This window comes from Amphritea sp. HPY, from assembly GCF_050870985.1.
Taxonomy (GTDB): Bacteria; Pseudomonadota; Gammaproteobacteria; order Pseudomonadales; family Balneatricaceae; genus Amphritea.
On sequence record NZ_CP194015.1, the window covers coordinates 4426203 to 4483873 of the forward strand.

Below are 57671 nucleotides of genomic sequence, written 5' to 3' on the forward strand. Positions count from 1 at the left end.
TTCGTAATGGCGAGCTGGATGCGATCATTGTCGCGCTGCCGTTTGATGAGCCGGATATCCTGACCCGGCCGCTCTATGATGAGCCTTTTATGATGCTGTTGCCGAAAGATCATCCATTGTCGGGTAAAGAACAGATTGATAGTCAGGCCTTGCACGAGCAGGACCTGTTGCTGCTCGGCGAGGGGCACTGCTTCCGGGACCAGGTACTGGAAGCGTGTCCAACTCTGAGCGGCGGGAAATCCGACCGGCACATGGTGACAGAGGGCAGCTCGCTGGAAACTATACGCATGATGGTTGCATCAGGTCTGGGGTCCAGCGTGATACCTAAATCAGCCACCGGTGGTCATTATCGCTCCGATATGGTGGTCACCCGCCCGTTTAAGAAGCCGCAACCAACCCGGACTGTCGGTATCGCCTGGCGGGCCAGTTTCCCCCGGCCGCAGGCGATCGATCTGCTGATCGAAGCGATCAACAGTTGTCCGGTATTTGGTGCCGATAACTGAGATGGATCTTAGCTCGCTTGCCAGTCAGCCGGTCACTGTCCTTAAAGGGGTAGGGGCGGCGCTGGCGCAGAAGTTACAAAAACTGGATATCCTGACGCTGCAGGATCTGCTGTTCCATCTGCCCTCCCGATACCAGGACCGAACCCGGATTATGCCGATCGGTTCATTGCGTCCCGGTGATGAAGGTGTGGTTGAAGGTGAGATCAAAGTCGCCGATATCGTCATGGGGCGTCGCCGCAGCCTGGTGTGCCGGCTGCAGGATGGCACCGGTACGGTAAGCTTGCGGTTTTTTCATTTCAGTGCGGCGCAAAAAAATAATCTAAAGCCCGGCACCCGCTTACGTTGTTTCGGGGAGATACGCACTGGTGCCAGTGGCCTGGAGATCTACCATCCGGAATACCGAAGAGTCGATGAGGATGTGGTTACACCGGTTGAAGAGTCGCTGACACCGATCTATCCCACCACCGAAGGGCTGAACCAGGGCCGGCTACGGGCATTGACCGATGGCGCACTGGAATATCTGAAATCCGGATCACTGACCGAACTGATTCCTGATCACCTGCGCCAGCAATGGCAGTTACCGCCTTTGAATGATGCGATCAGCTACCTGCACCGTCCGCCTGTGGATGCCGATCAGGAGCTACTGCTGGATGGTTATCATCCGGCGCAGCGCCGGTTGGCATTTGAAGAACTGCTGGCGCACCATCTGTCGTTACTCAAGTTACGTAACCGGACCCGGCAGCAGGGAGCGCCGTTATTGCAGGGCTCGGGCCGTTATACGCAGGGATTCCTGGAACAGTTGCCCTTTCCGCTCACCGGGGCGCAGCAGCGAGTCTCGGCTGAAATCGCGGCCGATCTGTCCCAGCCCTTTCCTATGCTGCGTCTGGTTCAGGGCGACGTCGGCTCAGGTAAGACGGTTGTTGCCGCCCTGGCGGCCCTGCAGGCAGTAGAAGGCGGCTTTCAGGCGGCGGTGATGGCGCCAACCGAAATTCTGGCCGAGCAGCACTTTATTAACTTTACCGCCTGGCTTGAGCCGCTGGGGCTTAAAGTTGCCTGGCTGGCCGGCAAGCTGAAAGGAAAAAAGCGTCAGCTACAACTCGATGCTATCGTCAGCGGTGAGGCGCAGGTTGTGGTCGGTACCCACGCCCTGTTCCAGGATGAGGTCAGTTTCGCCAACCTGGGTTTGGTGGTGGTTGATGAACAGCATCGGTTCGGGGTGCATCAGCGCTTAGCGCTAAGGGAGAAAGGCCGCACTGATTTGCGGGCGCCGCATCAGTTGATAATGACGGCAACGCCGATCCCGCGGACCCTGACGATGAGCGCCTACGCCGATCTGGACTGCTCGGTAATTGATGAACTCCCCCCCGGGAGAACGCCGGTAGTTACCGTGGTGATCTCTGATCAGCGTCGCGCCGACGTGGTACAACGGGTGCGGGACGCCTGTGTGCAGGGACGGCAAGTGTACTGGGTCTGTACTTTGATTGAAGAGTCGGAGGCATTGCAGTGTCAGGCTGCCGAAGTGACCGCCGAAGAGCTTAAAGAAGCCTTGTCTGAGCTGCGGGTCGGTCTGGTACATGGGCGTATGAAGCCGGCTGAGAAGGCGGCAATTATGGCCAGCTATAAGGCTGCCGAGATCGATCTGTTAGTGGCGACGACGGTAATTGAGGTGGGGGTCGATGTACCCAATGCCAGCGTCATGATTATTGAAAATCCTGAGCGGCTGGGCCTTGCCCAGTTGCACCAGCTCCGGGGCAGGGTAGGTCGGGGTTCGGTCGAGAGCTTCTGTCTGTTGATGTACCATGCGCCGCTTTCCCAGCAGGGGCGTGAGCGTCTTGGAGTGATGCGCGAAACCAGCGATGGCTTCCGTATCGCAGAGAAAGATCTTGAACTGCGTGGACCGGGCGAAGTGCTGGGAACCCGGCAGACCGGGATGATGGCCTTTCGGGTTGCTGACCTGCAGCGTGACAGTGATCTGCTGACCCGGGTAAAGCAGGTTGCCAGTCAGATCGCGGCGGATCCACAACTGACGGATGCCATTATTCAGCGCTGGCTGGGACGGGATGAACAATACGCGGTAGTCTAGCTGCCGCTTACTCTCCAGCTGCGGTACAATTGTTTTTTTGCTTATCGATCTGTTTACCGAGTGTCTGAATTATATGTCTGCACCTCCCTGCCGATTTTCTATCGTTGAAACCGATGCGCCAATTGAGCTGCTGCCACGGGATATTACTGCTTATCGCGCTGGTAATTGTGGTGTGGATTATGTGCATCGGATCGATTCGGGTGTTGAAGGCAGTGAATTAACCCTTGTTGCGCTGACCCATGGCAATGAGATTTGTGGTGCAAACGCTCTGCTTTATCTGTTGGAACATGATATAAGGCCGGTACAAGGAGCACTAACCCTGGTTTTTGCGAATCCGGCCGCCTATCAAAACTTTGATCCGCAACGGCCTTTTGCCAGCCGTTGTCTGGATGAGGATATGAACCGGAGCTGGCAGCAGGCCTGTCTGGACAATCCGCAAACCCGGGAGGCTCATCGTGCCCGTGAGCTACGGCCCTATATTGAGGCCGCAGACAGCGTACTGGATCTGCACTCTACCAGTCACGCGGTGGCGCCGATGCTGATCTATCCGGATAACCATAGGAACAGAGGTTTTGCTGATCGGCTCGATTATCCGTTTCCACACCTGCTATATGATCTTGATAGCTATCACACCGGGATGTTGATTTCTCACCATGAACGAACTGCTCCGGCAGGCGCCTCTATAGTTGCTGAATGCGGCCAGCATTTTTCCCATGCTGCGACAGAGCAGGCGATAGCGGTCACACTGCGATTTATTGCCGGGCATAATATGCTGGATTCCGCGCAGGTATTGCCCGAGTGGAGTCATGCACCGGATCACTCTGCGGGTCATTACCGTATCGACCGGGTGCTGGCCGCCGAAACAGAACAGTTTCGTTTTATTGAACCCTTTAAGGGGTTCGAGCGGTTTGCTAAAGGTGAACTGATCGCGGTCGATGATCAGCAGCTGGTCGCCGCTCCGTTTGATAATTGTGCCCTGATTATGCCGGCCCGGGTGCCGGTTGCAGGGGAAGAGGTGGTAACCCTCGCTGAATACCTGGACAGGAGCTGAAGGTGTCTTTAACCGAACAACAGTTAGTTATTATTGAACAGCAGCTGGGCCGCAAGCCCCGGGGGATTGTTGATATCGCCTGGCAGACCGATGCCGGAGTACCTGCGGTATTGCAGATGCGTTCATTGGTGGAAGACCAGCCATTTCCGACATTGTACTGGTTGTGTTCGAAAGACCTGTATCAGGCGATTGCTGAGATAGAAACTGCGGGCGAAGTAAAACTGATTGAGCAGCAGATTGAACAGGATGAAGAGCTCAGAGAAGCACATCTTGCGGATCAGCAGCGCTATGTGCAATTGCGCTGGGACAAAATGGCACAACAGGACCGTCTGCGAATCGACGAACTGGGCTTTACTGAGCTGTTCAACAGTTACGGTATCGGCGGTATTCGTCACTGGGATAAAGTACGCTGCCTGCACATGCAGTACGCTTACCATCTGGCGACGGGTGGCGCTGAGAAAGGAGGTGCTGAGAAGGGAGGACCAGAGACTGGAGGCACTGCAGTGGGGCGTTTACTGGATGACAAATTCGCTTTGAATGAGCTCTCTCTTACTATCTGACAGGCAATAAAAAAGCAGGCATATAGCCTGCTTTTTTTATGATCTATCGCTTACTGGCCAGTTAGTACCTTGTACTTTTCCATCAGCTGATCTTGGCTTTCTACATGATCCGGATCTTTTGGAATACAGTCTACCGGACATACTTCAACACACTGAGGGGTGTCGTAGTGGCCTACGCACTCAGTACATTTAGAAGGTTCGATCTCATAGATCTCGTCACCCGGAGTGATCGCCTCATTAGGGCATTCCGGCTCACATACGTCACAGTTAATGCATTCATCTGTGATTATTAATGCCATTGTGGCTACCTCACTAACTCGTAATTACTAAAATTTAGTGCCCGAACTGGTCCTTCAAAGCCTGATGGACTGCCGGGTGCACAAATTGTTCAACATCTCCGCCCAGGCTCGCAATCTCGCGAATCAGGGTGGATGAAATAAATGACAGATGCTCGGCCGGGGTGAGAAATATGCTCTCAGCTTCCGGTGCCAGCTTGCGATTCATGTTTGCCAGCTGAAATTCATATTCGAAATCAGATACTGCACGCAGACCCCGCAGGATGATATTGGCATCATGCTGCGCGACCAGATCAGCAAGCAGGCAGTCAAAGCCAATAACGATTACATTGTCCAGATGTGCGGTTACCGTTTCGACCAGTTCAACCCGCTGCTCCAGAGGCAACAGCGGCGCTTTTTTAGGGCTGGCTGCAATTGATACCACGACTTTGTCGAACAGTTTGGCTGCACGTTCTACAAGGTCTGAATGGCCATTAGTAATTGGGTCAAAAGTACCCGGGTATACTGCAATGTTCATCTTTAATTCACAGTTACTCTGCTTGAATGAATATTAGCAAATCCGCAAGTGCGCGATATTAGCTGAAATGTGAGTTATTCACAAATACAATAATGGAATGTGCTGTTGCAAAACAGTTATAAGAATTATTCTTTTAATTCCAAAATGCAATATTGGCTTTTGATAGCGAGATGGTGGTGATAGTGAAAAGTATCAACAGATACCCATTACGGATTCTTTCGTTGCTGTTTGTAACGCTGTTTCTCAGTGGTTGTCAGGCGTTACAGAGTATCGACAAAGGACTTTATAACGCCGCGGAATCGGTTTCAGAAACCGACCGGGTTACCGGGCAACGAACTTTGAGTATGGCTGACCGTAATGCTCAGATTAGTCAGGGCAATGCCGCGGTGGAGCAGATGCTGGTTAAGGAAAAGCAGCAAAAACGTAAAGTCGATGCTGAGCTGAGCCGAACCCAGTACCGCCGTTTGGTTACTATTTTTGACCGGATTCATGGAATCAGCCACCTGAGCCGGGAGCGTTGGCAGCCGGTGCTGATTGATCGGGATTCCTTTAATGCTTTTACCACCGGTGGCACCTATATCGTGGTTCATCTGGAGTTGATGAAGCAACTTAGTGATGATGAGGTTGCCGCGGTGATCGGTCATGAGATTGCCCATACGGTAGCCAACCATGTAGGTGAACGGCAGACTCATCAACAGCTGAGCATGCTGACCTCCTCAAGTTCGGTGAGACGGCAGGGCTATCAGGCTGCGTTTACCCACGAACGGGAGCGTGAAGCGGACAAGATAGGCGTTTTGTATAGCGCACTGGCGGGCTATGATCCTTATGCCTCCAGCCGGATCTGGTCCCGCCAGTATCAGCAACAGGGGAATGCCCGTAGTTTGTTTGCCCATGACCATCCGGTGAACGCCGAGCGGGCTGCAGAAACCCGTCAGCTGGCCGGTAAAGTTAAGCAATACTACATGCCCGGCAAGATTAACCCCCGGGCCAGTGAGTTGCTGGATAACAATAGCCTGTGGCAGAAGCGGCAGAATCAACATGCTGAGACTGCGGGCCAGGGTGGTGGCGTTGCCGCTATCCTGACCACGGCGATTGGCGCTTACGCTGAACACCAGCAGGCTAAGCAGGAGGAGTACCGGCAGGCATCACAGGCCCAGTTTGTTAAATCTGTTGAGCAGGCTATGCAGCTGGAGAAACAGACTAAGCTAACCAATAACAGCTGGCAGACGCGTTGGTACTATCGCGGTAATATACCTTTGAAAGGTGTAGTCATGGGGCTGCTGGCGCAGGACGCGAAAGGTAAAAACTACCGCTATATCGTACATCAGAAAGGCACAGTGAAGCCGGGTCAGCGGTTTGACCTGGTGTTTAAAATGAGTGACGGAAATACGTTGGATAAGCTGGAACAGATGAAAGCCCGGTATTATGTTGATGATGCTTTGCCTGCTAAATAAGGGCAGTAGCTAGAACGTCGCTGTGCGACTCGCTAGAACGGAAGGTAAACCTTCCTGCTAGTGGCTAGAAAAAGCCTTCTAAAAACAGGGGGCTGGTAAATCAGGTATCGCTACTTTGTAAGAGAATTTAGTAAGAAAAAACGCGCCATTGGCGCGTTTTTGATTTTACGTTCGGGTTACTTATTGCCGCGTTCGTACAGGCGATAGGTCACCTGGCCGGCTTTCTTTTCCCGGTACAGCGACCAGTTAGACGGGACATTCAGGCCGCTGAGCTCACTTTCCGTTTCCACATAGATCATGGCGTGTGCGGCCAGCAGGTTTTTTGCTTCCAGCAGTTCACAGCAAGGTTCTGTCATGCCTTTATGGAATGGTGGATCCAGGAAAACTACATCATAGCGGCCTTCAAGGTCGCTGCTACGGGTTTCCAGCCACTCCAGGGCGGAACCGCTGATAAGCTCAGCATTCTGGGTTTTCAGGGCCTGAATATTTTGCCGTAGCTGGTAAATAACTTCTGCTGAATTATCCATCATTGTGGCGTGAATTGCGCCCCGGGACAGCGCTTCAAAGCCTAATGCTCCGCTGCCGCTGAACAGATCCAGGCAGCGCCCGCCGGGTACGTAGGCCGCCAGCCAGTTGAACAGGGTTTCCCTGACCCGGTCAGGGGTTGGTCGCAGACCTTCTATCGCGGGAAAATTCAGTTTTCGGCCGCGCCATTCGCCACCGATAATCCGTAGCTGCTGTTTGCCTGCGCCTACCTTCTGGGTTGGCCGTTCAGGGCGTCTTCTTGCCATGTTAAAACCTTATTAAAAAGCAGGTAGATAGATAAAATGTAATCGCTCGGTGTCGAGATATTCGCCGAGCCTCTGGCGAATCGCCTGATTGTCGATCTGGCTCAGATTGTTCTGGAAGTTGGCCATATAGTCCAGCGGTAGTCGATAAAAAGCGATGCTGTTAAGCAGCGCCAGCTGGGCTTCCTGTTGTTCCATCTGCTGCTGAAAACGATCTTGCAGTGTGCTCCGGGTCTGATCAATCAGGTCATCGTCCAGCTGCAGCAGTAAGGGGGCCAGCTGTTGCTTCAGTTGTGCCGGATTTTGCGGTAGCCGTGGGCCGTGGAGCATCATAGCCAGATAGCCGCTGTTGTCCAGCGATTTCCATTGCAGGCGGTATTTCAGGTCTTGTTGATTGTCCAGCATAGTCTGCAAGGTGCGTACGGCCAGCAGCTCTTTTAAAAAACCGTCCTGCTGCCTGCCGGGTACCGCCATTCCGGCAAGGCTATAGGGTGTATTACCTGAAGCTGTCAGCCGTTCCTGAATCGGAGGTATAGCAACATTGGTAAGCGCAATATTACTTTGGTAATCCGGTAGTTGTTTGCCGATTGCCTGGGCAATCAGGCCGGCCTGGGGGCCGTGCAGCGCTACGGTTAACTGGGATATTTCAATCCGGGAGCGATAAAAGTCGGCAAAGCGTTGTAATGGATGGACGCCCGGGCCATGACTGATTAATTCCCCGAATACTGACAACAAGTGCTGCTCCGGGTCTTTTTGTTGCAGGTAACTCTCAGCTTCCAGGCGGTTCCAGCGTTGTTCCAGCGTGCCATTAAGGTTTATATCCCGCAGCTGCCGGATGAGTTGTTGGGGCAGTTCAGCGAGCCTTTGGTGATCATCCAGAAAGCCCGCCGGAATCGTTAGTTGCAGGGTAAGCCGGTCATCCTGCAGCTGAATGTTATTTCTGATCTGCATCGGCTGCATTAGCCGGGAAGCTTCTGCTGAATCGAGCTGTTGTTCAATTAATTGAAGTAACAGTTTATGCATCAGTTGCTGATCAGTGGAGATTGCTGCACCCAGCCGGAATATCAGCTGTAGCTGAAGGCTGGGGCTGTCATTCAGGGTGACAGAGTACACCGGGCGGGAATCCGCCTTCTGAATGCTGACGTAATCGTTATGGTCGTTGCCGCCGGCCGAAAGCAGGACGATCACAATAGCAACTATCCAAAACACGGCTTTCAGATAGGTTCGGTTAAACAGGGGGGCGTAGCTATCGGACATGGTATTTTCCTGCTGTTTTTTTGACCTTAAGACAAGCCTATTAACGCACTAGCTGTGATAAGATGTTGCGCTTTATTGAAACATACAGGACGGAAGTGGGATCGAACAAGGCAGAGCCTGTTTTTTTGCATTTCCGGACCTTACAGCAGACAGTAATAAGACATGTTTAAGAAGCTGAAATCTTTATTTAGTTCTGATCAAGAAAAGCAATCCGCACCAGAGACTGAAGCACAGCAGAATGAGAGCAGTCAGGTCCCTGCTGAAGAATCCTCTCCTGATGCATCGGAGCAGGAAAGCTCTTCGCTAACGCAGAGCCCGTCTGCGGAGTCTGAAACCAGTGCCGTTGAAGTTGAAGCAGAGCAAAAATTATCTGCGGATATTGTCGAGCCTTCCGCTGAAGTTGCTGAAGAGCCGTCTGAAGATGTTGAAGAAGAGCCTTCAGCGGATGTGGAGAAAGTGCCTTCAGCACAGGCTATTTCTGAGGCGGTAGCTGAAAAAGCTGAAGAGTCAGCGCCAGAAATAGCCGAGCAGCCGGTAGTCGAAGCACAAGCAGAGCCGGAGCCAGAACCCGAATCGGCGCCCGAACCTAAGCTACAACAGAAGCCCGCATCAGAGAAAAAAGGTTTCTTCGGTCGAATTAAGTCGGGTCTGAGTCGGACCAAGGCTAATCTGAGCGATGGCCTGGGTAATCTATTCCTGGGTAAGAAAGAGATTGACGACGACCTGTTGGAGGAGATTGAAACCCAGTTGCTGATGGCTGATGTCGGCGTTGAAGCGACCAGTGAAATCATCGGTCGTCTGACTGATCGGGTCGGGCGGAAGCAGCTGGCGGATGCCGATGCCTTGTATGCCGCATTAAAAGAGGAGCTGGCCGGCCTGTTGGACGGTGCCGAGCAGCCTCTGGATATCACCAGCAGTGATGGTCCGTATGTGATTCTGATGGTCGGTGTGAACGGCGTGGGTAAAACCACCACCATCGGCAAGCTGGCGAAGAAGTTTCAGGCCGAGGGTAAGTCAGTCATGCTGGCCGCCGGTGATACTTTCCGGGCCGCTGCGGTCGAGCAATTGCAGGTCTGGGGTGATCGTAATGATGTACCGGTAGTGGCGCAGCATACCGGAGCCGATTCCGCATCGGTGCTGTTTGATGCCCTGCAATCGGCTCAAGCGAAGAATGTTGATGTTCTTATTGCCGACACTGCCGGCCGACTGCAGAACAAAGACCACCTGATGCAGGAGCTTGAAAAGGTTGTCCGGGTAATGAAAAAACTGGATTCTACTGCGCCCCATGAAGTGATGTTGGTACTGGATGCCGGTACCGGCCAGAATGCCATGAGCCAGGCCTCGCTATTCAAGAAAGCAGTTGGTGTTAGTGGTATCACCCTGACCAAGCTGGACGGCACGGCAAAAGGCGGTATTATCTTTGCTATCGCAAAACAGCTCGAGCTGCCAATCCGTTATATCGGTGTCGGTGAACAGGTGGACGATCTGCGTCCGTTTAAGGCTCAGGAGTTTGTAACCGCCCTGTTTGACTGAGGTTTATACTGAGTGATCAGCTTCGATAATGTCACCAAGCGTTACCCTAACGGCTATGATGCCCTGAGCCAGGTTAACTTTACTATGCAGCAGGGCGAGATGGCATTTCTGACCGGGCATTCCGGTGCCGGAAAAAGCACCCTGATGAAGCTGATAATGCTGATGGAGCGTCCGACCAATGGTCGGGTGCTGGTTGGCGATCAGGATCTGGCCAGCCTGGGCGACGGTCAGATCCCCTATCATCGACGCCGCATCGGCGTAGTGTTTCAAAATCATAAGTTACTGTTTGACCGCTCGGTGTTCGACAATATCGCGCTGCCTTTGCAGATCTGTGGCTTTGATCCTGCCGATGCCGCACGCCGGGCTCGCGCCGCTCTGGATAAGGTTGGTTTGCTGAGCAAGGAGAAGTTGAATCCGGTAGTTCTTTCCGGTGGAGAACAGCAGCGGATCGGTATTGCCCGTGCGATCGTGCATAAACCGCAACTTTTGCTGGCGGATGAGCCGACCGGAAACCTGGATCCACAGCTCTCGGAAGAGATTATGCGACTGTTTCAGCAGTTTAATCAGGTCGGTACTACCGTCTTGATTGCCAGCCATGATCTGGACCTGATCGCACGGATGCCGCACCGATCAATCACTCTTCAACAGGGCAGGCTGATCAGCGATGGAAAATAGCACTCGCCAGAAAGGTGCAGTAAGGGTTCAGCCGAAGCAAAAGCGACAAGCCAAGGTTCAGCGTGGTGCCGAGCATCATCATCTGAAAGTATCAGACCGGGGACGCAGTTACGCGCGCCATCATAGCGCTGTAGCAAAAGAATCATTTTACTCTCTGATGGCTAAGCCGCTGACGACTATTATGACCCTGGCCGTTTTGGCGATCTCCCTGGCGCTGCCCGGTGCGCTCTATTCTGGATTGAAAAACCTGCAACAGCTGAGCGATGGCTGGGAGGGTGATCCACGGATTGCACTTTACCTGGACCTGTCGGTTAGTGAGCAGGAAGCGGAACAACTCAGTAGAGAGCTGTTATTGCGGGATGATGTAGCAGCGACCGAGCTGGTTACCGCTGAGCAGGGCATGCTTGAATTCAAGCGGTTGTCCGGTTTTGGTGAAGTATTTGATTTCCTTGAACAGAATCCACTGCCCGCGGTGATTATGGTGATGCCGCGGGAGCTTTCTGCTGCGCTGATTCCGGTTTTGCAAACCCAGCTCCAGGCGTTTCCGCAGGTCGATGAAGCGATCGTCGACATGCAGTGGGTACAACGTCTTGAAGCCTTTGTTGCAGTGTCAGAGCGGGCGGTATGGGTACTTGCCTGCCTGTTTGCGATGGCGGTATTGCTCGTTGTCGGAAATACCATCCGGTTGACGATTGAGAGTCGCCGAGAGGAGATTGTGGTTGCTAAACTGGTAGGGGCAACTGATGCTTATGTGCGGCGCCCGTTTCTTTATGACGGGGTCTGGTTTGGCCTGGCTGGTGGAATAATAGCCTGGCTGCTGATTCAGATAAGCCTGCTGTTGCTGGACGGCCCGGTTGAAGAGCTGGCCACTCTGTACGACAGTCGCTTTATACTCATTGGGCTGGGCTTTATTGAAACAATTCTGTTACTTACGTTGAGTATTCTGTTGGGTCTGATGGGCGCCTGGCTGGCCGTTGGCCGGCATTTGCGGGCGATTCAGCCCCGTTAGCGGCGTTAATGTAGTGTAAATATCGGTAAAGTTATCTTTAGATACTTGCCAAAAACCAGGTGAGTCGCTATGTTATCTGGTCCGCTATACTCAGGAAGGGTATGGTTGTTGGTTCTGAATAAGGGAGATCGGAACTTCTCCGGTCAGTACGGGTCATAATTGTGCATTTTTGATTCGTTATGTTTTCGTAATATTGAGGTCGTGAAATGGGCAAAAGCCTGCAACTCGTAGAAGCATTGTCTCCGGGACAAAATCTCGAAGCCTATGTGCGTTCGGTTAGTGCGATTCCTATTCTTACTAAAGAAGAGGAAAGCGAACTGGCGCGGAGTCTTTTTTTCGATAATGATCTTGATGCGGCGCGCCGTCTGGTAATGTCGCATATGCGTTTCGTGGTACACGTAGCCAAGACGTATTCCGGTTACGGCTTATCTCAGGGTGACCTGATTCAGGAAGGCAATGTCGGTCTGATGAAAGCGGTTAAGCGTTTCGACCCGACTATGGGCGTGCGCCTGGTATCGTTTGCGGTGCATTGGATTAAGGCCGAAATGCACGAATTTATTCTGCGTAACTGGCGTATCGTTAAAGTCGCCACGACTAAAGCACAGCGTAAGTTGTTCTTTAACCTGCGTAGCAAGAAGAAGGGTCTTAACTGGCTGACTAACGATGAAGTTAAGGCCATGGCCGAAGACCTGGGGGTCGATCAGGCGGTTGTACGCCAGATGGAAGGTCGTATGAGCAGTTCCGATATGGCGTTTGACGCGTCGGTCGGAGACGATGATGAACGTGCTTACCAGAGCCCGGCTTATTTCCTCGAAGATCATAGTAATGATCCGGCGCGAAAGCTGGAAGATGAAAACTGGGAAGCTGATTCCAACCTGCGCCTTGCTGAAGCGATGGGGCAGCTGGATGAGCGTAGCAAAGACATATTGATGCAACGCTGGCTGAGTGAGCAGAAATCGACACTGCATGAGCTGGCTGCGCAGTACCAGGTTTCAGCTGAGCGTATCCGGCAGCTGGAAAAGAATGCCATGAAGAAGATTAAAGTGGCGATGCTTGAAGCCTGAGCATACGCTCGCAACACTTTAAAGCCGTACTCGTTCTGGGTGCGGCTTTTTTGTTTATAGCCACCTTGTTGCTCTGCTAGAATAGCCCCCTTGAATAATTCCGGAACTGAAAAATGTCAGCCCGATGGTGTCTTTTTTTTGCCGCGTTAAGTGGTTTTGTTGTGGTGGCAACCGGTGCATTTGCCGCACACTTGCTGAAACCGTCGTTACCGGAACGGTTGTATGAGGTTTTGCAGACCGGTGTGCAGTATCAGATGTTTCATACTCTGGCCCTGTTGCTGGTTGGCGTGCTGCTGAACAGCAGGCCCTCGCGGCTGATTAAGCTCAGTGGTTTGATGTTTCTACTGGGGATCTGCTGTTTTAGCGGTAGTTTGTATCTGTTGGCACTGACGGGTACTAAATGGTTTGGCGCGGTAACCCCGTTAGGCGGATTACTATTATTGGCTGGTTGGTTGCTGTTGGCTTTAGCGATGCTAAGGCATAAAGAATAACAATAGTTTGAAAATAACGACAAAGTTAGGCGGATATCAATGCAGATCCAGGTAAATGGTGACACAGTCGAAATTCAGGAAGGTGCAACAATAAGCGCCTTAGTCGAGCAGATGGAGCTGGGCGGACGCCGCCTTGCGGTAGAGCTTAATCTGGAAATTGTACCCCGTAGCCAGCATGGCGAAGCGACACTGTCGGCCGGTGACCGGGTAGAAATTGTGCATGCTATTGGCGGCGGTTAATACTGCGATCTGAGCTGGCAGCACTGCGCGATAATAAATAACACTGATTTTAGGTAGAGAGAATGTCTGAGCAACTGAATGATCCACTGGTAATTGCAGGTAAGACCTATCAATCACGTTTGCTGGTGGGTACCGGCAAATATAAAGATATGGACGAGACCCGGGCGGCAATTGAAGCCAGTGGTGCTGAGATTGTTACGCTGGCGGTGCGCCGTACCAATATCGGACAGAATCCGGATGAACCTAACCTGCTGGATGTGATCTCGCCAGAAAAATACACCATTTTGCCAAATACTGCGGGCTGTTATACCGCAGAAGATGCGGTGCGCACCTGTAAACTGGCCCGTGAGCTGCTGGGTGGTCATGACCTGGTTAAGCTGGAAGTGCTGGGTGATGACAAAACCTTGTATCCGAATATCGTCGATACGCTGAAAGCCGCAGAGCAGCTGGTTGCCGATAACTTTAAGGTGATGGTTTACACCAACGATGACCCGATTGTTGCTAAACAGCTGGAAGAGATGGGTTGTGTTGCGGTTATGCCGCTGGGCTCCCTGATCGGTTCCGGCCTGGGTATTCTTAATCCTCATAACATCCGCATCATTATGGAAAACGCCAACGTGCCGATTCTGGTTGATGCCGGTGTTGGTACGCCATCTGATGCTGCTCTGGCGATGGAGATGGGTTGTGAAGGCGTGCTGATGAATACTGCGATTGCCGCAGCTCAGAACCCTGTACTGATGGCCTCTGCAATGCGTAAAGCGATTGAAGCGGGTCGAGAAGGCTATCTGGCCGGACGTATGCCTAAGAAGGCGTATGCCAGCGCTTCGTCACCGATGGAAGGCCTGATCATAGGCTAAACTTGATTGACTAATTGAGCCGCAGGCAGGTTGTCTGTCAGGCGGCTGCTATGTTTTAACCCAAATAGTTTTAAGGTTTCCCGTCGAATGTCTGAACAGCAGAACGAATCTCCGCAACAACCCGAAGAAAAGAAGCATATGCGTACGGTGCGCAGCTTTGTTATCCGTGGTGGTCGTATGACCGAACCACAAGAAAAAGCCTATAAAGAAGTATGGCCGGCAATGGGGCTTAATCTGGATAAGGGCATGCTGGACTTCAGTGAGGTCTACGGTCGGACAGCGCCTGTAGTGCTGGAGATCGGTTTTGGTATGGGGGATTCTCTGATCTCCATGGCCAAAGCGATGCCGGAGAAAAACTATCTGGGCGTTGAAGTTCACCGTCCGGGTGTTGGGCGGTTGCTGAATAATGCTAAGACCGAAGAGCTGACGAATATCCGGGTATTCGATACCGATGCTCTGGATGTACTGGCGCAATGTGTGCCGGATGGCAGTCTGGATACCGTACAGCTGTTCTTCCCTGATCCGTGGCATAAGAAAAAGCATAATAAGCGCCGTATTGTGCAGGCCGCTTTTGCTGAAACCATTCGTCAGAAGCTTAAAGTCGGTGGTCAGTTTCATATGGCGACGGACTGGGAAAATTACGCCGAGCATATGATGGAAGTTATGAGCGCTGCACCCGGTTACAGTAATTCAGCGGGTGAGGGGCAGTTCTCGCCGCAGCCTGAATGGCGTCCGGTGACTAAGTTCCAGAAGCGGGGCGAGCGCCTCGGACATGGGGTTTGGGATCTGATGTTCGAACGTACAGAATAATATAAAAAGAAAATAAAAAGGCCGCTGCAGTCTCTGCAGCGGCCTTTTTATCATCTGTGGAAAGTTATTCCTTACTCAAACATGCTGAGTAGTAGCTCCCAGACGCCCGGTTTGGCTTTCTTATGGTATTCCTTGCGCAGTTGGTCAATGCTGCGCAGTTGTTGTTGCGCCCCGGCCAGGTTATCAGCAGTGGCCAGTGGAATTTCAGCGATCGAGCGCTCTACCTTGTTCAGGCCTTCCAATGAAACGGATTTCCGCTCCGGTGAAAAATCGTAGCCTTGTGCGCTATGCAGGTATTCTTTGAATGCATCTATATGTTGATTAAAGCTATCCGCTGAGCGGGTCTCCAGCGCTTCCTTATACTGCAGTCGCATCTGCTTCATGGTTTGCTTCAGATTAAGGCTTTCACCGGCGCAGGCGTATCCACTGGTGGATAACAACGTGGTAAGCAGTAAAGAGCAGAGTAATGGCTTCATAGCTGGGGGCTTCATATACAGAGTTGACCTTAAATATTACCGGGAGGCTTGCATGGCAGGGCAATATACCAGATCTGTTATCCGGGCAGTATGAAACTTATTGATGGCTGAGGTTGAGAGAAGATGCAAAAAAGGCCGTATTAACGGCCTCTGTCTGACTCTCAGATGCCGCAGCTTTGTTTGCCGGGGCAACCACCACCGCTCATGCAAGGCGGTGCTTCAGGGTTTTTCAGGGATCTGCTGCTGACTACTCCGCCGGTGGTCAGTAACTTAGTGATGGGCGCATCTGGCGGCGTGGTACCTTGATTGAAACCTGCAACATCACAAAGATCTGCCCAGGTAGAAAGCTTGAGTGCCATCGGGTGTTTAACTTCGAATACGTCGCCGGTGGTCTCGCAACGGTAATCATAGGTTGGCATGGTTTTCCCTCGGTATATGGTCAGGCATCCATGCCATCGGGTAGTGTTCCGACAACAGGCATACTATCAGGTTTTTGCTGGTTGGTTATATGATTATTCGATCACAATATAGAAAGCATAAGCTTCAGTCTGGCCGGCTCCAGCCAGTTAAGCGACTAAGGTGATCCGATCTTTGGAGACTTATCAGTAGTTGCCTTAGCCATGTTGATGAATTAAGAGACGTTTTTCGTCACAACGATGGTGACTATTCAGAGACCAGTGGCAATGCGGTAGTGTATTTCTTCTGATCCAGTACAAAGCTGGTATTGACGGATTGTACGCCGGGCAGGTGAAGTAGTTCGCTGCTGATGAAGTGCTCGTATTCTGACATGCTGCGGCTGACGATCTTCAACAGATAGTCATACTGGCCGCTAAGGGAGCAACATTCCAGAATTTGAGAACAGTTCTGAACGAATAGATCGAAGTCAGTGATTGATTCCGGGCGGTGATCAGTAAGAGATATATGGGCGTAGGCCATAATCGGGGTGCCGGTATATTCCGGATTCAGCAGAGCAACATACCCGTTAATCACACCTTGTTCTTCTAAACGTTTGACCCGTCGCCAGCAGGGTGATGGGGATAGCCCTACCTTTTCCGCCAGTTCATTATTCGACAGTCTGGCATTTTGTTGTAACTGTTCCAGGATTGCTAAATCTAATCTGTCGGGTTTCATTGCGGGGTCTTCTAATCGGTTTCTGAGCGCTGAAATATTCAGCTTTGATTACTTCATCGTCAGGTTGAGCTTTTACCTGACGCTTCTCATTAAATCGTCAGGGGAATATATAGTAAAGTAGCCGCCGGGCACAGGCTATATCGTTTAATGATGTTGTTAGATCGACTACAAGCAGCTATGGCTATACTGGTTAACAAAGAGTTCAGTCTGGAAATTCAGATAGTCAGGCTGCGGTTCATTGCCGGGAGAGATCCATAGCTTTTTATTATGTATACCAGACGCTGATCGGAGAACTGATTATGAAGCCTGCGTTAGCGAATCAAAAATGTCAGCCCTGTGATGGAGGGGTACCTGCCCTGAGCCGTGAAGAAGCGAGAGAGTTACTGGATCAGTTAAACGGATGGGAGCTGGATGGGGAAGCGAAACAACTTAGCAAGGATTTTGTCTTTAAAGGTTTTTATCGCACCATGGCGTTTGTTAATGCGTTGGCCTGGGTTGCTAATAATGAGAACCATCATCCTGATTTTGAAGTAGGCTATAACCACTGTCTGGTGCGGTTTACCACTCACGCGATTGATGGCTTGTCTGAGAATGACTTTATCTGTGCTGCGAAAGTGGATGCCCTTAATCCATAAAGTGATTATTTAAGAAAGAAATGTATGAAGGGAAGCTGTATTCTGCGGCTTCCCTTTTTTTATTCTGTTTCTGTTCATTAGCCAGTTTTTATACTCGGATAAAACAGTGGAGTCGATACCATGATCCGTTTGCGTTATTTGCTAGTCAGTTGTTTGATTTTGTTGTTAAGTGGCTGTGCCGCGATGGATCGGGATGAGTGTATCAATGCTGATTGGTATCTGATCGGTTTTGAAGATGGCAGTGCCGGTCAGCAGCCACAGCACATCGCAGAATATCGCTCAGCCTGCGCTGAGTATGCTGTTGTGCCGCAAATGGAAGAGTACCTTGCCGGCCATCAGCGTGGTGTCGAGGGGTTCTGCACAGCTGAAAATGGCTTTGCGCAGGGACGGGCAGGACGAAAGCTAAATCCGGTTTGCCATGGTGAGCTGAAACATCATTTTCTTGCAGGTTATAACAGTGGACATGAGCTGTATCGGCAAGCACAGCAGGTAGGCCGCTTACGCAAGCAACTATCGGGTGTGAATAAGGCACAACAGGCACTGCAACAGGAAAAATCCGATGCGGAAACTGAGTTACTTGCAGACGGTACGAAATTATCACGCCGGGCTGCGTTGTACCAGCGTATAGAGGAAATAGCGGATGAACTGAAGCGTTCACGGGAAAAAAAATACCGCATCAGACATGAGCTGGACGATGAACAGCGCTACCTTAATTCTCTGGAACGTGAATCGCGTTACCAGTAGAAAAAAGCGGCTCTCTTGGGGGATAAGAGAGCCGCTAACAAGCCTTCAAAAGGCGACGGTGGAACCATTATGACAGGACGTTGGCAGTGGAAAACTACCTGAATAGGGGACGCAGCTATTATCGAGCCTGATAAATAGTGGCTGTCGGTCTCCAATAATGCTGTTTACTTATGCAGTGCGTTAAATTGCTCCTGTTGTTCCGGGGTTAAAAGGGCATAGAGCGCTTTTTTCTGTTCGGCACGGGCGCGAATTAGCTTGGCGGCTTTATCCTGGGCTTGCTCGACTATTGTTTCAACCTGTTGATCGTAATCGCTGGCGCTTACATCCAGACTTTTCATCTGTTTGCGCATATCACGCATACCCCGCATCTGCTTCTTCATATCGCTGCGGTTCTGGTCGAACAGATCATCAATCTGGTCCTGTTGCTGTTGGCTCAGGGAGAGTTCTTCGCTCAGGTAGTCCATACGTTTTTCTGCCCGTTTATCCATTCGCTCACTCATTCGCTCATGTTTTTCAGAGCGGCTGTCGCAACGTTCATGTTCTCCCCAGCTACGATCAGCCTGGGCTACGCCGGCAGCAAGGGTACCTGCACCAATAACTGCCGCGGTTATTCCGATAATCAGTTGTTTGCGCATGATCTTTCTCCTTTAATCTCTCGTTTGTTCGTGTTTTCTGATGCCTGCAGTATGGCGTGACCCCCTGCTAAGTTGGGTTAAGAGGGTGTAAAGTTTGGTAAAGCTTAGGCTGGATAGATGCAATGCCTGGTTTGGTTGCTTATTCTGGCAATAACAGAATCGTCCAGAGTGGATGTAATTAGGTAGAGTGTGTAATGAGTGAGCCGACAAAACTGCTGTTGATCGATGATGACCGCGAATTGTGTCAGCTAATGGGGGATTATCTGACCGGAGAAGGTTTCAGGGTTTCCTATGCTTTTAGCGCAGAGGACGCATTGCCGTTACTTCAGCAGAGTTGTGATTATGATCTGCTGATCCTGGATATTATGATGCCGGGTCAGAGTGGTCTTGAACTGCTGCAGCAGATTCGTCCACGGGTACAGACGCCAGTGATTATGCTGACCGGGCGGGGCGAGGAGATCGACCGGATCATCGGTCTGGAGATGGGCGCTGATGATTATCTGGGTAAGCCCTGTAACCCCCGTGAGCTGGTCGCTCGTATCCGGGCGGTATTGCGCCGGACAACGCTCAGACCTGAGCAGGATAAACAGACAGCTAAGCTGCAGATACATGGCATCGAGCTTGATCATAGCCGGCGTGAAGTGAGCGTCGGGGGGCAGTTGTTAGAGCTGACCAGCGCTGAATTCAATGTGCTGGCTGAGTTGATGGCTGAAGCAGGGAATGCGGTGAGTAAAGATCAACTGACGGAACGGGTGCTGCATCGCAAATTAACCGCTTATGATCGGGCTATCGATGTGCATCTCAGCCGGGTGCGGCAGAAGTTAGCGACCCTGCTGCCGGAGCAGGAACTGATAAAAACCATTCGCGGTACCGGCTATCTGTTCGTTAAGGAGCACTCCTGATGGCGATCAGATGGTATCGCAGAATCTTCTGGAAAGTATTTCTATCGGTCTGGCTGACCAGCTTTCTGGTGCTGTTATTGACCGCCTTTGTGGTCGGTAATCTGGCTGAGAAAGAGCGTTATGCCGAGGTGTTGACCGCCAGGGCGCTGGGGCATGCTGAGCTGATTGTTGATCGCTACGAGCGTACCGGTATAGTGCCCCGGCCAGAGTTGCGTAAGGAGCGCCGGCATTACGATGAAGATAATCATGACGAACCGGAATGGCGGGAGCATCGGGAGCGTCGTTTTTTCCCCTTGAAAATACAGATCACTGAACTTTCAAGTGGCCGTATGATTGTGGGTAAGCGGCTGGAAGGCCGCTTTCGCAACCCATTAGTGCTGAAGTTTGAGTCTGAACGAGGTAAACGCTATCGGGTCGTGGTGGAATCTGATCTGCGTAAAACGCTGTTCGCGAAAGTGTTCGGCTTTATGTTATCACTGCAGATCGTATTGCTGGTTCTGGTGTCAACGTTTGCTGCATTGCTGATCAGCTGGATTGTGGTCCGCCCGATCAATCGACTGCGCCAGCATACCCGGGATCTGTACAGCGGAGACCTGAGTGCCCGGACCGATGATCAACTGGCTGCGCGGGGTGATGAGATAGGAGAGTTATCCCGTGAATTTAACCGGATGGCTGATTATGTCGAGCAGACCCTGCAATCAAACCAGCGTTTATTGCAGGATGTTTCCCATGAGTTGCGGGCACCGCTGGCCCGTTTGCAGATGGCAGTAGGGCTGGCTGAGCAAAAGGTGGCCGATATTGATCGGGCGGTGATCGATCGGATCAACCTGGAATGCGAGCGGATTAACCGGCTGATCGATGAAATTCTCAGTCTGTCCCGTCTGGAGCAGATGGGTGCCAGTGGTCAGCCATTTCTGGTGCAGCAGGTTATCGACAGTCTGGTTGAGGATTATCGTTTCAGCGCGCCGGATCATTTGATCAGTTGGAATAACAGTAATAGTTGCCAGCTCCCCGGTAACCCTGAATTGTTGTCCAGGGCGCTGACCAATATTCTGGGTAATGCGGTGAAACATACTCCGGCCGGCACGGGCATAGATATCCTTCTAGATCATGGTAAGGCAGGCGGTTGTCAGATTATTATCCGGGATCATGGTCCAGGGGTTGAGGCGGATCAGCTTGAAAGACTGTTTAAACCGTTCTACAGAGTAAGCGATCGACATAACGGTTATGGCCTGGGCTTGAGTATTGCGCAGCGGGCAGTCGTATTGCTGGGGGGTAAGATTAGTGCCAGTAGTACTCCCGGAGAAGGCCTAGTCTTTCAGATTGATCTGCCAGGGCCTTAAAGCCGCTCACGCAACGCTCAGATTTGCCAGTCAGACAGGGGGGTAGCAGAGCCTTTAGTCAGATCCTGTTGCTGCAAAATATTATCCACAGGTTCTGGTTTATGAATAGCATAACCCTGAGCGTAATCGATGCCGAGCTGTATCAGGTGCTGCCTGATCGCTTCGCTTTCAACAAATTCGGCGATGGTCTGCATACCCATAATATGACCGATCTCATTAATTGAACGTACCATCGCTTCATCAATAGGGTCGGTGATAATATCTTTGACGAACATGCCGTCAATCTTGAGATAGTCCACCGGTAGATTTTTCAGATAAGCAAATGACGACAGCCCACTACCAAAATCATCGAGTGAAAACTGACAGCCCAGCCCGCGTAATGCCTTAATAAATATCTGCGCATCTCGCAGGTTGGCGATCGCCGCGGTTTCGGTAATTTCGAATTTAATTTTTTGCGGTGGAATGCGACTGCTTTCCAGTGTCCGAATGATATATCCGAGCAAGCTTTCATCGCCCAGCGACTGGCCCGAGAGGTTGATCGCAACGCCGCTGACCTGTTGTAGCTGGTTCTCATGATCAGACATCCATTTCAGGGTGTTTTTGATTACCCAGCGATCGATCTGTGGTGCCAGGTTATAGCGCTCTGCTGCGGGCAGGAACTCGCCGGGAGCTACCAGCTTACCGGTACTGGAAAGCAATCGGATCAGAATCTCATAGCCGGGCTTGGCCGGGTTTTGCAAAGCCTGAATCTGCTGAGCGTAGAGGACAAATCGATCATTATCGAGGGCTTCCCTGATTTCGCTGGCCCACTGGATATAGCCTTTATGGGCAACCTGTAGTTCATCGTCTTCGCGATAGATATGGATTCGGTTACGACCGGCATCCTTGGCGGTATAGCAGGCGGTATCAACCTGTTTCAGTGCCTCTGTCGCGCTCTCGGTGGTTTTGTCTATGGTGGTCAGGCCGATACTGACTTTAATGGGGAAGCTATGGTCCTGCCAGCGGAACCGGAATTTTTTCAGCGATAGCATAATCTGATCAGCATTCCGTTCAGCCTGTCCCAGGCTGCACTGCTCCATCAAGAGTAGGAACTCATCGCCGCCGGGACGGGCGAGGGTATCCCTGTTACTCAGTTTATCGCGGATCAGGTTGCTGACCTGGCGCAGCAGTTCATCGCCTGCGAGATAACCACAGGTATCATTAACTATCTTGAACTGATCAATATCGATAAAGCAGAGTGCATGATGACTATGCTGAGTGTGGGCCTCATTAATTGTACGCACTAGATGCTTCTCAAACTCGCGCCGGTTGAGTAACCCGGTCAGCGTATCGTGACTGGTCTGATAATTCATTTCATCGGATATTCGACGTACTTCGGTCACATCCTCCTGCAGAGCGATGAAGTGCGTTATTTCACCCTGTTTATCTGTAATCGGTGAGATAACTTCTTTCGCCCAGTAGAGTTCTCCGTTTTTCTTCCGGTTATGAAAGACGCCGCGCCAATTCTGCCCCGACAGTAACGTTTGCCAAAGGTCTCCGTATACCTCAATCGGGCTCTCGCCGGAACTGAGTATTTTGGGACTTTTACCAATCACTTCGGCAAAACTGTAGCCGGTAATATCGCTAAAGCGGGGGTTAACATACTCAATTATTCCGCTGACATTGGTGATAACAACGACATTCGGGCTTTGCTCTACCGCCTGAGATAGTTTTTTAAGGGTGCTGGTGGCATTTTCTTTTTCGGTATCATCTGCGAAAACCCCGACCCCGCCAATGACTTCGCCGGTGCTGTTCATCATAGGTACAAATTCGGCTCTCAGGTATATCGAAAGCTGCCCTGTTACTGAGGTATAAGGTCCTTCAAAAAATCCAACCTCCCCTGCCAGGGAGCTTTTCACGGCGGTAATAATCTGTGGGTCAACCAGGTTATCCAGCATGTTGAAGCCAATCAGCACAGATTCATCCGCTCCTATAATGTCTTCGAAGCGCTTATTCACAGTGAGAAGGGTGCTACTGGCATCGTAATGGAATATGCCTACCGGGGAATGCTCAAGAATAGAACTGAGCTGTCTTTCACTATTATGTAAATCTTTTGTTCGCTCCCGGACTTTTTGCTCTAAGTGGCGAGCCCAGTTACGCTGCGCGGCAGAGAAACTGAATATAAACGGGATCAGAAATAGTATAAAAATGGCAGCGAAACTGGCTGCTCTGATGATTGTGTCTGCCAGCAGAGAATCGATATGACTTATTTCGATATCGGCCGCTGCGATATACCAGCTGCCGTCTTTGGCCTGAAGCGGGAGAAAAACAGTGCGGAAGGTTCCCCATTGATCAGCTATTTCCAGATAGCGTTTTTGCCTTGTTTCGAACACTGCACTAATTAACGGGTCAGCATCTTCGTATTTATCAAAATAATGGGAGATATTTGTGTTGGAGGTCAGTTCTTCAGAGGTTGCGCTTGAAGAGGTAAAGATAATGACATCATCGCGCTGAATCAGGCTATAGATATATCTTACTTTTAAATTTTTGGTGAACTCAGACAAACGCAGGATGTTTTTCAGGTCTTGTTGTTGCCCAAAATCTTCGAAATGCATATCCCGCGAATGAAAATTTGCTGGCAGGATCAGGGGGATCGCACGGGCAGCGACCTCCAGTTGAGAGTCGATACGCTGATAAATCTGCTGCTTTTCCAACCTGTAATCGTAGGCGAGATAGATAATGACCCAGGTAAAATAGATCAGAATAGCGATATAGACTTTTTTACTGGCTTTAAAGGTCATTACACCACTCTCAAAGCTTTAACCAGATCCCGAGATCTTAGTATATGTCTGCTATGCAGGCTATGTGGTTACTTCATCACTGAAATGGGTATTGTATTATTACAGATGTTTTATCGCTGCTGAATAATTCATGCTGCGATATGGTTTGATGGAGAAATAATTGAGCAGGTAGAAAAAGCTTTCTGCAATGCCGTTGTTTTATTATTCCTGTTCGCCTAAAACGAATCGAGATTCAGCCCGGGGCTGAGTCTATCCGGTAGGGAAAGTTGTTCAGCTTCCATTGATGCAACAGGATAAGCGCAGTAATCGGCGGCGTAGTAAGCACTGGGGCGGTGATTGCCGCTGATGCCACAGCCACCGAAAGGCAGGCCGCTGCTAGCACCGGTCAGCGGCCGGTTCCAGTTGACAATACCGGCGCGGATACGACGATAAAAATGGTTGTACTGATTCTGATCATCACTGAACAGTCCTGCAGAAAGGCCGTATGCGGTGTTGTTTGCCTGCTCTATTGCACTATCGAAATCCCGGTATCTGATAACCTGTAACAGTGGCCCGAAGTATTCTTTGTCGGGCAGTTTCCGGATGCTGCTGACATCGATTATTCCGGGTGTCAGAATAGCGTTATGCGGATCAGGCTGGGTTGCCGGCAGTAGTTCTTTTCCACCCAGGCTTTGCAGCTTCCTCTGACTTTCCAGAATCTGCAGTGCAGCCTGATCACTGATCAGCGAGCCCATGAATGGTTGTGGTGTGGCGTTGTACTTATCCACAAGAATATCTGAAGTAGCTTGCAGCAGCTGCTGCATAAAACTATCCCCCCAGGGTCCCTGTGGAATGAATAGGCGTCTGGCGCAGGTGCAACGCTGTCCGGCGCTGATAAAGGCAGAGAAAAGGGTATCATGCAGGGCGGCTTTGAGGTTGTCCACCGGGGTAATAATCAGCGGATTATTGCCGCCCATCTCCAGTGCCAGAATTTTTTCCGGATGGCCGCCAAACTGTTGATGAAGTAGCTGCCCGGTTTGCGCGCTACCGGTAAAAAACAGGCCATCCAGGCCGGGGTGGCTAGCCAGCGCCTTGCCGGTATCTATACCACCCTGTAGCAGGTTCAGTACGCCATCGGGCAGTTCTGCCTTTTGCCATAGATGAACCAGCAGTTCGCCACATCTGGGAGTCAGTTCACTGGGTTTAAATATCAGAGTATTACCTGCCAGCAGGGCGGGAATGATATGGCCGTTAGGCAGATGAGCGGGGAAGTTGTAGGGGCCAAAGACGGCGACAACACCATGGGGTTTATGGCGTAGCACGCTGTTTACGTTAGCAGTAACCTGATGATGCTCGGCACTACGCTCAAGAAATGCCTTGATCGATATTTCTGTTTTAGCCTGCATGGCGCTGACCTCTGTGGCGCTTTCCCAAAGAGGTTTTCCGGTTTCCTGGCCAATAGTGTCGGCGATCAGTTCTGCATATTCGGCGAGTAAAGAGGTAAAGCGCCGGATAATCTGGGCGCGTTGCTCAAAGGTCATATCCAGCCAGTGTTCTGTCGCTGAGCGCGCGGCGGATATCGCCTGGTTAACCTGGGCGGGGGATGCACTATGGCCATGCCAGATACGTTCCCGGGTAACCGGGTTGAGTGATTCGAACAGCTGTTCTTCGCCCTGTAACCATTGGCCATCGATAAACAGTGATGCAACCGGATCCATAGTCACCTCCTAATCAGTTTGCTGAGCTTTCGCTCACCGGTGCTTTGAGTTCAACCACTCTTACCCGATCACCCTGCTTAACTTTGAGCAGATGGGCGATCTCAGCGGGCAGAGTAATCTGTCCCTCTGAAGGTCCAATATTGACCATAGTGCAGCGAAATTCTGTGAGACTGGTGTTGCTGATCAGATAGCTGACGCTATGTGCTTGCGCCGGTCCGATATGGACCAGGGTATAGTCGCTGTCCCGTACCGCCCGGATATCATTCAGGTCGCAGGCCAGAGTGGGGCCAGCGTCAAAGATATCGACATAGCCTTCATACCGAAATCCTTCATTTTCGAGCATGCGGCGGGCCGGAATAGTGTTTTGATGTACCTGGCCTATTACCTGCTGAGCTGGTTCAGGTAGCAAGTGCATGTAGATTGAGTGTTTTGGCATTAGCTCAGCGATAAATACTTTGTTGCCGATGCCGGTAAGGTAGTCGGCTTCAGAAAACTCCATTGAGAAGAAATGCTTGCCAAGGCCATCCCAGAACGGAGAGCGTCCAGCGCCATTGCTGACACCGCGCATTTCTGCGATCACTTTATTGGTAAAACGATGGGGAAACTGCGCCATAAACAGAAACCGGCTCTTAGATAGCAAACTACCGTTCTTACTGTGGCGGGAATCCGGCTCGAGAAACAGGGTGCAGACCTCGGAGCTGCCGGTGTAATCGTTACACAGATACAGGGTCTGAAAAGTGTTATGTACGCCCAGCTCCCGGGATGCGTGTACTACTGTACCGATGCGGTAATGGTAAAAAGGCTCCATCAGACCGACTGCTGCTTCGATGCCACAAACCCCGATAACTTTGCCGTCGTGACCCTGTTCCATGACAAACAGGTAGCTTTCGCCTGCCGGGCTGGTGATATCCTGGCTAAGGGCTTGCTCGGTGGCGGCAATCTTTTTTGCCAGAAGCTCGCGGTTGGTGGGCAACGAAGTAAAGCCGGGCCCACTGGCCTGCGCAATTTGATACAACAGTTCCAGATCGGCTGAGGCGATCGGCCTGATAACATTTATCTGCTGCTCCATAGTGCACCCCCTGTCGGTTCCTGTGTTGATCAGTCATCGTCTGATCAGTTTTTGAACGGTTGTTACATTTATCTTTACTCCTTCTGCTGCGTGTTAATAACCTACTTTCAAGGCTAGCATGGCCTGCGATAAACGTTTTATACCGTTGTAAATATCCGGATATGGAATGATCAGGGAGGGTGCCAGCCTGACTACATCAGGGCCGGCTATCAGCGTCATTAAACCTTGATCTTGCGCTTTAGTCAGCAGATCGCGGGCCTGACCATGCCATGGCTGGCGCAATTCACAGCCGATCAGTAAACCTTGTCCGCGGATGTCGCTAAACAGACCTATTTGCTGATTAAGCTTGTTCAGTTCTTCCATAAAGAGCTGGTGGCGTTGTGTGACTCCGCTGAGAAGAGAGGGTTGGTTTATTAGCTCCAGGGCTCTGGCAGCAACGGCGCAAACCAGAGGATTACCACCATAAGTACTGCCGTGACTACCGACCGCAAGACCAGCTGCAAGCTCCTGTGTGGTAAGCATTGCACCGATCGGAATCCCGCCGCCCAGCGCCTTCGCCGTAGTCAGGATATCGGGTACTACGCCACTGCCCATGTAGGCAAATAGCTCTCCGGTACGACCCATTCCGGTCTGTATTTCATCGAAGATAAGCAAAGCGTTGTGTTTATCACACAACGTTCTGGCGCCCTCCAGAAATACTTTTTCTGCGGCAACGATACCGCCTTCGCCCTGAATCGGTTCAATCACTACGGCGCAGGTCTCGTCCGAAATATGGTATTCCAGGCTGGCCAGATCATTGAACGGCAGGTGAGTTATGCCCTGGGGGACCGGCTCGAAGCCTTCGGTATACTTAGGCTGGCCACCGACCGAAACGGTAAACAGGGTGCGGCCATGGAAAGCGTTGTTAAATGCGATTATCTCGCTTTTATCGGGGCCATAGTGCTCGTGACTGTATTTTCGGGCCAGTTTGAAGGCTGCCTCATTGGCTTCCGCACCGGAATTAGCAAAGTAAACCCGTTCTGCAAAAGTTGCCGCACAAAGCATTTTGGCCAGCTGTAGTGCGGGTTCGTTCGTCCATACATTACTGAGGTGCCAGAGCTGTTCAGATTGATCTTGCAACGCCTTAACCAGCTCCGGGTGACAATGGCCCAGCGCGGTGACGGCAATGCCTCCGGCAAAGTCTATATATTCCTTGCCGTTCTGATCCCATACCCGTGAGCCTTTGCCCCGCACCGGAACAATCTGTGCCGGTGCGTAGTTAGGTACCATCACTTCATCAAAGGTGTGCCGATTGATTTCAGTCGCCATCGAGCCGCCCCCTTATAGCAGGATTTACTCATCAGTTTAGACTCTAAAGCAGCTGACTGAGTCCTGGGTCGAATTACGGGGCCGGTATATAGATCTGGGTGGTTAACTAACTGTTTGAAAAGGAAGGGGTGTTTTGTTTAGACCAAAAAAAAGCACCCGGAGGTGCTTTTTCAAAGATATATAAGCTTAGAGTGCATCGTTACCGGTTTCGCCGGTACGGATGCGGATCGCTTGCTCCAGAGGCGTGACGAAGATCTTACCGTCGCCGATCTTACCGGTATTAGCGGTCTGGCTGATCGCTTCAATTACCTGCTCAACCATATCATCAGCAATAGCCGCTTCAATTTTCACTTTTGGCAGGAAATCTACGACGTATTCTGCACCACGGTAGAGTTCGGTGTGGCCTTTCTGGCGACCGAAACCTTTGACCTCAGTTACAGTGACACCCTGAATACCGATTTCGGAAAGGGCTTCACGTACATCATCCAGTTTGAACGGTTTGATTACCGCGCTTACCAGTTTCATCATCTATATCCTCACTTGGGTCTGTTCTACCTGGGGACAGGCATCAGACGGTTGGAGTTCAATTCTAAAAACTGGGCCTAAGTATACCCAGATTGGCCTGTTTAATAAAACGGCAAAAGAGAGCCGGAGCTCCCTTTGGGTTTATATCACTCTTATATTAATAACCTGGAGTGATTACTTACCATTGGTGAATTCCGGATAGGCTTCCATACCACACTCAGCCAGATCAACACCTTCGTACTCTTCCTCTTCGCTGACACGGATACCCATGACCGCTTTCAGAATACTCCATACCACCAGGCTGGTTGCGAAAACCCAACCGAAGATTGTTGCCGCGCCGATCAGCTGACCGCTGAAGCTTACGTCACCGTTGGTAACAGGAACCAGCATCAGACCCAGCAGACCACAAACACCGTGTACTGAGATGGCACCAACCGGATCATCGATACGCAGCTTATCCAGCGTAATGATAGAGAATACGACCAGTACGCCACCAACAGCACCGAACAGCGTTGCTTGCAGAGCACTTGGCGTAGATGGTTCAGCTGTAATTGCTACCAGGCCCGCCAGAGCACCGTTCAACAGCATTGTCAGGTCGGCCTTACCAAACAGCATGCGAGCAGTAATAAGTGCTGCGATCGCACCACCTGCTGCCGCCGCATTAGTATTCAGGAATACCATAGCTACGGAATGTGAGCTGGCGATATCACCCAGCTTCAGTACTGAACCACCATTGAAACCGAACCAGCCCATCCACAGGATGAAGGTACCTAAAGTAGCCATTGGCAGGTTTGCACCCGGGATCGCATTGATACCGTTCTTGGTGTACTTACCTTTACGGGCGCCCAGCAGTAATACGCCAGCTAACGCTGCAGAAGCACCAGCCATGTGAACGATACCGGAACCTGCAAAGTCAGAGAAACCAAGGTCGCCCAGATTATACATACCGAAGACATCGGCTCCGTTCCAGGTCCAGGCGCCTTCCATCGGATAGATCACACCGGTCATTACTACCGCGAAAGCCAGGAATGCCCACAACTTCATACGCTCAGCAACAGCACCTGAAACGATAGACATAGCAGTGGCAACGAAAACTACCTGAAAGAAGAAGTCAGATGCGCCGGAATAGACCGAACCGCCATTGAAGCCTTCTTCTGCGGAGTCTGCCAGAACCTGAGTTACATCGACCTCTTCGATGCCAGACAGGAACAGGCCACCGCCGTACATCAACTGGTAACCACAGATCAGATACATGATGCAGGAGATCGCAAACAGAGCGACGTTCTTGGTCAGTATTTCGGTCGTGTTTTTAGAGCGGACCAGGCCCGCCTCCAGCATGGCAAAGCCTGCAGCCATCCACATAACTAATGCGCCGCACACCAGAAAATAGAAGGTGTCCATCGCATACTGTAATTCAAAAATTTGGTTTTCCATCATTTCCACCTGAAGCGAAAGCTTGAGTTATCTTTATTTTTAAAAAGGATTTGTTACAGCGCGGTATCGCCGGTTTCACCGGTACGGATACGGATCGCCTCATCGATTGGCAGAACGAATATTTTGCCGTCGCCGATTTTTCCTGTCTGTGCGGTTTTACTGATAGCGTCTACCACCTGATCGACAATCTCGTCTGCCACCGCAGCATCGACTTTTACTTTTGGCAGGAAGTCGACGACGTATTCTGCGCCCCGGTATAGTTCGGTATGACCTTTCTGACGACCAAAGCCTTTTACCTCAGTAACGGTAATACCCTGAACACCGATCTCGGATAGTGCCTCGCGCACATCATCTAGCTTGAATGGTTTGATAATTGCTGAGATAAGTTTCATGAGAAGTTCTCTCCAATATAATAAGGGTCTTTTTATGGCCGGCCTGCGTACAGGTCGGCAGAAAACGGTTAACTGGTATTTAGCATTAGCTGTGCCACTGTTGATAATGTCCTTTAAAAACAAGTGTTTATTTAATTGTATGATTGGATGTGAGCGTGTTGCCGCGACGTACTGGTGCACGAGGAGAGAGTTACTGGTGCACAAAATTTGTGCAGGCACCGGTTTGGTGCAAGATGGCTGGATGTAACGTTTTGTATTGTTGTGGTTGCTGTCGTTGATGCAGTTGCTATAGTCCTGCTTAACCTTTATTTATATTTAATATGATCGAAGTGTGGTGATAATCGATGATTAACCAACAATTGCTGGAAGGGTTGAGTCAGCAGATTTCTCAGCTGATGGACAGCGCCCGGGAGATTTCCACAGCCGTCGATGTGCAGCCTCAGGTTGAGGCGTTATTAAAAGGCGCATTTAATCGGATGGATCTGGTGACCCGGGATCAGTTTGATGCGCAGGCTGCGGTTTTGGCTCGAACACGAACTAAACTTGAACAGTTAGAGCGGCAATTGGCCGAGCTGGAGCAAGACAGTAAGTAATACCGGCCTGGACCCATAATAAGAGGTAACAGAATGACCGATGCGCTGATGCTAGCCTGTGTTTATCCTGATATGACGTATCAGTATGCGTCTGCAGGCTACCTGGAAAAAATTGGCTGGCAGGGTGCAATTAATGGCGTCAGTTTGGAGCAAGTGCACGGTAGTGAGGCGTTATTTCAGTTACGAGAGGCTGCTGCTAAAGCCAGGCAAAATGGCAGTGCGAGCCTGTTATGGCAGCCTGATCAGCACCAGTCTGAATTATGTCTGCAACTTGAATTGGCCTGGAATCCGCAAGCCGGGCTGTTTGTTATACATTTCGCCTCCTTATCTAAGGTCGCCAGCCAAAAAGCGGCCCGCTTACCGGCATCAGGATTATTCGACTATACGCCGCAGGCGGTGATGGTGATGGATGATGAGAACCGGATTGTTCAGGTCAATCCTGGGTTTGTCAGCGTAACCGGTTACCGCTTTGATGAAGTTGTTGGCCAGGGGCCGGGGATCCTGACCTCAGGGGAGATCGATCCTGAACTGTTTGATCGTCTTTGGTTACAGTTGCATGCGAAGGGAAGCTGGGAAGGCGAGATCTGGAATCGGCATAAAAACGGGCAGTATTATCCGGCATGGTTCAGTATCACCAGCCGACGGGATAGCGCTGGGGATATAGAAGGATTCGTTGCTCAGTTCTCTAATATCACCGCACTTAGCCAGGACCCGCATATGTTGCATCACAGCAGCTATGATCTGTTAACGGGTTTGCCGGACCGGGCCATGGCGATGCCGCATCTGGCTAAACTGCTATTGCTGGCCAGGCAGGTCAATAGTGAAGCAGCGGTCGCGTTGCTTGAACTGGAAGGTTTCTCTGGGCTGCAGGAAACCCTGACCGCAGAAGAGTTGTTGAAAGATGTAGCCGCCTGTTTGGCAGGCAGTGTCCGCGAAGCTGATTTTGTAGCGATTCTTGAACCGGGGCGTTTTCTTCTGCTGCTGCCGGATCCGCCGGATGAGGAGATGCTTGCAGCATTGGCCCACCGGGTATTGGAACATGTAGAGGAGGAGCTTGTTGCTGCGAATCATACTGTTTGCAAAGCCGGGATAGGGCTTGTGTTGAGCGGTGATAACGAGCTGTCTCCTGAACAGATGCTGGAGTGTGCAGAACAGGCACTTGGGTGTGCATTCGGTGATGAGGAAAATCGTTACCAGCTATACGCTCCGGATATGTTTGGTGACCAGGATGCCGGGTTCATAACCGCATCGGACCTGAATCGGGCGTTGTCTGAAGATGAATGGGAGCTACGTTTTAATCCGGTCTATTCACTGCAGGATCATACTCTGATCGGCACCGAAATAGAGCCTTGCTGGCGCGATCCTGAACGTGGCGTTATCCATAACGAAGAGTATGTACCAATTCTGGCCCGAATGGGAAAATTGGAGCAATATCACGATCAGCTGGGTGATCTGTTACGTCGCTTTACTCAGGTATGGGCCGGCTTTGACGCGTTTGAGTCGATACATATGCGGCTGCAGGATGAAGAGTTGTTATCGCTGGCTTTTGTGCCCGGATTATTGCGGGCTATGTTCCGGCACCAGATAGCGCCCCAGCGCTTGCTGATTCAGGTTTCGGTAAATCAGGCGACGTACCTGCGGGATGAGTTGGATCAGATCAGGGCTCAGGGGGTAAGGGTTCTGATCGGTGGCCATGCTGATGTCAGCGCCAACCTGAACCGGCTGAAAGCGCTGGACCCGGATATGCTGTTGCTGGATGCTGAGCTGGTCGAAGGACAGATGCAGGATGACCATACTACCGCAACGGTAGAAACAGTGCTGGAAATGGCCGCAGAGTTACAGATTAAAGTGTTGGCTGAGGGGGTCAGAACTACGGGGCAGATGACCCGGCTCAGCCAGCAAGGTTGTTACCGGATGTGTGGTAAGTATGTCGGCCGCTGGCTGACCATGGATCAACTGATTGAACGGCTGGATATGGAGATTTGACTGCTTATTTGATCCATAGAGATACTGGATATGGAGATCTGAGCTTATTTAATCCATAGAAATGCTGAATATGGAGATCTGGCTGCTTATTTGATCCATAGAGATACTGAATATGGAGATCCGGCTGCTTATTTGATCCATAGAGATACTGGATATGGAGATCTGAGCTTATTTAATCCATAGAAATGCTGGATATGGAGATCTGGCTGCTTATTTGATCCATAGAGATACTGGATATGGAGATCTGAGCTTATTTAATCCATAGAAATGCTGGGTATGGAGATCTGAGCTTATTTAGTCCATAGAATGGCTGGATATTGAGATCGACCCAATTTAATCCAAGGATGGATATTATGTCTCTGGCAATTGTGAATACCCGTGCCCGGGTGGGCATTGACGCTCCATTAGTAACCTGTGAAGTCCACCTGTCGGGGGGGCTTCCCTCCTTTGCTATCGTTGGTTTACCTGAAATGGCTGTGCGGGAAAGTCGGGAACGGGTTCGTAGCGCTTTGCTTAATTCCGGTTTTGAATTTCCTGCCCGGCGTATTACCGTGAATCTGGCCCCTGCAGACCTGCCCAAAGAGGGGGGGCGGTATGATCTGGCTATAGCGGTCGGTATTCTGGTCGCGAGTGGTCAGCTTAAAGGTGATAACTTAGCGGAGTATGAGTTCCTGGCCGAGTTGGCACTGTCCGGTGACCTTCGTCCGGTACAGGGGGTTCTACCGGTAGCTATTGCATGCCAGGCAGTATCACGGCGTTTGTGGATAATGGCCGAGAATGCGGCGGAAGCTGCCCTGGTGGGCGGATTAGAGATCCTGAAGGCAGATACCTTGCTGCAGGTCTGTGGTCACCTGAATGGTGCGGCGTTAATATCCGGCGTTAAGCAAGGGAGACAAGCGCTGGCTATGCCGGACTATCCCGACCTGCAGGATGTAAAAGGCCAGTACCAGGCTAAGCGTAGCCTGGAGATAGCCGCTGCCGGTGCGCATAACATACTGCTTAGCGGTCCTCCAGGTAGTGGTAAAAGCATGTTGGCCAGCCGGTTACCCGGGATTCTGCCACCTTTGGAGCCTAATGAGTTGATGGAGATCGCAGCCGTCTATTCGGTTTCTGGGGTGAATCATCCTTATTTGATAAGCGGTGCCAGACCGTTTCGTAATCCCCACCATACAGCATCTGCCGTAGCGCTGGTGGGTGGTGGCAGTACGCCTCGTCCGGGGGAGATCTCGCTGGCGCATCAAGGGGTATTGTTTCTGGATGAGCTACCGGAATTCAGCCGTCAGGTTTTGGAGGTGCTGCGCGAGCCCTTGGAGAGTGGTCGGATCAATATTTCGCGGGCGGCCCAGCAGGTGAGTTTTCCCGCCCGATTTCAGCTGATTGCGGCGATGAACCCATGCCCCTGTGGGTTTTATAATGATAATACAGGCCGTTGCCGTTGCTCGCCGGATCAGATTCGTCGTTATCAGGCGAAGATATCCGGACCATTACTAGACCGTATTGATCTACAAAGCTGGGTACCTGCGTTACCGCCAGAACAGCTAATGTCTGTGGATAACCAGGCGGAATCATCGACAGCTATCCGCCAGCGGGTGATAAAGGCACGAGCGGTGCAGCTAAAGCGACAGGGTGTTGTTAATCATGTGCTGACTGTTGGTGATTTGGATAAGTACTGCAACCTTGGTCAATCGGAAAAACGCCTGTTAAACCAGGCAATGCAGCAGATGGTGATGTCGGCGAGGGCTGCGCACCGGATCTTAAAAATTAGCCGGACGATCGCCGATCTTGCTTCAGAAGCAGAGGTCAGACGGGAGCACTTACTCGAAGCTATAGGTTTTCGCAGTATGACGCAGTAAATATGCTGAAGTAAAACCCGCTCAGATATTTGCGCAGCATTCATCATCAACAATGGCTGCCTGTTGCATCAGTTTAACAAACTGCTCAAATGGCACTGGCTTACTGTACAGATAGCCCTGCGCCTGATCGCAACCGTAACTGGCCAGGACATTAAGTTGTGCCGGGGTTTCAACACCCTCTGCAATAATCTCCTTATTCAGGCTACGCGCCAGGTTGATCAGGGCTTTGACGATCTCCCGGTTGTCACCTTCTTCATTCACGTCAGAAATAAAGGATCGATCAATTTTCAGACTGCTGATTGGTAGTTTTTGCAGCAGGGAGAATGATGAGTATCCGGTACCAAAGTCATCTAGGGAGAAATTAATGCCTAGTTTATGCAGCTCTTCGATGCCTTGTCGAACGTGCCGTTCATCATTGAACAGAGCCGACTCGGTCAATTCAAACTCTAGAATCGAGGTGTCTATATTGCCTTTCTCGATAATTCGCTGGATGGTCCGGCATAAGTAGCTGTCCTGGAATTGACGGAAGGAGAGGTTAACGCTTATATGTTTAACTGCCAGCGTCATCTCTTTCAGCGCTTGTATATCATGGCCGGCCTGCTGAATGACCCAATAGCCTATAGGCACTATCAGTCCGGTGCGTTCCGCGGTAGGAATAAAGTCGTTAGGGTAGATCAAGCCCTTTTCGGGGTGGTTCCAGCGAATAAGCGCTTCTGCACCGACGATCTGCCCTGTTGCTATATCAATACGGGGTTGATAATAGAGCTGAAACTCCATTCTGCGAATCGCATTGATCAGTTCTGGTTCCAGGGCCAGTTGCTGAATATTTTTATCATCCCTTTGCTGGCCAAAAAAAGCATAACTACAGCTACTCTGCTCTTTAGATTTTAACCGCGCCTGCGTTGCCTGGTGGACTAATGTGTCCGTTTCCATACTTTGTTCCGGGGCAAAGCTGACGCCAATGCTACAGGGGAGGATGACTTCAAGCTCCTGATAATGATAGGGCTCGGTCAGGGTATGCAGCATCTGGTAACAAAGCAGAGTTGCCTTATTGTGGATATCTTCGCCTGCGTTGCCTGGTAGCAGCATTGCAAACTCATCGTTGCCTAAACGTGAGATAAGCGAGGGGGCAAGAACTTGCAAGCGATTACCAAGTTCTTTAACGATCTGGTCGCCAGCATAATGACCGTTAATATTATTGAAGCGGCGAAAACCATCCAGATCGACACTAAACAGGGCCAACGATCGGGCACTGGGCTGTTCATGGTCAATATTTTTTAAATGGGCAGCAAGATCCCGGTAAAACTGCTGTCGGTTGGTCATCCCGGTTAACAGATCGATCCGGTTTAGAGTATCTATCTCCGTCATATAGTGAGCAACGGCTTGGGCATGACGAATAGTACGTTGTAACTCTTCAGTGGACACCGTATCCAGCGCGATATAATCAGTTGCCCGCCAGTAAAGAAACTCTTCAGATCTTTGGTTGCTGAATTGTTGGTCAAAAATGATAACGGGAGTCAGGGGGGATTGTTGGCGCAGGTAATGCAGTTCTGACAGCGCGTTGGTATCTGTATGACAGGTGTGCAGCAGAATAAGATCTAGTGGCTGGTGTTCTATCTGCTCGGTTGCCAAATCGAAAGGGCTACAGGTCAGAGTGTAGCGACTATCACTTTCGAGGATATCCAGTAATGGCTGCAGATCATAATCACAACTGTCGATAATCAGGATCTGGGTGGTCACTGGGCCGCGCTGAACGATTGAGGACATAGGAGTTTCGATGCCAGAAATAAACTCCCGTGTTTATTCTTCGGCGTTAACTACTGATATAGCAACCCTTTCCATGAGATAATTGCCACTTCAACTTAACCCCAAGACTAGCACGGAGACAATTTAAATCAAACAAATGTTTTGAATTAAATGTCTTTGTAAAACATAAGGTTACGCATGTCTTGGGTGTTTTTTCTGTTGCTAACAATAGTATATCGGCCGTTATCGGCATTAACTTTAGTATAAGAATCAGATATTTATGGCAAGACTCAATCCTAAGCAACGCGAGGCAGTGGACTATATCAGTGGTCCGCTGTTGGTATTGGCTGGCGCCGGCTCAGGTAAGACCAGTGTGATTACCCGTAAAATTGCTTACCTGATCGAAACTTGCGGTATTAAAGCGCATAACATTGCGGCGGTGACTTTTACTAACAAGGCCGCACGGGAGATGAAGGAACGGGTCGGTAGTCTGGTTCAGGGCAGTGCTACCAGGGGCCTGACGGTATCTACTTTCCATAACCTTGGACTGAATATCATCCGCAAGGAGCATAAAGTTGTCGGCTTCAAGAAGGGCTTCTCCCTGTTCGACGACCAGGATAGTAAAGGATTGCTGAAGAGTTTGTTGTTGCACAATGAGGAGGACGCTGAACAACTGGATTTTGTTCAGGGTACGATCTCCAACTGGAAAAACGACATGGTCGATCCGGACCAGGCGCTTAGTCAGGCTAAGGGGCCTGCAGATATTTTGGCGGCCAGAGCCTATGCAGCCTATAACCAGAGTTTACGCGCATATAATGCTGTGGATTTTGATGATCTTATTCTGCTTCCGGCACGATTGTTTATAGAGCATCCGGAAGTATTAGAGCGCTGGCAGAATAAAATCCGTTATTTGCTGGTGGATGAATATCAGGATACAAATATCAGTCAGTATCTGCTGGTTAAGATGTTGGTGGGATCCAGTGGAAAATTAACGGTGGTTGGCGATGATGACCAATCAATCTATTCCTGGCGGGGCGCCCGGCCAGAGAATCTGGGTCAGCTACAGGAAGATTTTCCCAGCTTGAGAGTGGTAAAGCTGGAACAGAACTATCGTTCCACAGGCCGTATCCTGAAAGCTGCCAATACAGTTATAGCGAATAATCCTCACGTCTTTGATAAGACCTTGTGGAGTGATATGGGCTTTGGTGATCCGATCCGGGTGATCTATACCCGCAATGAAGATGCTGAATGTGATCGTATTGCCACTGAAATTCTCGATTTTCATCTGCGTAAAAGAACGCAGTTCAAGGATTTTGCGATTCTCTATAGGGGTAATCATCAGGCACGATTACTGGAGCTTAAGCTTCAGAGTTATCAGGTGCCTTATAAGCTTAACGGCGGAACCTCTTTCTTCGCCCGGGCTGAGATTAAGGACATCATGTCCTATATGAAAGTGTTGGTGAATCCGGACGATGATAACGCCTTCTTGCGGATCATTAACTTGCCGCGGCGAGAAATTGGCCCGACCACTCTGCTGAAACTGGGGGAATATGCATCGTCGCGTGAAATCAGCCTGTTCAATGCCTGTGGTGAGCTGGGCTTGGAGCAGGTCTTGAAAACCGCTCAGGTAGAACGTTTACGTCGTTTCAGCCAGTGGCTTCAGGGAATCTATGATCAGTGTGAGCGCGGGGATCCTATAGAAGGTATCCGTAAGATGATCGATGATATCGATTTTGCTGGTTGGATCTCTCAGAATAGTTCTGGAGAGGTGATTGCCGATCGACGTATGCAGAATGTCTGGATACTGGTCGATTCACTTAGCAACACACTGGAACGATTACGCGAAGATGATCCCGACGCAGGTATCAAAGAAGCGATCGCACGATTGATTCTGATGGATATTATGGAGCGGCAGGAAGAGGAAGATGATTCTGACCGGGTACAGTTAATGACCCTGCATGCCTCAAAAGGACTGGAGTTTCCCCATGTTTACCTGATGGGAATGGAGGAGGAAATTCTGCCTCACCGCAACAGTATCGAAAGTGGTGATATTGAAGAGGAGCGGCGGCTGGCTTACGTGGGAATTACCCGTGCCAAAGAAACCTTGTCGATAACGCTGGCCAAAAAACGCAAGCAGTTTGGCGAAGTGATCGACTGTATTCCGAGTCGCTTTCTGGACGAGTTACCGGAAGATGATCTGGTATTTGAGGGGCGGGGCGAAGTTTGTGAAACTACAAATAAAGCCCGCGGTAATGCCACATTAAATGGTTTACGGGGACTGTTGGACGATTTGTGATTTTAACAGCGTACTTTGACAGAAAATAAAAAAGGCCGCATTAGCGGCCTTTTTTTACGATATGCCGTGGTTACATATATGTAACGAAACGGCGATACCAGAAGTTGTGTTACTTAGCGCTATCGACCATGTACTCAACCAGAGATTTTATCTCGTCGTCGGAACAGTCAGCACAAGTACCGCGAGGTGGCATTGCGTTGATGCCGTTGATCGCATTGTTGACCAGGGTGTCCAGGCCTTTACCGGCAGCACGGTCAGTCCATTCGCTGGTGCCGAACTTAGGTGCACCCAGTACACCTGAAGTGTGACAGGCAGCACACTTGGTAGTGTACAGGTCAGCAGCAGAACGGGCACCACCTGCAGCAGCAGGAGCGGCGCTAGCACCACCACAATCATCACCCTCAACACATACGGAACCAACAGGCTTGATACGCTCAGCAATTGCAGCGTTATCAGTGTTGGCCATTGTGGAGGTAGCCAGGAAACCCAGTGCAATTGCGAACAGGGTAGAAATAGCTTTGGCAGCAATATTACTCACAGTCACGACCTCATCATCGCTAATTTTAAAAAACGGCAGCTGTTTTTGTATTTATCAGGTATTGGTAGTTCAAAACCAAATTATGATTATGGAACAGCTAGCTGAAACTCTTATCGGCGGGGATTATAGCGGTAAATAGTCCTGACTAAAATGGGGGGATCTGCGATCAACACTAATTAATTAGTACTGATCCGGTTTAATATCCTTCTGACACCTTGCTAAGGTTCGCCAGCTAACGCTTACAGGTCCCCATTTTGGGTGGTTCGGTTGCCTATTCTGTTTGCTGTATCGGCAGTTGGGCACTAGATTGATTGCTGTACTCGTCAGCAGGGCTGATTATCTTAAGCCAGAAGTCGTTTGACCTTAATAAATACCAGCGAAGGCATGATGCATGGTAAAGGTTGTTTCGACTTTTTCAGGCTATCTGAAGGTAGCCGGCACTGAGCAATGATAAAAAAGTTCAGCTCCTCTTTTACAGCAAAGCTACACCGGGTCTTCGTGTTTTCAACGGCGGCGGTGCTTTTTCTGGCCGGCGTGGCTGCATTAACTTTTGAAACTTTCAATAGTCGAGGGCAGCTGATCAACCGTGCTGAATCCTTCGGGGCTCTTATTGCCGGACATACGGGTAATGCTCTGATAGCGGATACACCTGATCTTGCCGAGGTTTTTCTCCGTAATACCTTACTTGAACAAGATTTGGTCGCAATCTATGTGTATAACGATTCCGGTCAGTTATTTAGCAGTGTTAAGCAGCCGGATATTGCTCTGGCAGTTCCCTCAATATTACTTCGATCATCGTTATTATCCCGGTTTCAGTTTAATCAGAATCTGTTTGAGTACAGTCGTCCGCTCAGGGTTAATGATGAATTAGTAGGGCAGCTGTATCTGCAGTATGACTTAACTCGTATAGAGCAGTACTTGATCAGGTATCTGATATTTGGGCTCTTTTTGTATTTTGCATCAATGGTTGCAGTCTATCTGCTCTCTAAGCGTATTCAGCGGGGAGTGGCCGAACCGATTGACCGAATACTGCAAACCATGCAGGCGATAACTGAAAAGCAGCATTTTGGTGTGCGTATTCGTGGCAGCGAAGCTGGTGAGATTGGAGCTATCATCAAGGGGTTTAATAAGATGATTGCCCAGATAGATAAAAACAATCGGAAGCTTCATCAGCAGCGGCAGGAAATTGAACAGCACGTGTTTTATGACGTACTAACCGGTTTACCTAATCGCAGGATGCTGTTGCATCAGATGGAGCAGGAGATCGCTCGGTCTCGGCGCAGCCGACAAAAAGGCGCCCTGCTGTATCTGGATCTTGACCACTTCAAGACGATTAATGATTCCCTCGGGCACAATGTCGGAGATGAATTGCTGAAAACAGTATCAGACAGGATTCAGGACGTGATCAGGGAGGCTGATACGCCTGCCCGCCTGGGTGGTGATGAGTTTGTGGTTTTGCTGCCGGAGTTGGGGGCTAATGAGGTCAAGGCCAGTAATAACGCGCTGAGCGTGGCTGAAAAAGTACGTAGTGCTATATCTAAACAATACAATATCAGCAACCGGATACTGCATGTCACGCCAAGCATCGGTATCGTTCTTTTTGATGAGCAACACCACAATTTTGATACCCTGATTATGCAGGCTGACCTGGCCATGTACCGGGCCAAAGATGAGGGGCGTAATAGGGTTCAGTTTTTCCTCAGCTACATGCAGGAGAATGCAGATCATCGACAACAGATCGAAGAGCGCTTAAGGCGGGCGATCAACCATCATCAGCTGAAAGTCTATTATCAACCGCAACTCGACGGGCAAGGTGAAATTGTCGGTGCTGAGGCATTAATACGCTGGCAGGATGAAAGCTGTGTATGGATAAATCCAGCTTCGTTCATCCCGATTGCGGAGATGACAGATCTGATCTGTATGCTTGGGCGTTGGGTGCTTGGCAACGTCTGCCGGCAGATGGTGAAGTGGATGACTGATGATAAATACCTGACTTTGTCAGTAAATATTAGCCCGAGAGAGTTTCAGCAAAGGGATTTTGTAGAAAATGTTGAGGAAATTATCCTGTCGACTGGGGCACGGGCCGAATATCTGGTTTTTGAGCTGACCGAGGGAGTACTGCTGAATGATATAGAGGGGACAATAGCAAAGATGAAACGCCTGGCTACATTAGGAATACGTTTTTCTCTGGATGATTTCGGTACCGGATATTCGTCACTGCAGTACCTTAAACAGCTACCTTTAGATACTTTAAAAATTGATCAGTCGTTTGTCCGGGATATAACCACTGACCCGAATGATGCGGCGATAGTTACAACAATTATAGCGATGTCCAAACACCTGAATATGAAAGTGATAGCCGAAGGCGTTGAAAAGCAGGAAGAGTTGGATTTCCTTAAACGTAATGGTTGCGATCAGTATCAGGGTTATCTGTTTTATAAGCCGATGCCGGAAAATGAAATCGACCAGCTAATGGCCAGCCTGGATATGAAACAAGCCAATGTGGCCCAGATAATATCTGGCCCGGAATGGCTTATTTATGACTAGATGTGTCATTTCCGTGGCGGGGTTTCCCCATGATGCGGGAGATGATTAAGCCGCAGATTAATAGAATTAACAGGAGTAATGTCGCCAGGAGCCAGAACTGTGTTTCTTCATCAATAGCCCCTATCCCAGTGTTTTCCTGCCCAGCTGTTCCCTTTTCCGACTCCCCATTGTCAGTTTTTGTGGTGCTAGACGGAGTCGAAAGATTATCCTTATATAGTTTTGTTTGACCTGCCATTTTCTCAGAATCGGAAGTCGGGTCATTTTTCTCTGTATTGTTTGATGCCAGGAATTGATCTTGCGAAAGCGCAGCAGAACCAGAGCCGCCTGAGCCGGAACTGCCTGACCCGGAACTTGTTGAAGCGAACCCACCGAATCCGGAACCACCAGAACCGGAACCGCCTGAGCCGGAACCGCCTGAGCCGGAACCACCTGAGCCGGAACCACCTGAGCCGGAACCACCTGAACCGGAACCACCTGAGCCGGAACCACCTGAGCCGGAACCCCCTGAACCGGAACCCCCTGAACCGGAACCCCCTGAACCGGAACCCCCTGAGCCGGAACCACCGGAACCACCGGAACCACCGGAACCACCGGAACCACCGGAACCACCGGAACCACCGGAACCGGAACCGGAACCGGAACCACCTGAGCCGGAACCACCTGAGCCGGAACCACCGGAGCCGGAACCACCGGAGCCGGAGCCGCCTGAACCGGAACCACCGGAGCCGGAACCACCGGAACCGGAACCACCGGAACCGGAACCACCTGAACCGGAACCGGAACCACCGGAGCCTGAGCCAGAGCCTGAGCCGGAACCGGAACCGGAACCACCGGAGCCGGAACCGGAACCACCTGAACCGGAACCGGAACCACCGGAGCCTGAGCCAGAGCCTGAGCCGGAACCGGAACCACCGGAGCCTGAGCCGGAACCACCCGAGCCTGAACCCGCTAGACTGGAACAACCGGAACTATCGGAGCCTGAATCACTGAAGCTACTGATCCCTGCTTTTAATTGATTGACTGAGTCACAGATGGTATCGCCGAGCTGGGTAAACCCCCCGATCAGACCAATGGATATCAGCACGCCTGCAAGGGCGTACTCAACAGTTGCGATGCCTGTTTGTTTGTGAATGTTCATATCCATTTTTTGAGGTCCTACTGTAAACGTGGCTTTACAGTGTGTAGATAAGCTTAGTAAGGAACTGAAGGAGGGGCAATTGAGTAAAACTTGAGTTGAGGACAAATTTACGCGGATAACGGCATTAACGGATAGACACTGCGGTAGTTGATCGGTAATATACACGCCGCGTTAGACGCATTGCGCCCGTAGCTCAGCTGGATAGAGTAGTAGGTTCCGATCCTATTGGTCGGGGGTTCGAATCCCTCCGGGCGCGCCACTTATATATTGCATCTAACGTTCTGATTCCATACGGAATGTACTCCCTGATCTGTCCGAGCGACGGGCGCATTGCATCTAACGCAACGTGTGAATATCAGGTTGGTCACAGTATGGTCACAGTGCCGGTATAGCTCAGTTGGTAGAGCAACTGACTTGTAATCAGTAGGTCCCGAGTTCGACTCTTGGTGCCGGCACCATTTTAGTTTTCTAAAGATTCAACTTTAGGAAGCAACCACTGCGGAGTGGTAGTTCAGTTGGTTAGAATACCTGCCTGTCACGCAGGGGGTCGCGGGTTCGAGTCCCGTCCATTCCGCCACTTTCTTAGCCGGTATAGCTCAGTTGGTAAAGCAACTGACTTGTAATCAGTAGGTCCCGAGTTCGACTCATAGTGCCGGCACCATTTATTTCCTCTATGTCATCCATATGACAGTGATTAGTTTGTTCCGGTCTCCTGTGAAGTTCTGCTTTTAGATTTACAATATTTTATATTCTCTAAAAATGTCTTGAACTTGCGATGAATTGTCAGAATATTTCCATACACAGAGCGGCAAATTGTTTTTTGACGTCTGGCGTACTGCCTTTCTTCGTCTACCAGACTTCCTCCCAGGCGGTCAGAGTTATCTGTCACCGGGTTTTCCGGAATAGACCAGATATCTAAATCTAATTCCCAGAAGTACTTTATATCTTCGTCAACCATTCGAAAAACTGAGCTGCGAGCTAAGAAATTTTCTGCACCTTCCCGTGAAATAAGATAGGCAACCATTCCTGCCCGTGGAGATTTATATTTTACAAGAGAGATTCCTTTTACCGTTTCTCGGTAAATGGGTTCCTTACATGTTTTTTTTGGTTGAAAATCAAACAGTTTGACAATATTTCTTGTGCCATTCAAAAGCTCCGGGGCTAATTCAACGCTTAGCTTGATAATGTCTGGTGTTACTATCTTGAAGTCATCTTCTAAAATCAAAGTGGCTTCATACGGGCTTTTAAGGAATTCTGCCATCGCTTTGCGGTGGCCTGCATATATTGCAATTTCAGCTTCAGTCAGTGGGCGCTTCATTAACCGACGATTGAGAGAAGGGCTATAGATTCTGTGTACTTCGTTATCAGAAGCAACATAGCCCATAACAATGCTAACAGGTATATCTGGTAAGAATTTCTCTAATTGTTGTTGAGCTGAGACAAGGCGAGCCTTTGGAGACTTACTGCAGGTTAAAACTTGGATAATAACCGAGTTTTTTCTTAGTTGAGGCGATATATTAAGGTTAGGATTTGACATGAAAAACCTCTACGCCGGGAAGTCCAATAGGTTTGATTCCCATCTCTCGGGCCAGATATCCAAATGCCTCCGTTTCGATTAGGTCTTTATAAGGAAGCTCTGGAAAAGTGATTCCGGCCCGGTGTATATCCGCATGAACGAGTAGTATGCAACCTCCGACTCCATGGAGAGGGACTCTATCGAGGTAACGAAGCTCATGAAGGTGGCGTCGGAACCAGTAATTAGCCGGTGGTTGAAACAGGCCGTACTGACAATGCTTGTAATACTCTGCTCTAGATGGTGTTCCTATTTCAAGAAAGCAGTTTTGGTCGAAACTAGCTTGTCCCTTATCGAGTACGCAGTTCGGAACCACTACTTTTTCATTTTCTGAGAGTAAACGATTTAATATTTCACTAGAGAAATGATTTATATCCACATCCAGCCAAAGTACAAAATCATCTTCGGCTTGTAGGGCCCTGTTCAACATCTCATTACGTACCTGAGCAATTGCTCCCCGACGTTGTCGTTGAACAGAGGGTTTCCAGCGTTTGTTGCGTGAAATATTATGACCGCTTGTTATTTTTAGCTGTACGACCTGCTTAAAGTCACTCCCGTATTTTCGACAAATATTTTCGATGATTTGTGATGACTCATCTACACTATGACCTTCACCGAATATCACTCTTAGTCTGTTCTTGGGATAATTTAAGCCCTGAATTAATGCAAAGTTTTTAGTAATAAATTCAGCACCATCTTTAACAGGTATGAATATGGCTACCTGAGGAGGCGCTTCTGATATTAATAAAGGTTTATTCAGCAAATCTCTGTTTATCTTAGATCTTGAGTTTTTTGCTTTGTAGGTAAGCCCTTTTAGCAGATTATATTTTAGCTGCCTTAGTCTGCCTATTTTCCGAGACCAGAGACTATTCTGCTTTTTATTGAACCAGCTTCCCTGCCAGTGATGAACTGATATCCTCTTATGGCCATATGCTCCAAATGGAGATGTTTGGTCAGTATTTCCGGTATTGTTGTATGGGCAAAATAGGTGGCTTGAATTAATTGAAATAGATTGCGGCTCTTGCCAGTGCTCGACGGCTGCGGACAGGAGAAGAGGTCCGGTGCTTTCAAGGACATCTCTGTGCGAATTCGATGCCATCAGGATACAGAGCCTAATGAGCTCTTTCCATAAAGGGTGTTCCGGAGGGCTGGCCATCGTACCGTTAAATAGTAATCTTGTTAGTCCTCGTAGTAGAGCAGGCTCCGCGTGTGCTACAGGCTCTTCACAAAGTATTACTCTGGTATCTCCGGCTATAGGTTCCAGAGAAGCGATACAGGTAGTGTCAATGTCCGCATATATGCCTCCATAATGACTTAGCAGGCAGTACCGAGCTAAGTCAGCCCTTTGTACGGCGTTTGGATAACTGTCATAGATTTCGATTAATTCTGGGAACTCATTTTTTATAAAATTACGCAGAGCGTCATCGGACCAGAATTTGTATTCCCACTGAGGATTATTTTCTATCCAGCTGTATGGATCGCCTTTTTCTTTTGTGACTGTATCAATGCTACTATGCCACGTCTGGTGAATTATTCTCGGAACTCCAACAGAAGAAAACGTTGACATGGCATTTGCTCAAATTGTTATTGAAAGCCCTTCGATGCAGCCGACAGGGGGGGAGATTCGAAATATTAGCATCCACGAAGCAATGCGTGCTATTTCGGAAACTAATTCTATAGCAATGGATGCTTTCAGTCAGCCGTATAAAAAAGGAAAGCGCATCGCGCGAACGGTCTTGTCTATTGATGATGTAACTATAACTTCGGTTGTTGATGCATTAAGGCTTATATCACCGACAGTTATCGTTCTTGAGGGGGTCGCTTTACTGCCACTTATCGAGCCATTGCGTTACGCATTTCCAACCACAAAGCTTGTAGTCGACTTTCATAATATTGAGCACCAATTACTTAGAGATATCGATAAGGCTCGTATCCCGAAATTATTGCGCTGCTTAACTCCTGTTTTCCATCGCAACGATTGGGAAGATGCTTATCAGGCAGATCTTAAAGCCGGTAGGCTTGCGGATGCTATTTGGGTTTGCTCAGCTGATGATGCAAAGTGTGCAAGAGACATGGGCATTAAAAGTCCAATATATGTTGTTCCTAACCCTGTTCCTAAATGGTGTGAAGCTCTTTCGGTCGCGGATCACGGCGATGTTTTTAATTTACTTTTTATCGGGCACTTGGGATACCCTCCGAATAAGGAAGCAGTTCGGTTTCTGGCTCGAAAGGTGTTTCCAGAAGTAAAGTCAGTACTGCCCGAGACAAAACTTATTATTTCAGGGAGGAATCCAGGGAAAACGATGAAAACTCTTATCCAACGCATGGAGGAAGCAATACTCATTCCTAATCCCAGTGAACTTTTACCTGTTTATAATAAGTCTAGCTGCCTCATTCTGCCTATATTTGAAGGTGGTGGTACTCGTATTAAAGTATTAGAAGCGCTTTCAGTTGGTCGCCCCATCATAGCTACTGAAAAAGCTGTTGAGGGTATAGGTTTAATTCCTGATATCCATTATTTGAAAGCCCAAACGTCAAAACAGTTTTGTGAACAGATATTTAGATTGCATGAAAACCCTGAGTTGGGTTTGTTGTTGCGTAATAATGGATCTGAACATATCGCTAAAAATTATAGTGCAGCTGCGCATTACAGAGCTGTTGAAAGTGGGCTCAAGTTACTGCTCTAAACTTTTAGAGTGCTCGAAAGGAAAAATGATCTCCGTACCGCTATAGCTCAGCTGGTAGAGCAACTGACTTGTAATCAGTAGGCCCCGACTTCGACTCTTGGTGGCGGCACCATTTATCAGGTTTCTTTATAGAAACCGACCACTGCGGAGTGGTAGTTCAGTTGGTTAGAATACCTGCCTGTCACGCAGGGGGTCGCGGGTTCGAGTCCCGTCCATTCCGCCACTTTTTTAAAAATTCTCCCAAGCCAAATTAGTACTCCTATGCCTGGAGGGTGTTAGCCAGGGTGCGTTGCTTGTCGTTCTCTATCATCTTCCCCCCTATTTTAAGTGGCAGTCTCATAACACAACATGGGTGACGGTTGCTGATTATTCATGATGCTTTTTAAAGAAGAGTTCTTCATGGTGTAGATGCAGTTTCCTATACTGAGCACAGGACCTATTTACTTGAAATACGTCATGATCCACGTTGTGGCCCTGCGTATTGGTGACGGATCCCCTAACAGCTAGAAGGGTGATTTGTTTTGGCTAGAGAGAGATCGCTATCGTCAGATCGGGCAAGCCGGTTACTAAAACTTGGCCGTCTTGCCGGGGGCATTGTCAGCGAGATGATCTATGAAGGTGCGAGCCAATTGGTGGCGGGGAAACAGCTCAGGGCCTTAGATCTGCTCCTGACCCCAGCCAATGCCAGGCATCTGGCGGAAAGGCTATCAGAGATGCGCGGTGCGGTGATGAAGGTTGGCCAGCTTCTTTCGATGGAAGCCGGAGATTATCTTCCTCCAGAGCTGACAGGTATTCTGGCCACGCTACGTGAGAATGCTTATTCAATGCCGCTGGGACAGGTGGCATTGGTACTGGAAAGTGCCTGGGGCAGGGGCTGGGAAGATGATTTCGAACGATTCTCTTTTACCCCTCTTGCGGCGGCATCAATCGGTCAGGTACACGAAGCCAGAACTAAAGATGGTCAGCATCTGGCAATAAAGATTCAGTATCCTGGGGTTCGCGATAGTATCGATAGCGACGTTAATAACGTTGCAACGCTCTTCAAACTCCTGCGGCTGGTGCCAAAGGACTATAATATCTCGCCACTGCTTGAAGAGGCTAAGCACCAACTGCACCGGGAAGCAGATTATTACGCTGAAGCCGGCAGTATTGCAGAGTATCACCGTTGTATCGGCGATGATTCCGGCTTCGAGCTTCCTTCGGTAGATAGTTCACGAAGCACAGCTGAAGTGCTCACCATGTCGTTCGTCCCGGGTGTCCCGATCGAAACCCTTGCCAGCGCACCGAGTCAGGTTCGCAATCAAATAGCCACACGGCTGCTGGCCCTGGTGTTAAAGGAAGTATTCGAATGGGGGCTGGTGCAGACCGACGCTAATTTCGGCAACTACCGTTACCAACCGGATCAGGACCGTATTGGGCTTCTGGATTTCGGCGCAACACGGCGTTATTCAAGTGACTTTATTGCAGCGCTACGTCAATTGATGGGGGCTGCGCGCAGGGATGATCTTTCTGCCATCGAAACCCATGCCACAAAACTGGGCTATCTACGAGCCGATGAGCTAAAACCATATCGCCAGGGGTTGTGCGAGATGATCCGTACCGTTGCAGAGCCCATGCGACAGCAGGGGCCATTCGATTTTGGCCGCTCTGACCTATCGCAACGGGTCGCAGATCAGGCAATATCCTTGCGGCTGCATCAGCGTTACATGCACCTGCCGCCCACCGATCTGCTCTTTCTGCACCGTAAATTTGGAGGCACCTATCTGCTGTGTGCCCGCTTGCGTGCGCAGGTCGACATAGGCGCTCTGATCACCCCTTACATCAACTAGTCGCGATGCTTGTGCCATTGAGCGTTTGATTTGAACTGATTTTTCAGCGAATCAGAATTGGCCGGACTGCTCCGCTTTTTCCAGGAGACTCAAAAGCCGGGAATGGGCCTGGGTCTGTTGCGAACTTTTATCCCGGCACCAAGCGCTTAAGGTAACCAGGAAAATGCCTGTCAGTACGATCTCCTCAATCTGCCTGCGTCGTCCGCCCGTATGGAGCCCGGCCATATCACGCCATAGCTGGACCAGACGTGACAGATCAAAGATCATGGGCACCCAATGGTGAATATGTGGCGGATGTAGCTTCGATTTTAACATCTGAGCGGTCACTCTCTGGTAGGGCGCCAGGGTTTCAAACCAGCGCCAGATTATCTGTTCCAGGCGCGTCTTGACGGGTAAGTTATCGACACCTTCAACACCCGGTGTAAGCATGGATTCGAGTGCCTGTGCAAACCAGGCATCGGCTATTGAGTTGGTATCGGCAAAGTGAATGTAAATCTCGTTTACCGAGGTGTCGCAACGATCCGCCAACTCCACAAGGCTGAGGTCGTACCAGTTGTCCTGTTCCTGCGCCAGATCTAATGCGGTATTGAGTATATGACTGGCGTCCAAAGCCTTTGGCTTATGCTGTGCATCATTCATAACATTGTTCATAGCTCGGAATAGGTGTAGCTGGATGATCCCTCTGTGGACAACAATCTACACCTGTATCGTATTCCACCGGAGGTGGTGTTTTTATAAACATCGACTGTTAAATAGTATAGGGCAGCAACTAACTTAAAGGGGTAAGGGACGCCGATTAGGTTGATATATAACTTATGATAGATAGGTGCAGACCAGTAATCGGCAACGCCCATGTTCCATGGACCGATCATGGCTAACACTAAACCGGGCATTGCCTTACGTCGGGGGACTTTATTGTCTCTTCCCTGGGGCTTTTGCGATCCCTCCGGGTGCGTCACTTATTAAATGCATTTAACGTTCTGATTCCATACGGAGTTTACCACCCTGAACCGTCCGAGCGATGGGCGCATTCTTCCAATGCAACGTGTGAATATCAGGTTGGTCACAGTGACGGTATAGCTCAGATGCTAGAGCAACTGACTTGTAATCAGTAGGTCCCGAGTTCGGCTCCTGGTGCCGGCAGCATTCTTTCTGAAGCTTAAACATAGCGTCACACTAAAATACCAAGCCATTTTCGATAAACCAGGGGTCACTCTTTCGTTAGTGAGTGTCTTCTCATTTCACAGTGACTATTGATTTCAAAGGCAGTGATTTCAAAGCCCTGCACTAGGGTGTCTTGATTTCCAGGGCAATCGGGCGGTGATCTGAAACGGTCAGATCCAAAACCTGAGTTTTGATTACCTGCAGGTTGTCCGATACCAGAATATGATCGAAGGCGTGCACTGGCCGCCAACTGGGATAGGTTGGAAGGTGCTTCTCTGGCGGCTTCAAGTTACTGTCCAGGAAAGCTTTATGCTCCAACAGATCATCGTGATGGCAGTTCAGATCCCCCATTACAACCACCGATGGGTGATCGCCAATCAGTTCGCGAATATAAGTCAGTTGCCGACATCGGGAACGGCTGCCTAAGGATAGATGCAGGAGAATTAACAGGAGCTGGTGGGGTGGTTGTCCAAGTCTGACGATAATGGCTCCGCGACCAGGCATTAAACCGGGTAAACGGTGGTCCTCAATACTGTATGGCCGTAGTCGGGACAGCAGGCCGTTACTGTGTTGGGCAAGCTTACCGAGGTTGCGGTTAAGTTGCTGATACCAATAAGGGAAGTGGGCAGCCTGGGCCAGGTAGTGAACCTGATTGGTATAGCCACTCCGGAAACTTCCGCCATCGACCTCTTGCAGAGCCACCAGATCGTAGCCCTGGATTACCTGTGCAATATTGTCCAGGGTACGATGCCGCTTGGAGTGGGGGAGTAGGTGTTGCCAGCTACGGGTCATATAATGGTGCAGAGCCTGAGTATGAATACCTACTTGAATATTGAAACTGAGTAGCTTGAGCGAGGTCGGCTCAACTGTCTGATGCTCAACGGTTGGCAGGTGGTGTATCAGCGCTTCAAAGGAGGAGTGCTTGAGTTGCTGCTGTCGCATGCCAGTTCCCCGGTTCGCTGATGGGCATTTCTGAGTGTGGTTGTTTAAAGCGCTTTCTGAGATTATCTGATAGTTACAGTCTGGCACCTTGTTGCAGCTAGTGCCGTGTTTTCTTTTTGTTTTGTTTAGTGCTGAAACTGGCATTGTCTACGCATACTAAATAAGCAATCTCTTCGTTGATGCTGATAATCAGATCGGGAATACTATGAAAAAAAAACTGCGTCGGCTGTGGGCGTGGTCGATTTTCAGTACCTGAAAAAATGTTCTCAATATTTATTCTTACAGCAATAGCCTGGATGAAACTCAGAAGAAATCCGTTTGTTATCCTTCGGGTGATTGTGCACAATTTCTGTGGATAACTGTGTGTGAACGCTATGGGTTGTTCTCCCTGACTAGCGGTATATGGGTCCTTCGGCAGGGTGCAGAAAGTTTGATCGGACAGTATTAGTCCATTTAAAGAGTAGTGTTGGTGATCGCATGCTCTGAGTAGGTCCGGGATACGATTCTTGGTGCCGGTTCCATTTTCTGGTTATTCGGATTCATCTCTCACTTATCTGCGTTAGCTGTCACGCTAAGTCTGCCGTTCAGCGCCTTGCTAAGATCAATCTTCAAGCGGTCCCCGCTCCAGCCATGGACATTATCCCTGGCTTCTATGTAGAGGAGTCGGCTGGCTGCAGGAATCTCAATATTTGTCAGGCTGCGGGTGAATGGCTGTTCGTTGACATGGGGGTGATGCAGTACTCGGTTGCCTATAGCAGCGTCTGAGCTATCGACTACTCGCCAGTTGTCTGCGTAATGTTCCCAGCCTGAGTCCTGATGTTTCAGCGTAACACTAATAGTCCATTGGTTATCGTGAAGGCGATTAAGTTGAGCGGCTAATATTTTTACTTCGCCGGCATTTACCGGTATCCAGGCAGTTACCAATAGGAAGAATAGTAACCCGCTTTCCTTAAAAATATTCGTCATAATAGTCGGCATCAATTAACGGTTTAAGTAAAATAGAACAATATCTGGAAAGGATAGAGCAGGACTGCTAATTATTGAATTGGATTGGTACTGAAGGCGCGATATTGGAGTAGTTTTTTTTTAAGGTAAACCGCAACTACAAACTTCTGCGGCTATTCGGTGTATCAGGCTGTTTTTTTGCTTGCTGAACGCGTTGCTGTTTCTTCAACAACACTCCACTGATGGGGAACGTGGGACAGGCGTATCAGGTAGTGACAAGCTTTACATTCATAAATGGTATCGTTATACACATGGTTACGCTCAACCAGATTTTCATGCAAATTGATTAGTTGTCGGTGAAGCAATAAAAAGCAGTCGCTACATAAGTGGGGATTATCCATCTCAGTGGCTCTCCTTTATCTTTCTTGAAGCACAGGAGTTGTGCTAAATGACAGCATAATTTAATTAGTATTGCTTTGGAACAAAAAATGACCAGTGATGCTCGTTGGTGTTGCGCGATTTTGACTCGCTGGATTCTCAACCAGAGTTATTTTTAGAATCATAAAATTTATGGTGGCTGTAAAAGGCTGCCTGCTTCAGGAATTGCCTTGTGGTAAAAAATGAACTGGATCGGTTTGCGATCATCTTGCTGGTTATCCTCTGTGCCATCTGGGGATGTCAGCAGGTCGCTATCAAGTGGGCGCTGGTTGCTGTTCCGCCATTGCTGCAGGCAGGTTTACGTTCACTGATAGCGGTTGTGCTTTTAATGTTGTGGATGCTCTGGAAGGGAGAGAAGCCCTGGAGTAAAGATGGCGGGGGCTGGTGGGGTGTATTGGCCGGGGTATTGTTTGCTGGCGAATTCCAGATGCTCTACTGGGGGCTGGAATATACATCGGCTTCCCGGGCTGCGGTGTTTCTCTATACGTCCCCCTTTGTTGTCGCCTTAGGTGCGCACTTTCTGCTGCCGGGCGAGGCGTTGACTAAGTTGCGTATATTAGGTCTGGTGATCGCTTTTTCAGGCATTGTACTGGCTTTCTATAATGGCTCGAGCACAGGTGGTAAACAGCTCTATGGCGATCTGATGGTGCTGCTGGGGGCTGTTTTCTGGGGTTGTACTACCCTGGTTATTAAAGCTTCACCGCAACGCCATCTCAGCGCAGAAAAAGTTCTGTTTTATCAGTTAGCAGTATCTGCTCTGTTATTACCATTAGGCTCGTGGTTACTGGCGGAGCCGGCTATCGGGGATATATCTGCGACGGTGGTGGGCTCTGTACTGTATCAATCCGTGGTCGTTGCGTTTATCTCCTATACCGCATGGTTCTGGCTGGTACGGGAATATCCGGCATCAAAAGTAGCCGCGTTCGGTTTTCTGAGCCCGATGTTTGGTGTGCTGGCCGGTTATTTTCTACTGCAGGAACAGATTAACCAGAGCTTTATGATTGCATTGCTCCTGGTGCTTGGCGGCATCTGGCTGGTTAACCGCCCGCGACCGGCATTAGCGGACAATTAGGCCACATTCACCATCGGATAACTGAACCTGAGTGACCGGCGAGTCAGGGTCTTTAGGTGCCCAGCTCAGGCGCAGTGTCGATGCACCGGATTCAGTGATGGATATGAGTTTTTGAATGCCGAGTTCTGCCTGCGTTTGTACTGGTCCAGTCCCTTGCGAGACAATATTAGCTGTACATTGGACATTGACCCTGGAGGGTGTTGTGCATTCGGAATTCAGGAAAAAATTTAACAGGATATCGCAAGATTCGTAGCCCATCGTCTGCAGGTTCTTACGGCAGGTTTTGCTCTGACCGATAAGCTCGATCCGGGTATTATTATGGTTTGCGGAGCATAGTGCCGGTGTATCAGTATTTTTAATTGTTATAGGTACTTCAGGTACTTCTGGTTCCGATGTTTCTGCTTCTGGAGTTACAGTAGTTGCCGGTTTTGAGCTTGATTGGTCGAAGCTCTGTTCAGCCGGAGATTGTAATACTGGTGTTCGGGACAGGACGTTTACATAGTGAATCGAAATAAAGCCTCGTTTGTCGTCCAGTTTGATCCAGTCCTGCAGGCCGGTAGTGGTAACTGTTAGCCGTTCTCCTTGCTGTAATACCTCGACTACAGGGCTCGTGGTTGAGGTTGTTTGCCGGACATTGAGAACGCTGGGGCGAATTTCAACTTCCAGCCTGTCAGCAGCCGCTGCAGATCCAGAGAGGACTGCTAGCAGAAGTAAAAGATATTGAGCTGTTTTATTAGGGCTGGGTGTAGTATTCAGAAACTTAGAATTCAGAAGCATAGTATTCAGAAACAGACCGGGTTAATTTTATCGTTATTGTCAGATTCCTTCTGCCTTGAAGGTTATCGAGTCCCTGAACCTTTCTGAGGGATCAGAATATTTAGAGCTGCGGATAGCGTCAATATTTATATACCTAAATTGGGAATAATTGACTGTAAATAGATGAGGATCAGGTATTTACAGTGCTATTGTTAGGCTTGTTCCGGTTCCTGTTTATCGAAGCCGGAGCTAACCGGCGTTTGTAAGATCGAATATTATAGGGGGCTTCTGTGAACAAAATGATAGAAGACGATCTGCTGCAGGGCGGACAAGTGCTGATGGCTCGACAGCCGATATTTAATAAAAATCAGGATGTTGAGGGCTATAGCCTGATGTATCGCTCGGATGATGGCTCGCTGCCGGAAAAGTTTACCGATGAACAGGCTACCTCCTCCGTTATCCTGAATACCTATGCTCTAGGTAGTCAGAATGGTGAGGCTCGGCAACTACCCTGCTACATTAAACTGACTGAGAGTATGCTCTTATCCGGATCCATTCCATCTCTGCCTAAAGAACATTTTGTCTTTGAACTGCTGCGGGAAGATGGCATATCTAAAGATTTGGTAAAGACAGCCAAAGAATTGAAGCATCAGGGCTATCGTTTTGCGCTGAATCACTTTACGGGCGATAAGGGCCAGACGGTGCTGCTGGATGCGGTCCATACCGTAAAAATAGATATTCAGCAGCACAGTGAAGCTGAATTGAAGCAGATGGTTACCTTTGTCCGGCCTTATCATGTCGATATTCTGGCGGATAAGGTTGAAACTCAGGAGGAGTTTCGACGCTGCATTGAATTGGGCTTTAATCTTTTTGAGGGATATTTCCTGTGCCGGCCTGTGGATATTAAAGGCAAAACATTTGGCAGCTCGAAAGCGCTTATAATGGAGCTGTTAGCCGAGCTCAATAATCCCAATGCGACGGTTGAGTCAGTCGAGCAGATCGTGATCAATGATCCGATGATGGCGTATAAAATACTCCGCCTGGTCAATTCTGCAGCATTCAGTACGCCAAAGCAGATTGAATCGCTTTCCCACGCGATAGCGCTGATCGGAATGGAGCAGGTAAAGAAATGGGCAACACTGTTTCTCCTCAGCGGCCAGTCGGGTAAACCGGTTGAGCTGACCCGGATGATGCTTACCCGGGGGCGGATGTGTGAGCTGCTGGCGGAAATGCTGAACTATGAGAATCCGATCAACTTCTTTATCGTCGGCTTGTTGTCGCAACTGGATGCGATGATGGATATGCCGATGACCGATCTGCTGGATCAGGTACCACTGAACGATGATATTAAAGAGGCCATTCTGACCCGGAGTAATCCTATGGGCAATATCCTGCATGAAGTAGCAACTTACGAACAGGGGGAGTGGGATCAGCTTAAAGGACTGCTCGAAAAACCTTACTATGAAGTTGCTTATCGACATAGCCTGCAATGGGCCCAACAGGTTCTGGAATCGTTGCAGGAATAAATTTGATCAGTACTGTTAGCGCACCGCAATTGCGGTGCGTTTTTCTTTTAGTAAGGTGAATAGAATTGGCCAACTGGTTACCACAATTATTATCGTTACAGGATGTAGTGCTGCTGATTTTGACCAGTGCTCTGACCTCAATGATGACAGCGGCGATGGGTATAGGTGGCGGGGTGCTGTTACTGGCCGTGATGGCTTCAATCGTGCCTGTCGCTGCGCTTATACCGGTACACGGCCTGGTGCAGTTTGGCTCCAATTCTAACCGGGCGCTGTTAACCCGGCGCTATATCGACTGGTCACTGGTTAAATTGTTTATGCTGGGCGGGGTCATCGGTGCGCTCATCGCTGGGGTTATTGTTGTTCAGTTGCCGTTGGCGGTTATTCAGTTATCGGTTGCAGGCTTTATTCTGCTGTTGGTATGGGGGCCGAAACTGGCCAAGCATGAGGTTTCTCCAACGGGGCTTATCAGTGCCGGAGCTGTGACTACACTGATCTCAATGTTTGTCGGCGCGACGGGGCCGCTGGTTGCTGCTTTTGTACATCGGCTGGGTTTTGAAAAATACCGTACAGTCGCTACATTTGCTGCCTGTATGAGTTTTCAACATCTGTTGAAACTGTTGGTATTTGGCTGGATAGGCTTTGCTTTTATCGACTGGCTGCCGCTTATCATCGCGATGATTATCAGTGGCTTTATGGGCACCTGGATCGGCTTACATCTGCTGCAGAAAATTCCCCCGGAAAAGTTTCAGATAGTGTTCAAACTGACCGTTTCGGTACTGGCATTGCGCCTGATCTGGCAAGTATTTATGAGCTGAGTCAGATCCTGAGGGTAAAGACTAAAAAGGCAGCCAGTGGCTGCCTTTTTAACGAGCGTTTAAAGTCTGAGCTAAAAGGTTAGTCCAGTTGCGACAGGTCGCGAACGGCACCCATATCGGCTGATGTAGCCAGTTTAGCGTAGGCTTTCAGTGCCGCTGTGACTTTACGTGGGCGCTCTTCTACTGGTTTCCAGCCCAGAGCATCCTGCTCTGTGCGACGTTGCGCCAGTTCTTCATCAGACAGCAGTACATCAATTGTCCGGTTCGGGATATCGATACGTATCTTATCACCGTTGCGGACCAGACCAATCGCTCCACCGGCGGCCGCTTCCGGAGAAACGTGACCGATAGACAGGCCGGAAGTACCGCCAGAGAACCGACCATCAGTCAGCAATGCGCAGGCTTTACCCAGACCTTTGGATTTGATGTAAGAGGTCGGGTATAACATCTCCTGCATACCCGGGCCGCCTTTCGGGCCTTCGTAACGAACTATGACCACGTCGCCAGCTTTCACCTTATCGTCGAGAATGTTCGCCACGGCTTCATCCTGAGACTCGGTAATATGGGCGGAGCCTTCGAATACCAGGATCGAATCATCGACACCGGCGGTTTTAACAACACAGCCGTCCAGAGCGATATTGCCGCGTAGAACCGCCAGACCACCTTCAAGTGAGAATGCGTTTTCCAGCGAACGGATACAGCCTTTGGCACGATCACCGTCCAGCGTTGGCCAGCGCGTTGCCTGGCTGAAAGCTACCTGAGTCGGAATGCCGGCAGGGCCAGCTTTATAGAATTCCATAACCTCTGGCGTTGGGTTACGCATGATATCCCACTTATCCAAAGCGTCCTTCATCGTTGGCGCATGGACGGTAGGCAGATCGGTATGCAGATTACCGGCACGATCCAGTTCGCCCAGAATACCCATGATGCCACCGGCACGGTGCACATCTTCGATATGATATTCCGGT

52 protein-coding genes and 6 tRNA genes (2 of these 58 cut by a window edge) are annotated in these 57671 nt (G+C 49.8%); 33 read left to right on the top strand and 25 right to left on the bottom strand.

The window, feature by feature from the left end; all coding sequences use genetic code 11:
- The 4 genes from ACQUQM_RS19605 to ACQUQM_RS19620 all read left to right on the top strand — a co-directional run.
- Window positions 1-503: the 3' portion of a hydrogen peroxide-inducible genes activator gene (locus ACQUQM_RS19605; RefSeq protein WP_432471559.1), read on the top strand. It extends 406 nt beyond the left edge of the window; only the last 503 of its 909 coding nucleotides appear in the window; the start codon falls outside the window, past its left edge; the stop codon is at window positions 501-503.
- A gap of 1 nt (window position 504) precedes the next feature.
- The gene (recG, locus tag ACQUQM_RS19610) at window positions 505-2586 is read left to right on the top strand and encodes an ATP-dependent DNA helicase RecG (protein WP_432471560.1); all 2082 of its coding nucleotides are present in this window, start codon (window positions 505-507) and stop codon (window positions 2584-2586) included.
- Window positions 2587-2659: 73 nt separating this feature from the next.
- Window positions 2660-3637 carry a hypothetical protein gene (locus ACQUQM_RS19615; protein ID WP_432471561.1) on the top strand — a complete coding sequence of 326 codons (978 nt, stop codon included), beginning with the start codon at window positions 2660-2662 and terminating at the stop codon, window positions 3635-3637.
- Window positions 3638-3639: 2 nt separating this feature from the next.
- Window positions 3640-4197 (top strand): DUF501 domain-containing protein, encoded by a 558-nt coding sequence (locus ACQUQM_RS19620; RefSeq protein WP_432471562.1) that lies wholly within the window; start codon window positions 3640-3642, stop codon window positions 4195-4197.
- 50 nt (window positions 4198-4247) lie between these two features.
- Here the strand turns inward: ACQUQM_RS19620 and ACQUQM_RS19625 are convergent, their stop codons facing one another.
- Complete coding sequence (locus tag ACQUQM_RS19625; RefSeq protein WP_432471563.1) at window positions 4248-4496, bottom strand: YfhL family 4Fe-4S dicluster ferredoxin; 249 nt, start codon at window positions 4494-4496, stop codon at window positions 4248-4250.
- Between the two features lie 34 nt (window positions 4497-4530).
- Window positions 4531-5010 (bottom strand): pantetheine-phosphate adenylyltransferase, encoded by a 480-nt coding sequence (gene coaD / locus ACQUQM_RS19630; protein WP_432471564.1) that lies wholly within the window; start codon window positions 5008-5010, stop codon window positions 4531-4533.
- 182 nt (window positions 5011-5192) lie between these two features.
- Between coaD and ACQUQM_RS19635 the strand changes: the two genes are divergently transcribed.
- Window positions 5193-6464, top strand: a complete 1272-nt coding sequence (locus ACQUQM_RS19635; RefSeq protein ID WP_432471565.1) for a M48 family metallopeptidase — start codon at window positions 5193-5195, stop codon at window positions 6462-6464.
- 176 nt (window positions 6465-6640) lie between these two features.
- Here ACQUQM_RS19635 and rsmD read toward each other — a convergent pair whose 3' ends face one another.
- Window positions 6641-7255 carry a 16S rRNA (guanine(966)-N(2))-methyltransferase RsmD gene (rsmD, locus tag ACQUQM_RS19640; RefSeq protein WP_432471566.1) on the bottom strand — a complete coding sequence of 205 codons (615 nt, stop codon included), beginning with the start codon at window positions 7253-7255 and terminating at the stop codon, window positions 6641-6643.
- 12 nt (window positions 7256-7267) lie between these two features.
- Window positions 7268-8509: a hypothetical protein gene (locus ACQUQM_RS19645; RefSeq protein WP_432471567.1), complete on the bottom strand. Its 1242-nt coding sequence runs from the start codon at window positions 8507-8509 to the stop codon at window positions 7268-7270.
- Between the two features lie 162 nt (window positions 8510-8671).
- Here ACQUQM_RS19645 and ftsY point away from each other — a divergent pair, with 162 nt between their 5' ends.
- The 8 genes from ftsY (at window position 8672) to trmB (ending at window position 15188) form a co-directional block, all read left to right on the top strand.
- Window positions 8672-10042 (top strand): signal recognition particle-docking protein FtsY, encoded by a 1371-nt coding sequence (gene ftsY / locus ACQUQM_RS19650; protein ID WP_432471568.1) that lies wholly within the window; start codon window positions 8672-8674, stop codon window positions 10040-10042.
- A gap of 12 nt (window positions 10043-10054) precedes the next feature.
- Window positions 10055-10717 carry a cell division ATP-binding protein FtsE gene (ftsE, locus tag ACQUQM_RS19655; protein WP_432471569.1) on the top strand — a complete coding sequence of 221 codons (663 nt, stop codon included), beginning with the start codon at window positions 10055-10057 and terminating at the stop codon, window positions 10715-10717.
- A complete protein-coding gene (gene ftsX / locus ACQUQM_RS19660; protein WP_432471570.1) occupies window positions 10707-11726 on the top strand; it encodes a permease-like cell division protein FtsX in 1020 nt (339 codons plus the stop codon). The genes ftsE and ftsX overlap by 11 nt, the downstream gene beginning before the upstream one ends.
- A 206-nt stretch (window positions 11727-11932) precedes the next feature.
- Window positions 11933-12790 carry an RNA polymerase sigma factor RpoH gene (gene rpoH / locus ACQUQM_RS19665; protein ID WP_432471571.1) on the top strand — a complete coding sequence of 286 codons (858 nt, stop codon included), beginning with the start codon at window positions 11933-11935 and terminating at the stop codon, window positions 12788-12790.
- Window positions 12791-12903: 113 nt separating this feature from the next.
- Window positions 12904-13281: a DUF423 domain-containing protein gene (locus tag ACQUQM_RS19670; protein ID WP_432471572.1), complete on the top strand. Its 378-nt coding sequence runs from the start codon at window positions 12904-12906 to the stop codon at window positions 13279-13281.
- 39 nt (window positions 13282-13320) lie between these two features.
- Window positions 13321-13521 (top strand): sulfur carrier protein ThiS, encoded by a 201-nt coding sequence (thiS, locus tag ACQUQM_RS19675; RefSeq protein WP_432471573.1) that lies wholly within the window; start codon window positions 13321-13323, stop codon window positions 13519-13521.
- Between the two features lie 62 nt (window positions 13522-13583).
- The gene (locus tag ACQUQM_RS19680; RefSeq protein WP_432471574.1) at window positions 13584-14378 is read left to right on the top strand and encodes a thiazole synthase; all 795 of its coding nucleotides are present in this window, start codon (window positions 13584-13586) and stop codon (window positions 14376-14378) included.
- Between the two features lie 87 nt (window positions 14379-14465).
- Window positions 14466-15188, top strand: coding sequence for a tRNA (guanosine(46)-N7)-methyltransferase TrmB (trmB, locus tag ACQUQM_RS19685; protein WP_432471575.1), 723 nt, complete (start codon window positions 14466-14468; stop codon window positions 15186-15188).
- A gap of 71 nt (window positions 15189-15259) precedes the next feature.
- On the opposite strand, the gene ACQUQM_RS19690 is transcribed toward trmB, so the two are convergent.
- The 3 genes from ACQUQM_RS19690 to ACQUQM_RS19700 all read right to left on the bottom strand — a co-directional run bounded on the left by ACQUQM_RS19690 (window position 15260) and on the right by ACQUQM_RS19700 (window position 16795).
- Window positions 15260-15679, bottom strand: coding sequence for a cytochrome b562 (locus ACQUQM_RS19690; protein WP_432471576.1), 420 nt, complete (start codon window positions 15677-15679; stop codon window positions 15260-15262).
- A gap of 146 nt (window positions 15680-15825) precedes the next feature.
- Window positions 15826-16083 carry a zinc ribbon domain-containing protein gene (locus ACQUQM_RS19695; protein ID WP_432471577.1) on the bottom strand — a complete coding sequence of 86 codons (258 nt, stop codon included), beginning with the start codon at window positions 16081-16083 and terminating at the stop codon, window positions 15826-15828.
- Between the two features lie 244 nt (window positions 16084-16327).
- Window positions 16328-16795, bottom strand: coding sequence for an Lrp/AsnC family transcriptional regulator (locus ACQUQM_RS19700; RefSeq protein ID WP_432471578.1), 468 nt, complete (start codon window positions 16793-16795; stop codon window positions 16328-16330).
- Window positions 16796-17094: 299 nt separating this feature from the next.
- On the opposite strand from ACQUQM_RS19700, the gene ACQUQM_RS19705 reads away from it, so the two are divergent.
- The gene (locus ACQUQM_RS19705) at window positions 17095-17430 is read left to right on the top strand and encodes a 4a-hydroxytetrahydrobiopterin dehydratase (protein WP_432471579.1); all 336 of its coding nucleotides are present in this window, start codon (window positions 17095-17097) and stop codon (window positions 17428-17430) included.
- A gap of 120 nt (window positions 17431-17550) precedes the next feature.
- Window positions 17551-18174 (top strand): DUF2799 domain-containing protein, encoded by a 624-nt coding sequence (locus ACQUQM_RS19710; RefSeq protein ID WP_432471580.1) that lies wholly within the window; start codon window positions 17551-17553, stop codon window positions 18172-18174.
- Between the two features lie 164 nt (window positions 18175-18338).
- Here the strand turns inward: ACQUQM_RS19710 and ACQUQM_RS19715 are convergent, their stop codons facing one another.
- Entirely contained in the window at window positions 18339-18809 is a 471-nt protein-coding gene (locus ACQUQM_RS19715) for a Spy/CpxP family protein refolding chaperone (RefSeq protein ID WP_432471581.1), read from the bottom strand.
- Window positions 18810-19003: 194 nt separating this feature from the next.
- Between ACQUQM_RS19715 and ACQUQM_RS19720 the strand changes: the two genes are divergently transcribed.
- The gene (locus tag ACQUQM_RS19720) at window positions 19004-19711 is read left to right on the top strand and encodes a response regulator (protein ID WP_432471582.1); all 708 of its coding nucleotides are present in this window, start codon (window positions 19004-19006) and stop codon (window positions 19709-19711) included.
- Entirely contained in the window at window positions 19711-21054 is a 1344-nt protein-coding gene (locus tag ACQUQM_RS19725; RefSeq protein ID WP_432471583.1) for a sensor histidine kinase, read from the top strand. The genes ACQUQM_RS19720 and ACQUQM_RS19725 overlap by 1 nt, the downstream gene beginning before the upstream one ends.
- A 17-nt stretch (window positions 21055-21071) precedes the next feature.
- Here ACQUQM_RS19725 and ACQUQM_RS19730 read toward each other — a convergent pair whose 3' ends face one another.
- The 7 genes from ACQUQM_RS19730 to glnK (ACQUQM_RS19760) form a co-directional block, all read right to left on the bottom strand.
- Entirely contained in the window at window positions 21072-23834 is a 2763-nt protein-coding gene (locus ACQUQM_RS19730) for an EAL domain-containing protein (protein ID WP_432471584.1), read from the bottom strand.
- A gap of 215 nt (window positions 23835-24049) precedes the next feature.
- The gene (gene astD, locus ACQUQM_RS19735) at window positions 24050-25531 is read right to left on the bottom strand and encodes a succinylglutamate-semialdehyde dehydrogenase (protein ID WP_432471585.1); all 1482 of its coding nucleotides are present in this window, start codon (window positions 25529-25531) and stop codon (window positions 24050-24052) included.
- A 13-nt stretch (window positions 25532-25544) separates the two neighbouring features.
- The gene (astA, locus tag ACQUQM_RS19740; RefSeq protein WP_432471586.1) at window positions 25545-26600 is read right to left on the bottom strand and encodes an arginine N-succinyltransferase; all 1056 of its coding nucleotides are present in this window, start codon (window positions 26598-26600) and stop codon (window positions 25545-25547) included.
- 93 nt (window positions 26601-26693) lie between these two features.
- Window positions 26694-27908, bottom strand: a complete 1215-nt coding sequence (locus ACQUQM_RS19745; RefSeq protein ID WP_432471587.1) for an aspartate aminotransferase family protein — start codon at window positions 27906-27908, stop codon at window positions 26694-26696.
- 186 nt (window positions 27909-28094) lie between these two features.
- On the bottom strand, window positions 28095-28433 hold the full coding sequence (gene glnK / locus ACQUQM_RS19750) for a P-II family nitrogen regulator (protein WP_432474853.1): 339 nt from the start codon (window positions 28431-28433) through the stop codon (window positions 28095-28097).
- A gap of 174 nt (window positions 28434-28607) precedes the next feature.
- Window positions 28608-29867, bottom strand: coding sequence for an ammonium transporter (locus tag ACQUQM_RS19755; protein ID WP_432471588.1), 1260 nt, complete (start codon window positions 29865-29867; stop codon window positions 28608-28610).
- A gap of 53 nt (window positions 29868-29920) precedes the next feature.
- Complete coding sequence (gene glnK / locus ACQUQM_RS19760) at window positions 29921-30259, bottom strand: P-II family nitrogen regulator (protein ID WP_432471589.1); 339 nt, start codon at window positions 30257-30259, stop codon at window positions 29921-29923.
- A gap of 344 nt (window positions 30260-30603) precedes the next feature.
- Here glnK (ACQUQM_RS19760) and ACQUQM_RS19765 point away from each other — a divergent pair, with 344 nt between their 5' ends.
- The 3 genes from ACQUQM_RS19765 (at window position 30604) to ACQUQM_RS19775 (ending at window position 34691) form a co-directional block, all read left to right on the top strand.
- Window positions 30604-30852: an accessory factor UbiK family protein gene (locus tag ACQUQM_RS19765; RefSeq protein WP_432471590.1), complete on the top strand. Its 249-nt coding sequence runs from the start codon at window positions 30604-30606 to the stop codon at window positions 30850-30852.
- A 33-nt stretch (window positions 30853-30885) separates the two neighbouring features.
- Window positions 30886-32838, top strand: coding sequence for an EAL domain-containing protein (locus ACQUQM_RS19770; RefSeq protein WP_432471591.1), 1953 nt, complete (start codon window positions 30886-30888; stop codon window positions 32836-32838).
- A 353-nt stretch (window positions 32839-33191) separates the two neighbouring features.
- Entirely contained in the window at window positions 33192-34691 is a 1500-nt protein-coding gene (locus ACQUQM_RS19775) for a YifB family Mg chelatase-like AAA ATPase (protein WP_432471592.1), read from the top strand.
- Between the two features lie 21 nt (window positions 34692-34712).
- Here the strand turns inward: ACQUQM_RS19775 and ACQUQM_RS19780 are convergent, their stop codons facing one another.
- Window positions 34713-36458: a putative bifunctional diguanylate cyclase/phosphodiesterase gene (locus tag ACQUQM_RS19780; RefSeq protein ID WP_432471593.1), complete on the bottom strand. Its 1746-nt coding sequence runs from the start codon at window positions 36456-36458 to the stop codon at window positions 34713-34715.
- Window positions 36459-36717: 259 nt separating this feature from the next.
- Between ACQUQM_RS19780 and rep the strand changes: the two genes are divergently transcribed.
- Window positions 36718-38733 carry a DNA helicase Rep gene (gene rep, locus ACQUQM_RS19785; RefSeq protein WP_432471594.1) on the top strand — a complete coding sequence of 672 codons (2016 nt, stop codon included), beginning with the start codon at window positions 36718-36720 and terminating at the stop codon, window positions 38731-38733.
- 109 nt (window positions 38734-38842) lie between these two features.
- Here the strand turns inward: rep and ACQUQM_RS19790 are convergent, their stop codons facing one another.
- The gene (locus tag ACQUQM_RS19790) at window positions 38843-39271 is read right to left on the bottom strand and encodes a c-type cytochrome (protein WP_432471595.1); all 429 of its coding nucleotides are present in this window, start codon (window positions 39269-39271) and stop codon (window positions 38843-38845) included.
- A 447-nt stretch (window positions 39272-39718) separates the two neighbouring features.
- Between ACQUQM_RS19790 and ACQUQM_RS19795 the strand changes: the two genes are divergently transcribed.
- Window positions 39719-41818: a putative bifunctional diguanylate cyclase/phosphodiesterase gene (locus ACQUQM_RS19795; protein ID WP_432471596.1), complete on the top strand. Its 2100-nt coding sequence runs from the start codon at window positions 39719-39721 to the stop codon at window positions 41816-41818.
- Here the strand turns inward: ACQUQM_RS19795 and ACQUQM_RS19800 are convergent.
- Window positions 41805-42962 carry a Flp family type IVb pilin gene (locus ACQUQM_RS19800; protein ID WP_432471597.1) on the bottom strand — a complete coding sequence of 386 codons (1158 nt, stop codon included), beginning with the start codon at window positions 42960-42962 and terminating at the stop codon, window positions 41805-41807. The genes ACQUQM_RS19795 and ACQUQM_RS19800 overlap by 14 nt on opposite strands.
- A gap of 176 nt (window positions 42963-43138) precedes the next feature.
- Here ACQUQM_RS19800 and ACQUQM_RS19805 point away from each other — a divergent pair.
- The 4 genes from ACQUQM_RS19805 (at window position 43139) to ACQUQM_RS19820 (ending at window position 43617) form a co-directional block, all read left to right on the top strand.
- Window positions 43139-43215: transfer RNA gene (locus tag ACQUQM_RS19805), tRNA-Arg, on the top strand.
- 123 nt (window positions 43216-43338) lie between these two features.
- Window positions 43339-43414 (top strand) — tRNA-Thr (locus tag ACQUQM_RS19810).
- A gap of 42 nt (window positions 43415-43456) precedes the next feature.
- Window positions 43457-43533: transfer RNA gene (locus ACQUQM_RS19815), tRNA-Asp, on the top strand.
- Between the two features lie 8 nt (window positions 43534-43541).
- Window positions 43542-43617: transfer RNA gene (locus ACQUQM_RS19820), tRNA-Thr, on the top strand.
- A 33-nt stretch (window positions 43618-43650) separates the two neighbouring features.
- On the opposite strand, the gene ACQUQM_RS19825 is transcribed toward ACQUQM_RS19820, so the two are convergent.
- Both ACQUQM_RS19825 and ACQUQM_RS19830 read right to left on the bottom strand, forming a co-directional pair.
- On the bottom strand, window positions 43651-44493 hold the full coding sequence (locus tag ACQUQM_RS19825; RefSeq protein WP_432471598.1) for a glycosyltransferase family 25 protein: 843 nt from the start codon (window positions 44491-44493) through the stop codon (window positions 43651-43653).
- Entirely contained in the window at window positions 44480-46096 is a 1617-nt protein-coding gene (locus ACQUQM_RS19830; RefSeq protein WP_432471599.1) for a glycosyltransferase, read from the bottom strand. Before ACQUQM_RS19830 ends, ACQUQM_RS19825 begins: the two co-directional genes overlap by 14 nt.
- Here ACQUQM_RS19830 and ACQUQM_RS19835 point away from each other — a divergent pair.
- The 3 genes from ACQUQM_RS19835 (at window position 46095) to ACQUQM_RS19845 (ending at window position 49045) form a co-directional block, all read left to right on the top strand.
- Window positions 46095-47216 (top strand): glycosyltransferase, encoded by a 1122-nt coding sequence (locus ACQUQM_RS19835; protein WP_432471600.1) that lies wholly within the window; start codon window positions 46095-46097, stop codon window positions 47214-47216. The two genes, ACQUQM_RS19830 and ACQUQM_RS19835, sit on opposite strands and share 2 nt — an antisense overlap.
- 146 nt (window positions 47217-47362) lie before the next feature.
- Window positions 47363-47439, top strand: a tRNA-Asp gene (locus tag ACQUQM_RS19840).
- Between the two features lie 298 nt (window positions 47440-47737).
- On the top strand, window positions 47738-49045 hold the full coding sequence (locus ACQUQM_RS19845; RefSeq protein ID WP_432471601.1) for an ABC1 kinase family protein: 1308 nt from the start codon (window positions 47738-47740) through the stop codon (window positions 49043-49045).
- Window positions 49046-49096: 51 nt separating this feature from the next.
- On the opposite strand, the gene ACQUQM_RS19850 is transcribed toward ACQUQM_RS19845, so the two are convergent.
- On the bottom strand, window positions 49097-49684 hold the full coding sequence (locus tag ACQUQM_RS19850) for a TetR/AcrR family transcriptional regulator (RefSeq protein WP_432471602.1): 588 nt from the start codon (window positions 49682-49684) through the stop codon (window positions 49097-49099).
- 433 nt (window positions 49685-50117) lie between these two features.
- Between ACQUQM_RS19850 and ACQUQM_RS19855 the strand changes: the two genes are divergently transcribed.
- A tRNA-Thr gene (locus ACQUQM_RS19855) sits at window positions 50118-50188 on the top strand.
- Between the two features lie 144 nt (window positions 50189-50332).
- Here the strand turns inward: ACQUQM_RS19855 and ACQUQM_RS19860 are convergent.
- Window positions 50333-51151 (bottom strand): endonuclease/exonuclease/phosphatase family protein, encoded by an 819-nt coding sequence (locus ACQUQM_RS19860; protein WP_432471603.1) that lies wholly within the window; start codon window positions 51149-51151, stop codon window positions 50333-50335.
- 546 nt (window positions 51152-51697) lie between these two features.
- On the bottom strand, window positions 51698-52117 hold the full coding sequence (locus ACQUQM_RS19865; protein ID WP_432471604.1) for a hypothetical protein: 420 nt from the start codon (window positions 52115-52117) through the stop codon (window positions 51698-51700).
- Between the two features lie 589 nt (window positions 52118-52706).
- Between ACQUQM_RS19865 and ACQUQM_RS19870 the strand changes: the two genes are divergently transcribed.
- The gene (locus ACQUQM_RS19870) at window positions 52707-53606 is read left to right on the top strand and encodes a DMT family transporter (protein ID WP_432471605.1); all 900 of its coding nucleotides are present in this window, start codon (window positions 52707-52709) and stop codon (window positions 53604-53606) included.
- Here ACQUQM_RS19870 and ACQUQM_RS19875 read toward each other — a convergent pair.
- On the bottom strand, window positions 53592-54383 hold the full coding sequence (locus ACQUQM_RS19875) for an SH3 domain-containing protein (RefSeq protein ID WP_432471606.1): 792 nt from the start codon (window positions 54381-54383) through the stop codon (window positions 53592-53594). The two genes, ACQUQM_RS19870 and ACQUQM_RS19875, sit on opposite strands and share 15 nt — an antisense overlap.
- A 278-nt stretch (window positions 54384-54661) precedes the next feature.
- On the opposite strand from ACQUQM_RS19875, the gene ACQUQM_RS19880 reads away from it, so the two are divergent.
- Both ACQUQM_RS19880 and ACQUQM_RS19885 read left to right on the top strand, forming a co-directional pair.
- Window positions 54662-55888, top strand: coding sequence for an EAL and HDOD domain-containing protein (locus tag ACQUQM_RS19880; RefSeq protein WP_432474854.1), 1227 nt, complete (start codon window positions 54662-54664; stop codon window positions 55886-55888).
- 65 nt (window positions 55889-55953) lie between these two features.
- Window positions 55954-56703 (top strand): sulfite exporter TauE/SafE family protein, encoded by a 750-nt coding sequence (locus ACQUQM_RS19885; protein ID WP_432471607.1) that lies wholly within the window; start codon window positions 55954-55956, stop codon window positions 56701-56703.
- A gap of 79 nt (window positions 56704-56782) precedes the next feature.
- On the opposite strand, the gene ilvD is transcribed toward ACQUQM_RS19885, so the two are convergent.
- Window positions 56783-57671, bottom strand: the 3' end of a protein-coding gene (gene ilvD, locus ACQUQM_RS19890; protein WP_432471608.1) for a dihydroxy-acid dehydratase. 944 nt of this gene lie beyond the right edge of the window; the window shows 889 of its 1833 coding nt (coding positions 945-1833); its start codon lies off the right edge, out of view; it ends in the stop codon at window positions 56783-56785.

Bases quoted from the DNA above. Each gene is read 5' to 3' on its own strand.
- glnK (WP_432471589.1), bottom strand. From the start codon at position 30,259: ATGAAACTTATCTCAGCAATTATCAAACCATTCAAGCTAGATGATGTG.
- ACQUQM_RS19680 (WP_432471574.1), top strand. From the start codon at position 13,584: ATGTCTGAGCAACTGAATGATCCACTGGTAATTGCAGGTAAGACCTAT.
- ftsY (WP_432471568.1), top strand. From the start codon at position 8,672: ATGTTTAAGAAGCTGAAATCTTTATTTAGTTCTGATCAAGAAAAGCAA.
- glnK (WP_432474853.1), bottom strand. From the start codon at position 28,433: ATGAAACTGGTAAGCGCGGTAATCAAACCGTTCAAACTGGATGATGTA.
- ACQUQM_RS19825 (WP_432471598.1), bottom strand. From the start codon at position 44,493: ATGTCAAATCCTAACCTTAATATATCGCCTCAACTAAGAAAAAACTCG.
- ftsX (WP_432471570.1), top strand. From the start codon at position 10,707: ATGGAAAATAGCACTCGCCAGAAAGGTGCAGTAAGGGTTCAGCCGAAG.
- ACQUQM_RS19690 (WP_432471576.1), bottom strand. From the start codon at position 15,679: ATGAAGCCCCCAGCTATGAAGCCATTACTCTGCTCTTTACTGCTTACC.
- ACQUQM_RS19715 (WP_432471581.1), bottom strand. From the start codon at position 18,809: ATGCGCAAACAACTGATTATCGGAATAACCGCGGCAGTTATTGGTGCA.
- recG (WP_432471560.1), top strand. From the start codon at position 505: ATGGATCTTAGCTCGCTTGCCAGTCAGCCGGTCACTGTCCTTAAAGGG.
- ACQUQM_RS19695 (WP_432471577.1), bottom strand. From the start codon at position 16,083: ATGCCAACCTATGATTACCGTTGCGAGACCACCGGCGACGTATTCGAA.
- ACQUQM_RS19755 (WP_432471588.1), bottom strand. From the start codon at position 29,867: ATGGAAAACCAAATTTTTGAATTACAGTATGCGATGGACACCTTCTAT.
- ACQUQM_RS19780 (WP_432471593.1), bottom strand. From the start codon at position 36,458: ATGTCCTCAATCGTTCAGCGCGGCCCAGTGACCACCCAGATCCTGATT.
- rpoH (WP_432471571.1), top strand. From the start codon at position 11,933: ATGGGCAAAAGCCTGCAACTCGTAGAAGCATTGTCTCCGGGACAAAAT.
- ACQUQM_RS19730 (WP_432471584.1), bottom strand. From the start codon at position 23,834: ATGACCTTTAAAGCCAGTAAAAAAGTCTATATCGCTATTCTGATCTAT.
- coaD (WP_432471564.1), bottom strand. From the start codon at position 5,010: ATGAACATTGCAGTATACCCGGGTACTTTTGACCCAATTACTAATGGC.
- ACQUQM_RS19875 (WP_432471606.1), bottom strand. From the start codon at position 54,383: ATGCTTCTGAATTCTAAGTTTCTGAATACTACACCCAGCCCTAATAAA.
- ACQUQM_RS19700 (WP_432471578.1), bottom strand. From the start codon at position 16,795: ATGAAACCCGACAGATTAGATTTAGCAATCCTGGAACAGTTACAACAA.
- ACQUQM_RS19710 (WP_432471580.1), top strand. From the start codon at position 17,551: ATGATCCGTTTGCGTTATTTGCTAGTCAGTTGTTTGATTTTGTTGTTA.
- ACQUQM_RS19625 (WP_432471563.1), bottom strand. From the start codon at position 4,496: ATGGCATTAATAATCACAGATGAATGCATTAACTGTGACGTATGTGAG.
- ACQUQM_RS19705 (WP_432471579.1), top strand. From the start codon at position 17,095: ATGAAGCCTGCGTTAGCGAATCAAAAATGTCAGCCCTGTGATGGAGGG.
- ACQUQM_RS19770 (WP_432471591.1), top strand. From the start codon at position 30,886: ATGACCGATGCGCTGATGCTAGCCTGTGTTTATCCTGATATGACGTAT.
- thiS (WP_432471573.1), top strand. From the start codon at position 13,321: ATGCAGATCCAGGTAAATGGTGACACAGTCGAAATTCAGGAAGGTGCA.
- ACQUQM_RS19800 (WP_432471597.1), bottom strand. From the start codon at position 42,962: ATGGATATGAACATTCACAAACAAACAGGCATCGCAACTGTTGAGTAC.
- ACQUQM_RS19865 (WP_432471604.1), bottom strand. From the start codon at position 52,117: ATGACGAATATTTTTAAGGAAAGCGGGTTACTATTCTTCCTATTGGTA.
- ACQUQM_RS19850 (WP_432471602.1), bottom strand. From the start codon at position 49,684: ATGAATGATGCACAGCATAAGCCAAAGGCTTTGGACGCCAGTCATATA.
- ACQUQM_RS19670 (WP_432471572.1), top strand. From the start codon at position 12,904: ATGTCAGCCCGATGGTGTCTTTTTTTTGCCGCGTTAAGTGGTTTTGTT.
- rep (WP_432471594.1), top strand. From the start codon at position 36,718: ATGGCAAGACTCAATCCTAAGCAACGCGAGGCAGTGGACTATATCAGT.
- trmB (WP_432471575.1), top strand. From the start codon at position 14,466: ATGTCTGAACAGCAGAACGAATCTCCGCAACAACCCGAAGAAAAGAAG.
- ACQUQM_RS19830 (WP_432471599.1), bottom strand. From the start codon at position 46,096: ATGTCAACGTTTTCTTCTGTTGGAGTTCCGAGAATAATTCACCAGACG.
- ACQUQM_RS19745 (WP_432471587.1), bottom strand. From the start codon at position 27,908: ATGGCGACTGAAATCAATCGGCACACCTTTGATGAAGTGATGGTACCT.
- rsmD (WP_432471566.1), bottom strand. From the start codon at position 7,255: ATGGCAAGAAGACGCCCTGAACGGCCAACCCAGAAGGTAGGCGCAGGC.
- ACQUQM_RS19795 (WP_432471596.1), top strand. From the start codon at position 39,719: ATGATAAAAAAGTTCAGCTCCTCTTTTACAGCAAAGCTACACCGGGTC.
- ACQUQM_RS19775 (WP_432471592.1), top strand. From the start codon at position 33,192: ATGTCTCTGGCAATTGTGAATACCCGTGCCCGGGTGGGCATTGACGCT.
- ACQUQM_RS19765 (WP_432471590.1), top strand. From the start codon at position 30,604: ATGATTAACCAACAATTGCTGGAAGGGTTGAGTCAGCAGATTTCTCAG.
- ACQUQM_RS19725 (WP_432471583.1), top strand. From the start codon at position 19,711: ATGGCGATCAGATGGTATCGCAGAATCTTCTGGAAAGTATTTCTATCG.
- astD (WP_432471585.1), bottom strand. From the start codon at position 25,531: ATGGATCCGGTTGCATCACTGTTTATCGATGGCCAATGGTTACAGGGC.
- ACQUQM_RS19860 (WP_432471603.1), bottom strand. From the start codon at position 51,151: ATGCGACAGCAGCAACTCAAGCACTCCTCCTTTGAAGCGCTGATACAC.
- astA (WP_432471586.1), bottom strand. From the start codon at position 26,600: ATGGAGCAGCAGATAAATGTTATCAGGCCGATCGCCTCAGCCGATCTG.
- ACQUQM_RS19835 (WP_432471600.1), top strand. From the start codon at position 46,095: ATGGCATTTGCTCAAATTGTTATTGAAAGCCCTTCGATGCAGCCGACA.
- ACQUQM_RS19615 (WP_432471561.1), top strand. From the start codon at position 2,660: ATGTCTGCACCTCCCTGCCGATTTTCTATCGTTGAAACCGATGCGCCA.
- ACQUQM_RS19720 (WP_432471582.1), top strand. From the start codon at position 19,004: ATGAGTGAGCCGACAAAACTGCTGTTGATCGATGATGACCGCGAATTG.
- ACQUQM_RS19645 (WP_432471567.1), bottom strand. From the start codon at position 8,509: ATGTCCGATAGCTACGCCCCCCTGTTTAACCGAACCTATCTGAAAGCC.
- ACQUQM_RS19880 (WP_432474854.1), top strand. From the start codon at position 54,662: ATGATAGAAGACGATCTGCTGCAGGGCGGACAAGTGCTGATGGCTCGA.